This window comes from Candidatus Endowatersipora endosymbiont of Watersipora subatra, assembly GCF_964026585.1.
GTDB lineage: Bacteria > Pseudomonadota > Alphaproteobacteria > Rhizobiales > Rhizobiaceae > Pseudahrensia.
The window spans coordinates 286,696-344,366 of record NZ_OZ032160.1 but is presented as its reverse complement, the minus strand read 5'-3'; the positions used below and the strand labels follow the sequence as shown (position 1 = coordinate 344,366).

Sequence of the window (57,671 nt, the reverse complement as noted above, 5' to 3'; positions counted from 1 at the left end):
AACAAAATTGTATCTTGAGCTTGGCTGTCCGGTTGTTCCCGTCGCGCTTAATTCTGGGCTCTACTGGCCAAGACGGAAATTTCTCCGTCATCCAGGAATAATAAGGACCTGGTTTCTAAAACCTATAATGCCAGGCCTAACAGAAGAAGAATTTTTAGAAGAACTAGAAAAACGCATAGAAAATGCTTGTGATATTTTATACCTAAAGGCGTCTCAGGACGATCTGAATCCTCCGATTTCGGAGAAGGTACAGGAAAAAATTGATTCTGTTCAATAGAATGTTAAGGAACATGTTAATGAAAGATAAAAAGCATCTTGTGATGTCTCTTCAACACCCTTTAAGAAGACGCCAATTCGATCTGAAGGGATGAAGGGAAAGGGATGTACACTGATTAGCTTATCCCAGTGAAGTCGATTTTTGTTGGTTTGTGTTGTGAGGTTTTCAATCCTATGGTTCAGACTTCGGATGATAATCCTTAGATACTAGAGACCTTTTATTCTAGTTTAGTCAAATAAATTATCTTTTAAGATTGAAAAAGAACATTTGAGACATTCATGATCATGACTATAAGGTTCCATGCTTCCATATTAACTCTTTATCCAGAAATGTTTCCAGGAACTCTAGGTTATTCTCTTTCTGGTCGGGCACTAGCTAGTCGGGACTGGTCTTATGATGTTGTTTCAATTCGTAATTTTGCCTATGATCAACATAAAAGTGTTGACGATAAGCCAGCAGGTGGTGGAGCTGGAATGATATTGCGGGCGGATGTTTTAGCTCGGGCAATTGATTATGCATCGCCTCAAGATGATCCAAGACCCCGGTTGTTACTCAGTCCTCGGGGCAGAGTTCTTGATCAGAAATATGTAAAAAAATTGTCAAAAGGGATCGGTGTTACTCTTATTTGTGGACGCTTTGCAGGTATTGATCAAAGAGTGATAGAAGCACGTTCTGTTCAGGAAGTATCAATTGGTGATTATATATTGTCTGGTGGAGAAATTGCTGCACAGGTTTTGCTAGATGCGATTATTCGATTACTCCCTGGTGTCATGGGAAATCCACAATCTGTGAACTTCGAAAGTTTTGAGAACAATTTACTTGAGCATCCTCACTATACTAGACCACTCGAATGGGAAGGCTTACTGATTCCTGAGGTCTTAACTTCTGGCGATCATAAAAAAATTTCTGAATGGCGACAAGAAAAATCATTTGACCTTACTCAAAAAAAACGCCCTGATTTGATAAAATCAAAATCTAAGAGAAATCTCTAAACCTTTCTTCTTATCATCATTTTTTTTATTTCTACAATTGCTTTTGCAGGATTTAATCCTTTTGGGCAGGTTTGGGTGCAATTCATGATTGTGTGGCATCGATAGAGACGGAACGCATCTTCAAGTTCATCCAGTCTTTCATCTGTCCGTTCATCACGACTATCGATTAACCAGCGATAGGCCTGTAATAAAGTAGCTGGACCCCAATAGCGATTCCCGTTCCACCAATAGGAAGGGCAAGATGTAGAACAACAAGCGCACAGTATGCATTCATAAGAACCATCAAGTTTCGCTCTATTTTGGGGAGACTGTTTCCATTCCTTTTCAGGATTGGGTGTTACCGTTTTTAGATAAGGCTCGATCAAGCGATGCTGAGCATAGAAATTTGTCAAATCTGGCACTAGGTCTTTGATAACCTTCATATGAGGTAGAGGATAAACTTTAACTGAACTGGGAATATCAGAAATGCTTTTGATGCAAGCAAGTGTGTTCGTTCCGTCAATATTCATAGCACAAGAACCACAAACTCCTTCACGACACGAACGACGAAAGGTTAGAGTTGTATCAATATTAGATTTAATCCATATCAGTCCATCTAGCACCATTGGACCACACGTATCAGTCTGAACCCAATAACTATCGATACGCGGATTTTCATCATCATCAGGGGACCAACGGTAAACTTCAAACTTATGAGCAGAAGAAGATCTTGGATTCCATAGCTTACCCTCTTGAACACGGGAATGTTTCGGGAGAGTCAGCTCAACCATAATAAAAAATCCAGAATAATAACTTTAAAATATATTCTATACATCTTTTTTATAACTTTTCAAACTTAAAAGTAATAATATAATTGATATTCAATACCATGGAATAAGTTTTTTTAATCTTATACTTCTCTCTCAGATCAAGAGGAGAATATATCATACATAATCTGATATTCTTCTTCACTAATTCGTACAATCAATATATCTTGTGTACCTGTTAGGATGTAGACAAGGGCTAGGGCTATTATTATGACTGTACTAGATGCTTATGCAATTAGTTGACACTAAAATTAGGCTTAGTCATACTTTGATTCAGGAGACTTGGAGGAGTGTCCGAGTGGTTAAAGGAGACGGACTGTAAATCCGTTCGCTTAGCGTACGCTGGTTCGAATCCAGCCTCCTCCACCATATGACCGAAAGATTGACTTTGAAAGTATTGAGGAAGGATTATTTTTACCATACTATCATTAAGAATAGCGGGTGTAGCTCAATGGTAGAGCAGCAGCCTTCCAAGCTGAATATGTGAGTTCGATTCTCATCACCCGCTCCATTTGCGAAACTAAGATTTCATTATTCTCTTAGATTCATTTAAGGAATCATATTGTTCATTCTAAAGAATGAGCCCTTCATCTTAATAAAGAGGCATCACTGAATGTTCTTGGCTTTGAGGAGATCAGATTTCATAATTGTGAAACATTTAGAGTGACTCTTTTTGGTTTTTCTGATTGTCTTTCAACAACATTAACTTTTCTATCATTACCTTAATCTATGAAGGGATCTTCCTGTTTAGATCTTTAAACCAAGGACTAAGTTTTGTGAAAAAAATTGAATCGATTATTAAGCCCTTCAAGCTTGATGAAGTCAAAGAATCTCTTCAGGAAGTTGGCTTGCAAGGAATTACTGTTTTGGAAGCCAAAGGGTTTGGCCGCCAGAAAGGCCATACAGAACTGTATCGTGGAGCGGAATACATGATCGATTTTCTGCCTAAAGTAAAAATTGAAGTGGTTGTCAACGACGATCAAGTGGATATAGCTATTGAAGCAATTCAAAAAGCAGCTGCAACGGGTCGTATTGGTGATGGGAAAATCTTTGTATTAAACGTTGAACAAGCCATTCGGATCCGTACAGGAGAAACGGGTTCTGAAGCTGTTTAATGAGAAATAAACAGTTTTTGAAAACCATGAAGTTAAGAAAGGACAAAGATGCTGACTGCGAACGATATTTTGAAAAGGATCAAGGATAATGATATTAAATTTGTTGATCTGAGATTCACGGATCCATATGGCAAAATGCACCATGTTACGATGGATAGTAATGTAGTGAAGGAGGACCTATTCGCCGATGGTGTTATGTTTGACGGTTCGTCAATCGCTGGCTGGAAAGAGATAGATGATTCTGATATGAGCTTAATGCCAGATCCAAAAACTGTTTATAATGATCCATTCTATTCACATAGCACGATAGCTATTTTTTGTGATATTTTGGAACCCTTTTCTGGTGAAGGGTACAATCGTGATCCTCGTATGACAGCAAAGCGTGCTGAAGCTTACGTCAAAGCAGGGGGGTTTGGTGACACAGCCTACTTTGGTCCAGAACCAGAATTTTTTCTTTTTGATGATGTTCGCTTTTCAACGAAGCCTTACAATACAAGCTTTCATCTAGATGACATTGAACTGCCGATTAATATGGATTCAAAATATGAAGCTGGCAATATGGGTCATAGACCACGTGTCAAGGCTGGTTATTTTCCAGTTAATCCAGTTGATAGTGCTCAGGATATTCGTTCTGAAATGTTAACTGTGATGTCTTCTATGGGCATTGAAACTGAGAAACATCACCATGAAGTTGCCCCTGCTCAGCATGAACTTTCAATGATCTTTAATACATTAACGACTAAAGCTGATGAAGTACAGCTTTATAAGTATGCAGTTCATAATGTGGCAAAAGCTTATGGTAAATCAGCGACATTTATGCCTAAGCCAGTTTTTGGGGACAATGGTACGGGGATGCATGTGCATCAGTCAGTTTGGAAAGAGGGTAAACCTCTCTTTGCTGGTGATCAATATGCAGGCTTATCTGATTCTGCACTCTATTACATCGGTGGTATCATTAAGCATGCAAAATCTCTGAATGCATTCACTAATCCATCAACTAATTCTTATAAACGGTTGGTTCCAGGTTATGAAGCTCCTGTTCTTTTAGCCTATTCTGCCTGTAATCGCTCTGCTTCATGCCGTATTCCTTATTCTCCTTCATCTGAAGGGAAGCGGGTTGAAATCCGTTTCCCTGATCCTATGGCAAACCCGTATTTATCATTTTCTGCGATGTTAATGGCTGGCCTTGACGGTATAAAAAACAAGATCGATCCTGGTGAACCCATGGACAAAGATCTTTATGATCTTCCAAAACGTCAATTAGAAAATATACCAACTGTTTGTGAATCCTTACGTGAAGCGATTAATGCATTAAGAAATGATAATGATTTTCTGAAGCAAGGGGATGTGTTCAATGATGATCAGATCGACGCTTATCTGGAGCTGAAAGAAGAAGAGAATAGTCGTTACCAACAGATGCCGCATCCCATTGAGTTCGACATGTATTACTCATTGTAGCTAGCGGAAAAGTTTCTACCTGAGCTGATTTTTGCCAAGTCATCTTATGCACTGTTCTGATTCTTCCTAAGGAGGTGAACTGTGGTTAGTCTTCATCGTTATAACTTTTCTCTCTCACTCGTCGCGGATAAACAAAGACTTATCATACTTGGAAATTATGAGGATTAATATGCAAGTAAGAGAAATAATAAATGAAGGACTGAAGCGTGAAATTCAAGTGACTGTCCCTGTAGAAGAACTTCTGACTAAGCGTGATGCACAACTTCTGGATCTAAAAGACAAAATCAAAATTAACGGATTTCGTCCTGGTCGAGTCCCTAGATCTCAAATGATTAAGCTTTATGGTAAATCTTCTATGGCTGATTTGATCAACAAAACGATCGATCAAGAAACGAAAAGACTTCTCTCTGATCGTTCTGAAAAAGCCGCTCAGAAACCTCAAATTATCATGGTAGAAGATGAAATCGAGGTTGAGAAAATTCTATCTGGTGAAAAAGATTTTGTATTTAGTATTCAATATGAGATTATACCTTCTTTTGAGATTACTGATTTTAGTGATCTCAAAGTTGAACACTCCGTTATTAAGATTTCTGATGAGGATATTGACGAGAAAATTGAGAATATGGCTAAAAATAACCTCATCTATGAAACAAAACAAAGGAAAGCCGATTATAAAGATCGTGTTACCATCGATTATACAGGAGCGATTGATGGTGATCCTTTCGAAGATGGGATGAATAAAGATGCTCATGTTTTTATAGGGACTGACACCTTTTTTATTCCTGGCTTTGAAGAGCAGTTGATTGGCATGGAAGCGGGTGATAAAAAGTGCTTTTCTATTACTTTTCCGGATGATTATCATCCTGATCATCTTGCCAGCATGGAAGCCGTTTTCCACGTTACGGTTCATGAAGTTGCCACGCCTGGCCCGCTTATGAACGGGAATCAATTGGCAAAATCGTTGGGATTAGATAATCTTTCTCAACTGAAAGAAGGAGTCAAGAAGCAAATGGAGAAACAGTATGTTGAATTGTCTCGCCAGAAGCTTAAGCGTCAACTTCTTGATTTTCTTGATAAAGAATATCAGTTTGAACTGCCAAAGAGTATGGTGGAACAAGAATTTAAAAATATCTGGACAGAAGTCGTTAACACTCTTGAAGAAGAAGGTAAGACTTTCGAAGATGACGGGACTACGGAGAAGGAAGCGCGTGAAGACTATCAGGAACTTGCTCACCGCCGAGTTCGGTTGGGACTCATTCTTAATAAAATTGCTGAAGAGGCGGGCATAAAAGTTACTGAATCCGAGTTGCATAAGGGGGTTTATCAGCATCTTCAAAAATATCCTGGATCCAAACAAAAGATTATTGATCTATTGAAATCCAATTCTGAGGCAGCGAGCATATTAACTGCTCCTATTTTTGAGGAAAAGGTCATTGACTATATTATCAAAAAAGCTAATGTAGTAGAAAAGAATGTTAGAAAAGAAGAATTCATGAACGACCATTTCGTCAGTTATGAAATTTAGGAACAGAAGTCATGGGAATGCGTGTTTTTTAATCGTATCGGTTACCTCATTTTAAGGATTCTCTCATTGAAATGGACACTTTCTAGTGACTGCGATATGAGGAGATCATTGCCCAGGTGGCGGAACTGGTAGACGTGCTGGCTTCAGGTGCCAGTGACCTTTTGGTCGTGGAGGTTCGAGTCCTCTCTTGGGCACCACACAGTCGAAAAACCGTTATCTAGATTTTCCCTTCTTTAACGATCCTCTTGGTATAAAAGACGAGCAGCTTTTAATGCAAAATATGTGAAAATATTATCGGCTCCTGCTCTTTTGAAAGCAATGAGGCTCTCTAACATAGCACTATTTTCATCAATAAATCTGTTTTCAGTGATGTTTTTAATCATCACATATTCTCCAGATACTTGATAAACAGATACAGGCATATGAAAGGTTGATTTCATGCGCCAAACAATATCCAGATATGGCATGCCAGGCTTGACCATTAACATATCAGCTCCTTCTTCGATATCGAGTTTTGCCTCCCGCATTGCATCCTCAGTATTTGCAGGATCGATATAATAAGTCTTTTTATCTCCTTGTAATAATCCTTCTGTACCAATCGCTTGACGGTAAGGGCCATAAAATGCCGAAGCGTATTTAGCTGCATAAGAAATGATACCTACATTTTGAAATCCATTAGCATCCAGTGCCTTCCTTATCGCTCCGATCCTGCCATCCATCATATCAGAGGGAGCGATGATATCAGCTCCAGCTTGTGCCTGTATAACAGCGCCTTTTACAATTTGTTTTACACTTTCATCATTGACAATGATACCATTGCGTAAGATCCCATCATGACCGTGGTTGGTAAATGGATCGAGGGCTGCATCAGTGATGATGCCAATGTTGAGGTTTAGATTTTTTACTTTTGATGTAAAACGGCAAATAAGATTATCTGGATTAGTTACTTCACTCCCTTTTTCGTCTTTAAGTTCAAGAGAGATATTAGGAAAAGGGGTAACCGCAGGTATGTTAAGGTCAGCGGCTTGGTAAACCACTTCTAGAGCTTTGTCGATTGAATATCGAGAAATCCCTGGCATTGAAGGAATGGGTTCTTCTATACCGACACCATCTATAATGAAAAGGGGTAAAATGAGGTCATCAACAGAGAGTCTATGTTCGCGAATCAAGCGGCGTATCCAATCCTTTATTCGATTACGACGAAGTCTACGGTGAGTCGTTATGGTTTTTACGAAATGGAGCTTAGTTTGGGACATGGTTTCTGATCGTGTCAATTATAATAAAAATTCGTAGAAGAATGATGATAATCTCGCTTAAATTTAAATCTGTCGTTGATACTGATATTACTTGAGACCAATTCTAACATGGTTTAGATCATGTAGTCACGAAAATTAGGATGACTGATCTTCAAAAGATTGATATCTTTGTCTCCGCTGCAACGAGGTAATCTAAAATTGATAATCCATGCCTGATCTCCTTCTTGAATTGTTTTCTGAAGAAATTCCTGCCCGCATGCAGCGAAAAGCAGCACTTGATCTTAAAAATCTTATCACGGAAACATTGGTTGATTCTAGGATCACTTATGGAATAGCCAAAGAATATTGGACACCACGCCGCCTCACACTTTATATCCGAAATCTAGCCAATTATTCTTCCTATTTTAAAACAGAACAAAGGGGTCCACGTACCAATTCACCGGAGCAAGTGATTTCTGGATTTTTACGTAGGGCCGGATTAGAAAGTATCGATCAAGCTGAAATAAGGAGAGAACCCCAAAAAGGGGATTTTTATGTTGCCATAGTTGAAAGGCCAATTAGAGCAACTGAGGAGATGATTGCGGAGATCATCCCGAATATTATCCAAACGTTTCCCTGGTCTAAATCTATGCGTTGGGGGCCCCAATCGGCTAATCTTAATAGTCTAAGATGGGTGCGACCTTTACAGTCCATTCTGTGTACGTTGAGCTATGAACTTGAAAAGCCGATTGTGATTGAATTTGAAGTTGGAGGGATTATCTCCAGTAATATTACCTATGGTCACCGTTTCCATGCATCTCATCCTATTAAAATAGAGAATTTTGATGACTATGTTGTCTCATTGGAAAAGACAAGAGTGATTCTGGATGCAGAGCGGCGGAAGGAAATTATCAGAGACAATGCTCAAAATATTGCTTTTACACGGAATCTAGAGCTTTTTCAGGACAACAATTTACTAGAAGAGGTCAGTAATTTAGTTGAATGGCCTGTCACACTCATTAGTGAATTTAACAAAGAATATCTTCATCTTCCTTCTGAGGTTATTCGGTTAACGATCAAAGATCATCAAAAATGCTTTTTATTGCGCAAAGGAAAGAAACTATCGAATCATTTCCTATTAGTATCCAATATAGAGGCTAGGGATGGAGGAATTGAAATAGCAAGGGGCAATGCCAAAGTTATTAATGCACGCTTATCAGATGCCAAGTTTTTTTGGGAAATGGATTTGAAAACGATTGAATCTGAAGGGTTTAAGCCATGGTTGGAAAATCTTAATAAGGTGACCTTCCATGCAGCGCTTGGTTCTCAAGCTGAACGGGTGAACCGTATTGTCGTATTAGCAGCAGAGATTGCTTCAATGATTGGTGCTGCTATTGGAAAAGCTAGGCGTGCTGCCGAAATCTGTAAGGCTGATTTAAGTTCAGCCATGGTTTCCGAATTTCCAGAACTTCAGGGAATAATGGGTCGTCATTATGCAGAATTTTTGGGGGAGGACACTGATATTATTTTGGCTTGTCAAGAACATCATTCACCCCTTGGGATTAGTGACAGTGTCCCCATAAACCCAGTAAGTGTTACCGTTGCGATTGCAGATAAGCTTGATATGCTGATTAGCTTTTGGTCAATTAATCAGAAACCAACCGGATCAAAAGATCCTTATGCACTCAGACGTGCAGCTTTTGGCATCATACGACTCATTTTAGTCAATCAACTTCGTCTTCCTCTTGCTCAAAAAGTTAACAGTGATCTTCTCTCCTTTTTTCATAAGCGATTAAGGAGCTATCTTAAAGACTCAGGTGCACGTTATGATTTGATTGATGCAGTGATTACACCTATGTCTGATAATCTTCTTGCAATTACCCGCCGCGTTGACTCTCTAGGTTCATTTTTAGAGACAGAAGATGGAAAGAATCTATTAGTGGGAATCAAACGTGCTATTAATATTCTCGCTGCAGAGAAGAAGAAAGGAACACGGATTTTCAAGGAAACTATTCCTGATTTCTTTCAAGCTAGCGAAGAGACGATTTTGGTTGATGCCATCAGTCACGCCGAAACAGAAATAGAAGAGGCGGTTCAAATCGAAGATTATGCTACTGCTATATCAGCTCTTTCAAAGTTGCGTTTGCCAGTAGATAACTTCTTTGAGAAGGTGATGGTCAATGTTGATGATGAAGAGATTCGAGCTAATCGTTTAGCACTTATGCGTCGTATTTATGATGCAACAAAAATCATAGCTGATTTTTCCAAAATTTCTGTCCCAAAAGAGATCCTGATTCATGAAGAAGGTTGATTCACGATGGCCAGACCGGGGTTAGCTTGCCGCCAGCCCGTAAGGGAGAGATGGATAGCGCCAGACCTGTTTTATCATCAGTGATCACCATCACTCCACAAACAGTAGCCGTGCCTTTAGCTGGTTCTACACGATTCTTACTTATTTTTGTGAGGAATCGATTCAGGGGCTCTTCCTTATCCATACCAAGTGAAGAATCATAATCACCGCACATACCAACATCGCTGATGTAGGCCGTGCCGCCTGATAAAATTTGATAATCTGATGTTGGTATGTGCGTGTGTGTTCCTACTACAAGACTCACTCTACCATCAAGAAAATGACCAAAACACTGAGATTCACTTGTTGCTTCCGCATGGAAATCTACAACAATTGCATCAACGTTTAAACCAAGGCTACAGACACTAAATTCTGACTCAGCAGCTGAAAAAGGATCATCTAGTTCAGGTTTCATAAAAACACGTCCCATGATGTTTGAGACCAATATAAGAGCACCATTTCTGGCCTCATATATATTACTACCGCGACCGGGTGTACCGGTAGGAAAGTTAGCAGGGCGCAGAAAGCGTTCTTCTTCATCTGCCCACCCGAGAGTTTCTCTTTGATCAAAAGCATGATTACCAGATGTTATTACATCTGCACCTCCTTCCAGAACCTGATGAAGAATTTTTCTGGTGATTCCAAACCCTGCGGCAGCATTCTCTCCATTGACAATAATGAAGTCTAGTTTTAGTTTTTGCGATAAATCAGGCAAAGATTTTATGACTGCCTCTCGTCCAGTTCGGCCGACCATATCACCTAAGAAGAGAATTCGCATAGATCGAAACCGCCCTCATAACCTTTAATTTTTCGATATAACAGGCAATCGATAACCTCAATCTCAGTAACGATGTAGTCAAGAAATTGATCGTGCTTGTCCATTGGAATTTTCTGAACTTCTTGTATAGAAAAGGCAAAACCACATAATAAAGGCTTTATGACACTCTTCTGACTGTATATCTGGGTGCGTAACTTGATAATGGCCCGATCGTACAAACCTGCTCCATATCCAATGCGCCCCCCGCGTCGATCAAAACCACTTAAAGGTATGACTAGAATCTCTGGATTCAAAGGAGGGCCAAATGTATCTAAGCGAGATTTTATAAGTTTCATATCTTCCGATATTTCTCTGAACTCTATCCTAATACTGTCAATAACAACGGGCAGACATAAACGAGCTTTTCGTTTTAAGAGTGATGAAATCAAGGGTCTTGTATCAATCTCGGAATGAATGGAATTAAAAGCAGAAATAATAGTTCCAGAAATGTTTTTTCCATTTGATAAGGCATTAATTTTATTAGCATTTCTAGCTGCAGCTAATGAAAATCTAGTGTGTTGTGAAGGGGAAATCTCATCACGCTTCTTAAGAAGATTGTAGCGAATTTCTCTCTTTAGATGGTACAACGAACTCATTTTTCTAGAACATTAAGATTCGGATTCAATTCCGTGGCAACACTGTATCAGTATGAAACTCTAAAGAGAGGCTGACAATTTTTTTGTTATTTTCCTTATTTGAGCCGAAGCATTGTTTATCGATTCAACGATTTTAATTTCACGAGCCTGGTTTAAATCAAAGACATTCTTCGTAATATTTTTGATATCTGCAAGTTCTTGTTCAATTACTCTCAGTTTATGCGTCATCTCTACCAGATCGTCAATAATCAAAACTCCTGCCATTACAATCAAACGTTGATCTCCTATCTCACCGAAAGAACTTTTTAAATTTTCAATATACATGTTAAAGCGATGAGCTAGATCAAGAAGATGCTCTTCTTGACCTTCATCGCAGGCAATGCGGTAAATTTTTCCGTTAATTTTAACTGCAACATGAGACATTTTGACACTTTTAAAAGGGGATGTGGAATTTTAATTCAACAGCTGTTTATCTAAAGCCACTCGAACCAGTTCCATTGCTTTGACCAAGCGATGAGAAACTTCTCTGTTTGTTTCAGCTAAGCACTTAGCACGTGTTTCTGCTTCATCTAAGCTTCTAGCCAGATTCGCACTTTCTGATGCTAAGCGCTGGACTTCTTCTTTGCTATCAACCACTTTATGGTTTTTTTCGATGTGCAAATCCACTACTTTAGAAAGACCTGCTACAGCTGAGTTAAATGATTCCATTGCCTGTTCTATCAGAAAACCAAAGGCCTCAGACTTCATAATATCATCTCAGTATTTGTATGCCAGTTCATTGAGTCGATGATCCAGAATTTTTAAGTGATATTGAACTTGTCAATTCAAGAAAAAATGTCAACGAGTCGTCAATTTATTTAGTTCTTTATACCTATAAATTTAACTCTTAATTGAAATTCATTTCTATGATGATATTGCTATTTCTTGAATTGTTTGAAGTTCATTATTACAATGAGAGTGAAATAAAACCAAAATAATTATAACAGACAATTTCTGCATCACAGAGATGATTGATTTTTTTGTTCACTACTTGATCTGTTGATCAAGAGACTTCAATGAGTTATGCCACAATCAATGAACACGATTGACTTACTTGTCCCCAGTGGTATTCCTTCCTCTCTTAATTGGTATCTCATTTTTTCAAAAATGAACTTTCTCGTTTGCTTTCCCTACCCCTAGACTCCTAGACTGAGGAATAAAACCCGTGCAATATAGCTATAGGCTCTTATGAATCATACCCAAAAACAAAAACGTATGGCAGATGCCATACGTTTTCTCTCTGCTGATGCTGTTCAAAAAGCAAATTCTGGCCATCCAGGACTTCCCATGGGAGCTGCCGACATAGCGACAGTTTTGTTTACACAGTTTATGGCATTTGATCCGAAAACCCCAAACTGGCCCGATCGAGATCGGTTTATTCTTTCTGCAGGACATGGATCAATGCTTCTGTATTCACTCCTTTTTTTGCTTGGTTATAAAGATATAAACCTTGAAGAGATCAAAAAATTTCGCCAAATCGATTCCCTTACTGCAGGTCACCCAGAATATGGCCATGTAGCTGGTATAGAAACAACAACTGGCCCACTAGGACAAGGTATCGGCAACGCTGTTGGCATGGCTATAGCTGAACGGCGTTTAAGGAAAGAATTTGGTGATCATTTGGTTAACCATTATACTTATTGTCTTGTCGGTGATGGATGTTTGATGGAAGGCATATCCCAGGAAGCTATCTCTTTAGCGGGCCATTTGAATCTACGAAAGATGATTGTTCTTTGGGATGATAACAATATTTCTATTGATGGTCCTATTTCTTTGTCTGATTCTACAGATCAAATTATACGGTTTCAAGCTAGCAAATGGAATACAATTTGCGTGCAAGGACATAACCATGATGAAATTGCAGATGCTATCCGATTCGCTCAAGATTCGGATAAGCCAACTATGATTGCTTGCAAAACCACAATTGGGTTTGGTGCCCCAACAAAAGCCGGTACCTCATTTAGTCATGGCTCTCCATTAGGAACGGATGAAATTGCAAGGATGAGGTCGGCTTTAGATTGGACGTCTGACTCATTTGATATTCCTGCTGATATCTGCGATGCATGGCGTATAGCGGGTCTTCGCAATACACAAAAGAGAAAATCTTGGCAGAAAATATTTCAGAACATTGATTCAGAAGTTCGTGGAGAATTTGAACGCAGAATAAGAGGTGATCTCCCTTTCAGATTCAATAATGCTATCCAGAAGTACAAAAGAACATTATTCGCAAACCAAAAAAAAATAGCGACAAGGCAAGCATCACAGCTCGTGTTAGAAACTATTAATAGTACTATTCCTGAGACTGTTGGTGGTTCAGCAGATCTAACAAGCTCTAGTAATACAAAAACTAGTCAAACGATGGCTGTTTCATCTACTGATTTTTCAGGACGATTCATACACTATGGCATTCGAGAACATGCAATGGCAGCTGCTATGAATGGTATAGCATTGCATGGAGGTCTTATTCCCTATTCTGGTGGATTTCTGATTTTTTCCGATTACTGTCGTCCCTCTATTCGGTTGGCTGCGCTGATGGGAATTCGTGTTATCCATGTCATGACTCATGATTCTATTGGTCTTGGTGAAGATGGACCTACACACCAACCTGTGGAGCAACTAGCCTCTTTACGTGCTATTCCTAATTTGATGATTTTTCGTCCAGCTGATGCTGTGGAGACAACAGAATGCTGGCAAATTGCATTGCAATCAAAAGAAATTCCAAGTGTTATCGCACTGACACGACAGGATGTATCTCCCATCCGACGTACTTTTGAAGATCAAAATCTTTCTTCACATGGTGCTTATGAAGTGGCTGCAAGTAGAGATGAAGCCATAATTTCAATTTTCGCCAGTGGATCAGAAGTCGAAATAGCTTTTTCTGCTAAACAAAACCTGGATAAACGAGGTTTTCCTACTAGAGTCGTATCTGTTCCCTGTTTTGAGTTGTTTGCAGAACAGTCAATCGAATACCGAACTTCTGTTATTGGATCAGCTGCCATAAAAGTTGGTGTCGAAGCGGCTGTTCGTCAAGGATGGGATCCATTGATTGGATCCGATGGAATCTTTATTGGCATGTCCTCATTTGGCGTCTCAGGACCTTATAAGGAAGTGTATAAAAAATTTGGTATTACTGCGGATTTTATTGTAAAGACTGTTCTTAAGAAACTTAAGTTAGAGGGATCGGATACTTCTGTTTCATGAAATAATGTTAAGACAACATTATGTTCTGTCTTGGCAAGAGCGTTCTTTGAGGAATATTTTTTGATTAGAGGTTACAAATAGTTATGTCAGTTAGGGGTCTTAGGGTTGCAATTAATGGATTCGGGCGCATAGGACGAAATACATTGCGTGCACTTTATGAATCTCAACATACAGATATTGAGGTTGTAGCAATCAACGACTCGGGTTCCATTGAAACAAATGCCCATCTTTTACGCTATGATAGTATTCACGGGTGCTTTCCGTGGGAGATTAAGACAACCTCAAAGGGTATTAATGCTGGGCGTGGCCTGATTCCTATTTTTAATTATCGTGATCCTGCCAAGCTGCCTTGGAGACAGTTAGATGTAGATATCGTTATGGAGTGCACCGGTTTCTTTACAGAACGCCCTCAGGCCGATATTCATTTGTTTTCAGGAGCAAAACGTGTATTAATTTCAGCACCTGGAAAAAATGTTGATAAAACAATTGTCTATGGAATAAATCATAAAAGAATTACTAAGAAGGATTTAGTAATCTCAGCGTCATCATGCACGACAAACTGTCTAGTACCGATTGCCTCTGTTCTTCATGCTGAAGTTGGTATTCAATATGGTTTTGTCACTACAGTACATTCATATACTGGTGACCAGACCCTTTTAGACCGAAATCATAAAGATCTTTACCGTTCACGTTCAGCAACCCAGTCAATTATCCCTACTTCTACAGGTTTAGCAAAAGGAGTCGGATGCATTATACCAGAACTCGAAGGTAAATTAGATGGTTCGTCGTTGCGAGTTCCAACTGCCAACGTTTCGCTAATAGACTTCAAATTTAAGGCTAATCGAAAAACATCAGTTAATGAAATTAATAAGGCAATCGAAAAAGCCGCGCGTGGGGAATTAAAATATGTCCTAGATTATGATATACAACCAAAGGTTTCCATTGACTTCAACCATAATTCACATTCTTCTATTTTTGCACCGGCTCAAACCAAGGTCATAGATGAAGAAATGATTCAGGTTATGAGTTGGTATGACAATGAATGGGGGTTTTCTTGCCGTATGAACGACATAGCGGCTGAGATAGGTAAGAACATTTAGTGTCTATTCTCTTTTTTAGAGCTTAGGCCAGGCCGTTGAGATAGAATCATATAATTGACGTCTGTGTCCTTTGATAAGGTCCAGCGATTCGAAAAAATATTATAACTGACTCCAATTTCCTCTAAAAAATTCAAACCACCTTCCTGCATATAAGAATTTGCTTCGTTAGGTGTGACGAATTTTTCATAATTGTGTGTACCTTGAGGAAGCCAGCGAAGAATATTTTCGGCCATAAATATCGCCAAAAATTGTGCTTTTCTAGTTCTGTTAATTGTACCAACAAACATAAGACCGCTAGGTTCTATCATCTCTGAACAGCTAATCATAAATTGACGTACATGTCTTACATGCTCAATAACTTCCATATTCAAAATAATGTCAAATTTTTCATTATTTTGGGCTAGATATTCTAAAGTGGTCACGCGGTAATCAACTGTAACACCAGATTTTCTAGCATGCATCTTCGCTATTTCTATATTTGTTTCTGAGGGATCTACACCAACAATTCTAGCACCCATCCGAGCAATCGGTTCACTCAGCAAGCCGCCACCACAACCCAGATCCAGAATACGTAGACCTTCCATGGCATTAGGGGAATGAGAATCACGGTTGAAGTGCTTGCAAGCACGACTGAAAATATAGTCTAACCGGATTGGGTTCAATTGATGAAGGGGCCTAAATTTTCCTCTCGGATTCCACCATTGATCAGCTAATGATGAAAAACGGTCTATTTCTGATTGATCTACAGTGCTTTTGTTTATCATGAGCGTACTTTCTTCAAAGTGAAGAGGCGAGAAAAAGATCGTTCAATTCCAGTCCGAATATCTCATATTTATTAGGATCTATTATTAATATTATTTTTTCTCATATTGACATGTCTAAGCATTCCGAACTGGTCTTACAACCTTCATGTTCAGGTATCTTCTCTTTATTTCAATCATACTTGGCCGACTTCTATTCTAGTCATACATTCTAAATAATAGATAGAGTACGATTTACTAAACTTGATAAACATGTTAAAATGGATGAGAGACTTTTTTTTCTTGCATTATACGCTAAAGGTTCTCAGTTAAAATATGGACTATCTTTTAATAGAAGAAAGGTCCGATTAGCGTCAAAGGAGATTTATAATGTTTAAGTCATCTTGCACTTTAAGAATAAACTTATCAATCATAAGCTAAGCTGAGTTCCTTGTTTCTTACAAGTGAAGTGATCTTTAGGCGTTGATTTCTCTCCTTTTCTCACTTTTTTTGCTTCATGATAAGCAGGATGATAGTTATCATCCTCTGTTAAAATAAATAAACCCCGAACTTAGATATTTATTCATGGCCCGTTTGGTGATGAAATTTGGTGGAACATCCGTTGCAGATCTTCAACGGATTTATAATGTTGCACGACACGTAAAGCGTGAATATGATTTCGGTCATCAGATAGCCGTTGTTGTCTCTGCTATGGCTGGTAGAACGAATGAGTTAGTTAATTGGGTGAATAATATTCCTAATGTATGTGGTTCTAAAGCGCCGACTTTCGACAATTGTGAGTATGATACGATTGTTTCATCTGGGGAGCAAGTTACTAGCGGCCTTCTAGCGATTGCACTACAGTCCATTTGTGTTGATGCTCGTTCCTGGCTTGGATGGCAAATCCCTGTTTTGACAAATAATAAGCATGGGGCTGCTAGAATACAAAACATAAATGGAGCTAACATTATTAATCAGATGGAGCATGGTCAGGTTGCTGTTGTTGCTGGATTTCAAGGGATAGGCTCGGATCAACGGGTTGCAACATTAGGCAGAGGTGGATCAGATACCAGTGCTGTTGCTCTTGCAGCAGTTGTGAAAGCTGATCGATGTGATATTTATACGGATGTTGATGGTGTGTATACAAGTGATCCACACATTGTATCGTCTGCCCGTCGTTTGAATCGAGTATCATTTGAAGAAATGCTTGAAATGGCATCTCTTGGAGCAAAAGTACTACAAGTTCGATCGGTTGAATTGGCTATGGTTCATGGGGTGAAAATATTTGTTCGTTCAAGCTTCGAGGATCCCGAATCAATTGATTCTGGAAATATTCCACAATCAATTGGAACATTGATTGGCAGTGAGGAAGATATTATGGAACACCACATTGTGAGTGGGATTACCTATGTTAAAGACGAGGCACAGATATCTTTGCGAAGGGTTTCAGATAAACCTGGTGTTGCAGCTACTGTGTTTGGGGAACTTGCTGATGCTGATATCAATGTGGACATGATTGTCCAAAATGTATCTGAAGACGGCTCTGTTACCGATATGACCTTTACAGTTCCAGCGTCTAATCTCAAGAAGGCACTTGAAACTTTGAATACATCAAAAGATGAGATTGGATACGAGATTATTCAGAGTGGACCAGGTATGGTCAAAATTTCTGTGATTGGCGTGGGGATGCGCAGCCATCCTGGTGTTGCAGCTTCCGCATTTAAAGCCCTTGCAGAAAGAGGGATTAATATTCATGCTATCACGACTTCTGAGATCAAAATATCTATGTTAATCGATCAATCGTATTCCGATTTAGCTGTTCGTACGTTGCACAAACAGTACGGCCTCGACAAAGAGTAGTGGAATCCCATTTCTACTTCCTCCTGAGAAGAATCTATAACACTATGCTTCCAAAAGAAAAACTCGACCAGTTACTGATTCGCTACACCGAAATCACAAGTCGAATGAATGAAGATCTCGACACAGAAACTTACATAAAATTGTCCTCAGAGTTTTCTGAAATTGGACCAGTCGTTGAAAAAATTTCAATGATGAAAGATACTGAAGATGAAATGACTAATGTTGAAGAAATCTTATCTGATGTCAATACTGATGATGAGATGCGGATTCTTGCCAATAACGAAGCCCATGAGCTCTCTCAGAGACTGAGATGTCTTGAAGAAGAAATTAAAATTCTTTTATTACCTCGAAATCCATCTGATAAGAAGAATGCTATTCTAGAAGTTCGGGCAGGAACTGGTGGTTCGGAAGCAGCCCTGTTTGCAGGGAGTTTATTTCGTATGTATCAACGATATTCTGAAATTCATCGTTGGAAAGTCGAGATTTTGTCAGAAAGTCTTTCTGAAATTGGCGGCTGCAAAGAGATTGTTGCCTCGATTTGTGGCAAAGGTGTTTTTTCGAGACTGAAATTTGAATCTGGTGTTCACCGTGTCCAGCGTGTACCAGAAACAGAATCTAGTGGTAGGATCCATACCTCGACTGCGACCGTTGCAGTTTTACCAGAGGCAGAAGAAGTTGATGTAGAAATAAGAGATGAAGATATTCGTATTGATACAATGCGAGCATCCGGTGCAGGTGGTCAACACGTTAATACAACTGATTCTGCTGTAAGGATTACCCATATTCCGACTGGTATAGTAGTTATTTCATCAGAAAAATCACAGCATCAAAACCGTGCATTTGCTATGAAGGAATTACGGACTAGACTTTATGACCGAGAGCAGAAAAAGGTCTATCAAGAACGTGCTGAATCAAGAAAGTGGCAAGTGGGAAGCGGAGACCGTTCTGAACGGATCAGAACGTATAATTTTCCTCAAGGTCGTCTGACCGATCATCGGATTAATCTAACTTTCCACAAATTGGATAAGATGATTTCTGGTGAAGGTCTTGACGAATTATTTGACGCTCTAATGACTGATTATCACGCGAGTCTTCTTTCGGCTTTAGATGAAAAACAATGAAGATTACATATGAGGGTATGCTTATATCATCAACCGCTAAATTAGCAGCTTCCGGTTCTCTGACTCCAGCTTTGGATGCTCGGTTATTGCTTCAGCATGAACTGAAATGCGAACATGCTGATATTGTTAAATCTTACCATGAGGAACTCAAGTCTTCTAATATCGATCATTTTCAATCATTGATTAAAATGCGAATCTCTGGTGTTCCTGTCCATAGAATAATCGGTCAGCGTGATTTTTATGGACTTGAGTTAATAATATCACCAGAGACACTGGAGCCCAGACCAGAGACAGAAAGACTCATCGATCTGGTTTTACATTATCTCTATGTTCAAAAAATTGAATGCAACCAACTTCGTTTTGCTGACCTAGGAACTGGTACAGGTGCTATAGGTTTAGCTATATTATCGCAATTACCAAATTCAACATGCCTTGCAACTGATATTCTGAAAGGAACATTAAATATAGCGAAAAAAAATGCAGAAATCCTTGGTTTTTCCAACCGTCTTTCAGTTTCTCTTGGCAGTTGGTATGATGCTGTAGATGGTAAGTTTGATTTTCTTGTGAGCAATCCTCCCTATATTTCAGGAGGGGAATTTAGAGATTTGAGTAAGGAAGTTTTAGAGCATGATCCCTTTATTGCCCTTTATGGTGGGAAGGATGGACTGACTGCATATCGTAGAATACTAAAAAATGCATTTCGCTTTTTAAAACCAAAAGGGTTTGTGGCTCTAGAAATTGGTCATCGTCAAAGAAAATCTGTTATTGAAATTGCTAATAAATTTAGCCTTCTTCTGGCTGACTCTTTCAAAGATCTAGAAAGGAAAGACAGATGTTTGTTATTCACTTTAAAAGAATGAGTCTTCCTAAAGTATTTGCATTTTACGCAGCCACGCTTATTGTAATCGAATGTAGATTAGAATTATTTAACTATCTGCCTCATTTTATTCTTGGTTATGTGCTGTGCTCAATTATATTGTTATATTGTTTCCTCAGCTAAATTTAGAGTCAACATTGATAGAATTGATTGTAGATATTCATCTTCTCGGTATGTAGGTAATCCTTTGAAAAAGTCCGTTTATTATTAGGTATTATTAGGTAGTTTAAGTCATCTCGATTTACAAACGTTTCTCCTATTTTATCCTGACCGTTCGAAGTTACATTACAGTACAATTTTATTAATAGAGAAAGTCCGTATGAGACAAGGTCAACCTCAAAGTCGGCATCGTTCCCGTCCTCGTAGTAATAATCGCAATACTAATAATCGAAATCATCTGAATCGTTCAATAGAAAGCAATGGGCCTGATGTTAAGATTCGTGGAACGGCTACTCATATTGCAGAAAAATACATGCAACTCGCCCGGGATGCTGAGTCTGGAGGGGATAATGTAGCAGCTGAAAGCTATTGGCAACATGCAGAGCATTACAACAGATTGATTGTTATTGCGCAGGCTCAGGCTGCACAACAACAGATTCAGCGTGTTCAACACATTTCTGAAGAAAATGACGCTGACTGTGAACAGTCTTTGCAGACCAATGAAGTTAATAACAACAATATGAGAAGTCGAGGGCGAGGCCGTCGCCAACGCCAGTTTGAGAACATAGAAAAAACGATTAATATAGAGAATATTTCTAATAATGATCCATTTGATGGAACTGATTCTCATTCGGAAATGATAGTGAAAGAAGAGCCTTCTTTTACAGAAACAGTAGATCCGGAATCAGGACGTACGCCTTCTCGAAGGTCACACAAAAAAGCAGAATCAGCTGTTCTTTCTAAAGAAACCTCTGTTGAACATCCCTTGTTTCTTTCTGGAGTCGAAGATGAATAAGTTCATAGATTCAGGCTAATCCTCTTAGCCTAATAACTAGGAATTCTTCATTTTATTATTTTTCTTACATTCAATTAAACGTATACGAGAAAGTTTCATGAATTTCAAAAATTTCACTGAAAAGCTGCATCGATTTGTACAGTCAGCACAAGAACATGCTTTATTAGAAGGACATCAGAAATTAACGCCAGAGCATGTTTTATTAGCCTTACTGGATGATGATCAGGGAATGACAGCAGACTTGATTTCCCGTGCAGGTGGTAATGCTATGGAAGCGCGCTCCAGAGTTGAAAATACACTCTTGAAAATAACAAAAATTTTAGGAGGTGAAGGTCAAATCTATATGTCTCCTGAGTTTATACAGATTTGCAAACAAGCAGAAAAAACTGCCCAAAAAAGGGGCGATCACTTCGTAACGATTCATGTCTTCCTTCTTGCGATTGTTATAGAAAAAAATACTGGAGCCGGGAAGATATTAGCTGATATAGGGCTAACAGAAAAAAATATAAATCAGGCTATCGAAGAAATAAGAAAAGGCAGAAAAGCAAATTCTGCTACTGCTGAAGATACATTTGATACTCTTAAAAAATATACCCGTGATCTGACCAAAGATGCGCGTGAAGGTCTTCTTGATCCAGTCATTGGCCGGGATGATGAAATCCGCCGTACGGTCCAGGTGTTATCTCGGCGTACTAAAAACAATCCTGTCCTCATCGGTGAACCGGGGGTAGGAAAGACAGCAATTGCAGAAGGGTTAGCTTTGCGAATGGTTAATTCTGACGTACCAGAAAGTTTACGTCGAAAACAGTTGTTAGTCCTAGACATGGGAGCATTGGTTGCTGGTGCTAAGTATCGCGGTGAATTTGAGGAACGCCTGAAAGCTATCTTGTCAGAAATTCAATCGTCGATAGATGGTGTTGTTTTATTCATAGATGAAATGCACACTCTTGTGGGGGCAGGAAAATCAGATGGTGCTATGGATGCATCGAATCTATTAAAACCTGCCCTTGCACGTGGTGATTTGCATTGTATTGGAGCGACAACACTTGATGAATATAAAAAACATGTTGAAAAAGATGTAGCTCTTGCTCGTCGTTTCCAGCCTGTTTTAATTGTACAACCCACCGTTAAAGATACTATTTCTATTTTGCGTGGTATAAAAGAAAAATATGAACTGCATCACGGGGTGAGGATCGCCGATGCTGCTTTGGTTGCCGCCGCTACATTATCAGACCGTTACATTGGAGACCGCTTCTTGCCAGATAAAGCCATCGATTTAATTGATGAAGCAGGGGCACGATTACGGATGCAAATTGATTCAAAACCAGAAGAGCTAGATGAACTCGATCGTCGCATCATTCAGATAAAAATTGAACAAGAAGCCCTAAAGAGAGAAAAAGATCAATCCTCCATTAATAGGTTAGAAAGGCTTAATGCGGATTTAAAAGACCTTGAGAAAAAAGAACACTCGTTATCAGAGCGCTGGATATCTGAAAAGGGACGCTTAGCAGAGATTCGTGATTTAAAAGCGAAGCTTGATCGTGCTCGGTCGGAGTTGGATATTTCTCAGCGCGAAGGAAATCTGACTCGAGCAGGTGAGTTATTGTATAGTATAATTCCCAATCTCCAAGATAGAATTGAAGAAGCCGAAAAAAATCCTAATCATTCAATTATGGTTGACGAGATTGTGACAGCGGATCACATAGCAGATGTGATTGTTCGTTGGACTGGTATTCCTATTGATAAGCTATTGGAAGGGGAGCGTGAAAAACTTTTAAGAATGGAAGAGTTGCTCGGAACGCGAGTTGTTGGTCAAGAAGAGGCTATCAGAGCTATCTCAAAAGCTGTACGCCGGGCCAGGGCAGGATTACAAGATTCAAGTCGACCTGTTGGTTCCTTCATTTTTCTTGGACCCACAGGTGTTGGAAAGACTGAGCTGACAAAAGCATTGGCTGGCTATCTTTTTGATGACGATAATGCTCTAGTCCGTCTAGATATGTCTGAATATATGGAAAAACATTCTGTTTCTCGTTTGATTGGAGCACCACCAGGATATATTGGGTATGATGAAGGAGGCGCCTTAACTGAGGTAATACGGCGCAGACCGTATCAGGTAGTCCTCTGTGATGAAATTGAAAAAGCACACTCAGATATCTTTAACCTATTTCTTCAAATTATGGACGATGGACGGTTAACGGATGGACAAGGTCGAACTGTGAATTTTAGCAATACCGTCATCATCATGACTTCAAATCTAGGAGCTGAATTCCTTATCAATTTGAAAGAGAATGAGAGTCTGGATTCTGTTTACGATCGTGTAATGGATATTGTTACCGCATCTTTCCGTCCTGAATTTTTAAATCGTGTTGATGAAATTATCTTATTCCAGCGCTTGGAACGAGATGATATGGCATCTATTGTGAAAATTCAGCTCTCTCTTCTGCAAAAACGTCTTGATGACAAAAGAATTTCTCTCATCGTAGATGAAAGCGCATTAGACTGGCTAGCAGAGCGAGGATATGAACCAGCCTACGGTGCCCGGCCTCTTAAGCGATCCATACAAACTTATTTACAAGATCCTCTCTCTGAAATGTTATTGTCTGGTAAAATAGGAGATGGTTCTTCTGTTGTTGTTATTGTTAAGAACTCGGAACTTCAATTTCAGATCAAGTAGAAAAAAGACAGAAGAGCAAGATGGACTTGATGTTCTCTGATCTCTTGTCTTTATGAGGTTATGATATTCTGGTTCATTCAATCTGTAGCACAGGAATCCAAATGATATCCAAGGTTATGCAGAAAGTCGTTGAAGAAGACGAGGCGTATATGCGGCTCGATCGATGGTTTAAGGTTTATTGTCCAGATCTTGGGTTTGGAAAATTACAGAAGCTTTTACGCTCTGGACAGGTACGTGTTAATGGCTCTAGGGTTAAGAGCTCATCGCGTCTCGAATCAGGACAAATTGTTCGTATTCCACCTCTTGATACGCGAACTATAACTAAAAAGAATCACATGACGACGACTAAATCTCATCGTGACTTTGATATTTTACGCGACATGTTGTTATTTAAGGATAAGAAAGTTTTCGTCTTTAATAAGCCGTCTGGCCTTGCAGTACAAGGTGGATCTGGTATTCAACGCTCTATTGATTCAATGCTCGAGTCTCTATGCGATAAATATGGGAACAAACCACGTTTAGTTCATCGTCTGGACCGTGATACTTCGGGAACTCTTTTAGTTGCACGAACGCGTGGAGCTGCTGTCAGTTTAAATAGAAGTTTCAGAGAAGGTGATACGCAAAAAAATTATTGGGCCCTGATTCAGGGGATGCCGCTTCAAAAAGAAGGTCATATTTCAACTTACCTTTCTAAGGAGAAGACAGTAGACGGGGATCGTATGCGTGTAGCAAAGAATGGTGATTGTGGTGCATATTATTCTATATCTAGATATAGGATTATCGATTCAAGATCAAGGAACGTAAGTTGGGTTGAATTATCGCCGATCACTGGGAGAACTCACCAATTGCGAGTCCATATGGCATATTTGGGACACCCCATAATTGGTGATAAAAAATATTTCAACTCTAGTCAATGGCAGTACCCATTCGGTATACCAAACCGGTTGCATCTTCATGCTCGACGCATTCTTATTCCGCATCCCGATCCTCAAGTACGAGTCATTGATGTAACGGCCCCCTTACCACCACATATGATTCAAAGCTGGAATGTTCTTTCATTTGATAAAACCGATTCTGTTTTTGATAAAGTGAAATCATAGTTGGTTTTCTTTATTAGGAGACATTTATATCTGTGTGTATAGACTCCAGAAAGCTTCCTAAGCGATGTTATAAATTGGTTAAGGTGAAGAAGTTACAAGATGGTAAGTTTTCTCTTCTAATTGATGGTAGAATCCTCAAAACAACAGGAGGTTATCATTTATTACTTCCTTCACGAAGGATAGCCCATTTGATTAGAATCGAGTGGACTGAACAAAGAGATTCCATTAATCTAAAAACTATGCCTTCTACCCGTTTAGCCAATACAGCTCTTGATAAAGTGTCAAACCATATGCAGGCAATAAAAGAAGACATTATTCGGTATACAGAATCTGACTTACTATGTTACAGAGCTTTTGGACCGGAAGCCTTAGTTTCCATGCAGGCTAGGCTTTGGGATCCAATTTTGGAGTGGGCTCGATCCCGATTAGGTGCTCGAATGCAAGTCATCAAAGGAATCGTTCATCAGCCTCAATCCCTGGAATCTATTGCTATTATCAGCGACCGTGTTGCTATGATTGAATGCCCTTTTGTTTTAGCAGCAATACATATGCTGACAAATATTACAGGTTCATGCATAATCGCTCTTTGTATTTTGGATAATGCTTTGAGCCTTGAGGAGGCTTGGACAGCAGCCCGTGTGGATGAGAAATGGAATATTTCTCAATGGGGTGAGGATGAGGCATCTGAAAACTCTGCGAAAACGTGCTTTCTTGATATGGAAGCTGCGTATCGATTTGTTAGGTCTCTGCCTCTGCTATAATGTATTTTGAGGATAGAGTCCTATTCTCCTATCTCTCTAATCTAAGCAATGAAACTTTATTGATCTTATGCGTTCAAGCGCTTTCCATGCCATTTTATGTGGTCTTTCATGAAAGTTGAGACAAAGAAATATGAGTGATCATACCCCTCCTGAATACGCAAGGTGAGCTTGATATTCTTTACTTTACAAGCTTCCTCAAATTGAAACGGCTTTAATTTACTGTCTAGAAATTCATCTGCACTCCCTTGATCAATCAAAATCTCGGGACAGGTGGCACCAGATTTAACAAGAGTTGTTGCGTCATAATTTTTCCATTTTTGACGATCTTCACCAAGATAGTGTTTTAATGTTCTTACGTAACAATCTGATTTCATTGGCGCCACAACAGGAGAAAAGGCTGAAACAGATTTATAATGATTAGGGTTTCGCAGTGCGATGATCAAGGCACCATGTCCTCCCATCGAGTGTCCCATAATGGACTGTCTCGACATATCTACGGGAAATTCTTCTTTGATCAAAGATGGAAGCTCTTCTGTAAGATAAGAATACATCTGATAATTTCTAAGCCAAGGCTCCTCTGTTGCATCAAGATAAAATCCCGCTCCTAAACCTAATTGAGAATTATCTACCTCATCAGGGATATTTTTTCCTCTAGGGCTCGTATCTGGCGCAACGACAATTAATCCAAATCGTGATGCATATCGTCGATACTCACCCTTCTCCATAACATTGGCATGAGTACAGGTTAATCCAGAAAGATACCACACTAAGGGAGACGCTTTTCTTTTACTTGTATCTGGAATATAAATGGCAAATGTCATTTCACAATTGCATTTAATTGACTGATGTTTATAAACGTATTGCTCTCCATTAAAAGATCGATTTCTAGATATCTTCTCCATAGTTATCCCCTTTTTGCTCAGAAATTAGATGAAAAAATTTAATAAAACCTCAACCACTTTGGATTATTCGATGGGCTCATTTGCGATCATCTCTGTCGTAACAGAATCCACTCTTTTTTGTTGTACTCTGTCTTTTATAGATCTTTGGTTCATTGGTATATTGATATTGGGTTCCTTTCCAACGATTCCTTCTTGAAGTTCTGTCTGATCTTCTTTTCGATGATTCTCTGAATCACGCTTTTTCCTTCTGCGTTTTCTTCGCTTTTTATCTTCAGAAAATTCTTCCTTATGTATTCCTTCATCACTCTCAATCACTATATTAGACCGGATTGTATCCGGTTGAACTACTATTTCGATGTCTTCTTCACGCCGATGAGATGTTACACCTCGTTCAATCTGACAATCTAAGGCACCTAATGTTGCATCGGTTTCAATACTAATTCTAACTCCGAAACGGGTTTCTAGATCACCGAGTGATTCACGTTTGTTATTCAAGATATATAGTGCTGTTTCTGGCATGATTCGTACAATGAGTTCACTACGTGTGCCCTTGTTAAGCTGCTCTTCAATACTTCTAAGAACCTGGAGAACAACGGAACTGACAGCTTTAATATGGCCAATACCATCACAGGTCGGGCAAGGTTGAGTCGTCGATTCCAAAACGCTAGCACGCATCCGTTGGCGAGACATTTCGAGTAAACCAAAATGAGAAATCCGTCCGACCTGAATTCGTGCTCGATCTCGTTTTAAGGCGTCTTTAAGTCGTTTTTCAACTGAGCGGTTATTACGTTTCTCCTCCATATCGATAAAATCGATCACGATCAGTCCAGAAAGATCACGTAATCGTAATTGTCTGGCAACTTCATCCGCAGCCTCTAAATTCGTCTGATAGGCTGTTTCATCGACAGAGTTTTTCTGAGTAGAACGGCCAGAATTAACATCAATCGCCACTAGTGCTTCAGTCTGATTAATGACCAAATAACCTCCAGATTTTAAGTTAACCTGAGGTTGCATCATGGAATCGAGTTGTCCTTCAACTCCGAGTTTGGTAAACATAGGAGCAGACTCGTGATATAATTTGACCCGATTCGTATTGTCAGGCATCACCATCGCCATGAAATTTTTCGCTTCTCTAAATCCTAAATCGCCAGATACTAGAATTTCACTGGTATCTTTGTCATAGAGATCTCGGATTGACCGTTTAATCAGGCTACCCTCTTCGTAAATAAGACAGGGAGCTGTAGATGATAATGTTAGAGTACGAACGTTTTCCCAAATCCGTATTAAATACTGAAAATCGCGTTCAATCTCTTGTTGAGTTCTAGAAGCACCAGCTGTTCGTAAGATCAGACCCATACCTTGCGGAACATCAAAAGAATCCGCCATCGATTTCAGTCGATTACGATCATATACATCAGTGATTTTTCTTGAAATACCAACACCACGTGCTGTGTTTGGCATCAAAACGGAATATCGACCTGCCAAAGATAAATAAGTTGTCAAAGCTGCTCCCTTGTTGCCGCGTTCTTCTTTAACAACTTGTACGAGTAAAATCTGCCGACGCTTGATGACTTCCTGAATTTTATAATGGCGTCTTGGGGAAGAGGAAAAGGGGGTTTTTTCGACGATGTCTTCAGGTTCGAGCTCCTCTATGTTATCTTCTAAGTCTTCTTCTTTATGAGAAGACTTCTCTGAAATAGACCAGGGATTCGTTTTTATGTCTCTTATAGTGATCTGATTTCTAGCTTCTATTTCTGGTGAGGATATTTCTTTTTCTTCGGACTGATTTTTAGCACCGTTATTTGAACTCAAAGTGTTATTTTTGTATTTTGATATGACATCAGTAGAATGACGGCTTTCCGCTATTGTTCTTAAATCATCAGATTCATCTTTTTCTAATACAGGAGGCTTATCAGAACAAATTTCTATAGTTAAATCTGTACGTTCTTCAGTCAGTATAGCCTGACGATCCGCTATAGGAATTTGGTAATAATCAGGATGAATTTCGCTAAATGCCAGAAACCCATGCCGATTTCCTCCATAATCAACAAAAGCTGCCTGAAGGGAAGGCTCTACACGTGTTACTTTTGCAAGGTAGATATTACCCCGAAGTTGAGTTTTATGCTCTGATTCAAAATCAAATTCATCGACACGATTTCCGCGAACCATCACAACTCTAGTTTGTTCTGGATGAGAGGCGTCGATTATCATCTTGTTTGATGCCATAATATGTTCTTTCCACAGTCCGCACAGTCCGCATCCACTGATTCCGACGTAGCATTATATGCGTTTGTCGTATCTGTTTTCTAGTTTGTTTGGAATTGTCATTTGAATGTATCGACACTGATCGTAAATGAGACCGTAAGAAATGACAGAATTCCAGACGGCTCAATTCGAATTTATGATTAGCCCTCTTTGAGTAAGATAAGAGTGTTTTGATGATCATTGTAAAATCGATAACTATCAATAATTAATTCTTGGTTTTGAGGAGACTACCTTATGGAAACAACAGGGTTTGAACCATGTCAAACAAGCCGTTTAGGTCCCTTATAACTGTTATAAAACTCGAAATCTCTTCATCTATTATCAAGATTGACTACCCAACACATTGAAAATAAGATTCGTCCTGTGAGGATAGACATCCTCAAAAACAAGATATTGGATAATTATAACGCAAAATAATTAAAAAAACTCTAGTATCATATAAATAATTTAAATTTTAATGTATCATACCTCCTCAAGACAAGTCACAAAATAAAATCTTAAAATGATTGAAGAAATAAACGGCTTCCTTAGTTAAGCTGCAAGAAGATGAAGAAGGCAGGAAAAAGGGGAGAAAAAGTTTCAAATGACTAATGATCATAATAAAGTATTAAGTATAAAAAGACATTTCTGTAATATCTAAGTGGTTAAAATAATTGATGAACATTACTGATAATCGCATATCTAACCTTGAGAGCGAATGGGAGATTGTCATTGGATTAGAAGTGCACGCTCAAGTAAAATCGGAATCCAAACTCTTTTCTGGTTCCTCCACTCAATTTGGAAATGAACCAAACACCAATGTTTCATTGATTGATGCTGCAATGCCAGGAATGTTACCTGTAATCAATGCTGAATGTGTACGTCAAGCAGTACGAACAGGACTCGCTTTTAAGGCACGTATCAATAATCGATCCGTCTTTGAACGAAAGAACTATTTTTATCCAGACTTACCTCAAGGGTACCAGATTACGCAGTTCAACAATCCCATTGTCGGCGAGGGAATCATTCCAATTCAGGTTGGACCGAATCGTCAAGGTAAGTTTAAAACAGTTAATATTGGTCTAAAACAGATTCACCTGGAACAGGATGCAGGAAAACTCATTCATGATTATCAAGCAAAGATGAGTTTAGTTGATCTCAATCGTTCTGGTATTGCCCTGATGGAGATAGTATCCAACCCAGATATTCGCTCCATTGATGAAGCCAAATCTTACGTGCTTAAACTCCGATCGATCTTAAGATATCTAGGAGCTTGCGATGGCAACATGGAACAGGGATCAATGCGCACTGATGCCAACATCTCTGTGCGTAAACCTGGTAGAAAATTCGGTACAAAATGCGAAATAAAAAATCTTAACTCCATTCGTTTTATGAGTCAAGCAATTGAATATGAAGCTAGGCGCCAAATTTCAATTTTAGAAGATGGAGGGACAGTACATCAGGAAACTCGTCTATTTGATCCTGCAAGAAGCGAAACGCGTTCCATGCGTTCAAAAGAAGAAGCGCATGATTATCGTTATTTCCCTGAACCGGACCTTTTACCCTTAAAATTGGATGATAGTTTTGTTGAGATTTTACGCTCCACCCTACCAGAACTTCCTGATGAAAAATGGAAACGGTTTGTGTCTCAAGGCGTATCAGAATATGATGCGTCTATTTTGGTATCGGAGAAGGCCATTGCTGATTTTTACGAATCACTATCATACAACCGCAATGTTAAGATTTGTGCTAATTGGGTGATTAATGATCTTATTGGGGCTCTCAACAAAGCTGGACTTTATATTGATAATAGCCCTATCTCAGAGAATCAGCTTGGTTCTATTATAGATCTAATAGAAAATGGAATCATTTCTAGGAAAATTGGCAAAGATTTATTTGAAATAATATGGAACGAAGGTGGAGATCCGAAAACCATCGTAGAGTCACGTAGCTTAGCTCAGGTCACAGATGTTAAAATAATTGAGTCCATCATCGACGATATTATGGTTATCAATCCTGATAAAATCGAGGAGGTCCGTAAAAAGCCTAACCTGATTGCCTGGTTTGTTGGGCAAGTGATGAAAAGAACGAGAGGAAAGGCCAATCCGAAGATGGTTAACGAACTCTTGCGTAAAAAACTTCTTTGACTTCTTCACATTTCTCAGAATAAAGTCTCCTAAATTTTGCAGCCTTGGCATGAGATTTCCAAAATTGAGGCAGAATGGAATAGCCTCTGATTTTATTCAGGGCGAATCAGAAGATGTTTTTTTTTACCAAATGAGATTTTGACAGAACCGTTTTTATCAAGAAAAGAAGTATTGATAGATTCTCGTTCATCTAAAATCCCTATATCGTTTACCTTAATGGCACCGCTTTTAATCTGTCGACGGGCTTCACCATTTGACCTTGCTAATCCCGAATTAACAAGCAAGTTTAATAAGCCAATACCCTTATTGAATTCTTCATAGTCAATCACAATCGAGGGGAGATCAGAAGAAGCTAAAGATAGAGCTCTTTTTTCAAAAATATCACAAGCTGTTTTTTCTGCTTTTTGGGCGGCTTCGTCTCCGTGAACGAGTCGTGTTGCTTCAGTTGCTAACTTTTTTTTTGCTTCGTTGAGTTCGATACCTTTCAATCGTTCCATCTTACAGATTTCATGAATTGGTAATGTAGTGAAAAGGCGTAAGAATCTACCGACGTCCTTATCTTCTATATTCCGCCAATACTGCCAAAAATCAAATACAGACAATTTTTCAGAGTTGAGCCAAATTGCTCCGCTCGCTGTTTTCCCCATCTTCGCACCAGAATTCCTTGTCAGAAGGGGGGTTGTTAGTCCGTAGAGCTGTTCAGTACCTATTCGGCGCCCTAAATCAATACCAGAGACAATATTGCCCCATTGATCAGAGCCCCCCATTTGTAACCGGCATTCATAGCGACGACTCAATTCTACAAAGTCATAAGCTTGTAGACACATATAGTTAAATTCAAGAAAGGAGAGATGTTGCTCGCGGTTGAGTCTTATTTTCACTGATTCACGTGCAAGCATAGCATTTACAGAGAAGTGAATGCCAACATCACGAAGAAAATTAACATAATTGAGCTTCAGAAGCCATTCAGCATTGTCTACGATAAGGGGTGATCCTTTCTGTTCATAAAAAAATGAAGAGAAGGCATTTTTAAGACTAATCTTATTGTCTTCAATAGTTTTTCTTCTTGCTATCTGTCTAGATTCATCACGACCGGACGGGTCTCCGACCATCGATGTGCCTCCACCAATTAAGACAATTGGTTTATGACCTGTCTTTCCTAACCAATAAAGTAACATAATCTGTGTCATGCTTCCTGCATGCAAGCTGCTTGCAGTTGCATCAAATCCAATATAAGCTGTAACTGTCTCTTTAGATAACAGTGAATCCAAACCTAATTGATCAGAAAACTGATGGATAAAACCTCGTTCAGAAAGTATTCTGAGGTAGTCAGACTTAAAAGACATGATATTAGAAAAATGTGTAAGAGTGAATCTTCATATCTGCCATTTTTATGATATTATCAACAGGGTCTCTTCATACTTATTTTTTACGAAAGGCATCAAGAAAAACGATATTTTCTGATTCATCAATGATCTTTATTTTTTTTCTCTTGACTCCTTCATTAATTGAATCTTTTTTTTCTTTCTCTGAACTCACAGTCAGGGGCTGAATTGTTTCTTGGTTTTCTATCCTACCATCGAATTGGAGAGAAAAAGGGATGGAGGGATCGAAAAAACTAACAATGGACTCGAAAGGTACTAACAGATTCTCTGGTATATTGTTAAATGAAAGGCCAATAGAAAAGCTGTTTTCTGTTACCTTAAAGTCCCAGAATTGATGTTGAATAACAATGGTCATTTCTTGTGGGTATTTTTCTAACATACGTTTGGAAAGATGAACTCCGGCATAACAGGTATTGAATGTAATATAAAAATGATGATTACCAGGAAGACCCGATTGAGCTGTTTTTTGAATCACATTTTTTACAACTCTACGCAAAGCTCTCTGCACTAGAATATCGTAGCGAATTAAATCTTCTTTTTGATTTGTACCAGTTATCTCTGCCATTATATCGCACATTTAACTTTTAACTTTGTACTTCAGTATATTACTAACAATTTTCAGGAAAAAGTTCCAGGAATTACTATATTGGATATTGGACAACCAATAAAAATCCCTGAGGGCTTCTGTTGCCAGGTGCCCTCTAACCCCGCCTAAAGATATGAAGCTTTAGGAGTTCAAGTTGAAGCGCTAGTCAAAACCACTTAAGCGGCCACACGTGCTTCTACATAGTTGTTATCATTTGCAACTACTGATATTAGTCCGATAACGGTGGTTACAATGCCGAGCGAAAACTCAATCTTTACACTCTCGTCGATCCTATTTCACCCCCACCAAATGTCTTCTTCAAGAAACTTGGTGGAGGCGCCGGGCACTGCCCCCGGGTCCGAACAGCTTATTACAAAGGCAATTTATCGCCATAGTTATTTTTATAACTCTTTTAATATAGCTATTGTAGATAGGGATTGAAAGACTTAGTAAAGAATTTTACAAACTTTTTATATTTGATCAGAGACTTAGAGTGCTTCTGATTATTTGTTATCGATATTTCGTTAACGCTGAAGATATATTAAGATTTGATCCTAGACAATCGAGTTAATTGAGCTTAGCGGTATGTGATGAAAATGAATACCTTACCTTCTCCCCGATATTTTGATCGTTTAACACCGCCACATGTCACAACACTGATCTTGATCACAGCTGCCAGTGCGATTCCGATGAACATTTTTTTAGCATCTCTGCCGGAGATGGCACTATATTATCAACAACCTTACTCCATGATGCAGTTGACTCTCACTGGATACATGGCTTTGATGGGCCTATTACAACTGATCATCGGACCTCTATCGGACAGAATTGGTCGTCGACCTGTGCTTTTATGGGCATTAGTTTTATTCGTTATTGCTTCTGTCGGTGTATCCCTTGCTACAAACTTCAAATTATTTATGGTATTTAGATGTCTACAAGCTTTTATCGTTTCAGGTTTCGTTATCTCAAGGGCTGCTATCAGGGACATCGTTTCTCGAGAAAAAGCAACTAGCATGTTAGGTTATGTCGCCATGGGTATGGCAATGGCACCAATGATTGCACCTGTTCTAGGAGGAATTTTAACAGATGCATTTGGTTGGCAATCAAACTTTCAGACTTTGGCAATAGTTGGTTTTTTTACTTTAGTAATTGTCTATTTCGATCAGGGAGAAACGAATATTCGACGATCAAAGAGCTTTACTGATCAATTCCAAGCCTATCCTGAATTGATGAAATCAAGTAGATTCTGGGGTTATTGCTTCACATTAGTATTTGCCGTTGGGACATTTTTTACTTACTTGGGAGGAGCCCCATATGTAGGAGACCAATTTTTTAGTCTTTCTGCATCTCAGATGGGTATTTATTTATCTATTACGCCTCTAGGCTACATGATTGGGAGCGGTATTTCTGGCTGTTTTGCTAGCCATATCAGCCTATATAAAATGATCATTACGGGTTGTTTGATTAGTTTGATTGGTATGTCTGTAACCCTTTTTATTCCTTGGATCGGTATCACACACCCCATTGGATTTTATGGATTTACCTTCTCTATTGGTATAGGTAATGGTCTAATAATCCCATCTGCAACGACAGGTTTGTTAGATGTAAAACCGGAGCTTTCTGGTTCTGCTTCAGGTTTAGGAGGCTCTTTTATGACTCTAGGCGGGGCCTTACTTTCAACGTTATCTGGTTTCCTCTTAACTAAAAGTTCAGGTATCTATCCGTTGATTTATTGTATCGTTAGTGTCTCTTTCATGAGTTTCGTAGCGGCCCTTTGCACAGTTCGGATTGAAAGAAAAATGAGGTCTCAAGCATAAATCTGAAAAACATGGTTTTAATTTAAGAGTTTCAAATCCAGATAAAAAAGAGATTAGAGCCTTATAAATAAAAAAATCCTCATGTTAGAGATTATGGCAGTCCCTAGGGGAATTGAACCCCTCTTTTCAGGTTGAAAACCTGATGTCCTAACCGATAGACGAAGGGACCTTAGAATAAGAGTAATGATATATAGGAGTTTTGAGTCTGCAAGGACTAATTAAAAAAAATCGCATTTTAAAAACTTTTAAACTCTCTCCAAATATATAATATCTAAATGGTACGGATGGAGGGACTCGAACCCACAAGCCAAAGGGCGCTGGCACCTAAAGCCAGTGCGTCTACCAATTTCGCCACATCCGCACACGATTTTAAATAACATTAAATCAGAAAAGCTTCAAGATTAAGCATCTCATTTAGATCTTTTCTAGAAATTCAGATTTTGGATTTTAGGTGCAGAGTCTAGTTAGAGTCTACTTCATGTATTAGAAAACGGCTGATTCAATGAGTTGAATCAGATCCTTTAATCATGCTAAAAGATAAAGGAGAATATGCTAATAAAATTGTATTGATGAACGACTCTCCGAGATCAACCTTTTGCGTCATTATTGTTGCTGCTGGTCGTGGACGGCGTGCTGGCTTGAATAAAATACCAAAGCAATATAGGAAAATTGGAGATTTATCTGTTCTCCAAAGAACGATTCAAGTATTTTCTTCACATGCTGCAATCAAGCACATTATGGTTGTGACTCACTCTAATGATGATGATTTCTTCGATCATTCTATAAGACCTCATCCTAAACTACTATCTCCGGTGAACGGAGGGACAACACGTCGTGCATCGGTACTGAAGGGGCTAGACGCTCTTGAGTTTATAGATCCTGATTACGTCCTTATTCATGATGCTGCTCGTCCTTTTATAACTGCAAAATTAATCGATCGGATTGTCACTACATTAACGCCTGATATCGGTGTCGTACCAGCAATAGCGGTTAGCGATACCATAAAAAAAGTAGATAATTCGGGCTTAATTAACAGTAGTCTTTCTCATAAAGGATTGTTTTTTGCGCAAACACCTCAAGCCTTTCCTTACAGAATTATCAAGAAAGCACACTACAATACCCCTTTAGATGCATCTTTTACAGACGATTCGGCGATTGCAGAAAATTTTGGTTTACACATAAAGATAATTGAGGGAGAACGTACAAATACTAAGATCACTACAAGGTTTGATATAGATGAAGCCCAGAAAAGGGTTGCTAACATGATTCCAGATATTCGAACCGGACATGGATATGATGTTCATACGTTAGTTCAGGGAAATTCAATAACTCTATGTGGAATCAAGATAAAACATCATAGAAGTTTAAGTGGACATTCTGATTCTGATGTCGCTCTTCATGCCTTGACTGATGCGTTGCTAGCAACGATTAGTAGTGGTGATATAGGAAAGCATTTTCCACCTAGTGATCAAAAGTGGAAAGGAGCAGAATCCAGTCAATTTCTTCTCTATTCCGTTAATAGAGTGATCGATTCAGGTGGGACTATAACCCACTTAGATATCACTTTGATTTGTGAATCACCGACAATAGAAACTTACAGAGATGCGATGCGTTATTCAGTATCAACGATAACAGGCGTTAGTATTGACCGGATATCTGTTAAAGGTACAACCAATGAGAGGATTGGTTTTATTGGTCGTGAAGAGGGTATTGCTGCATTAGCAACTGCAAGTGTTGTGATGGTCAATTCATGATGACGGATCATAGTCTAGAGAGCAGAGTCTCAACACTAGCAGAAAATGTAATTGTGAAATCTAGACGTGAAGGCTTGAAGGTAACAACAGCTGAATCTTGTACCGGTGGTATGATATCCGCAGGATTGACTAGTATTGTTGGTTCATCTTATGTATTAGATCGAGGCTTTGTGACTTACTCAGACATATCAAAATTTGAAATGCTCGGTGTTTCCATGAAATACATCCATGATCAAGGGCCTGTTTCTGCAATAGTGGCTTGTGAAATGGTGAAAGGAGCCTTAAAAAATTCTAGGGGAGACATCGCTGTAGCCGTTACAGGAATCGCTGGTCCGGGCGGAGAAGAGAATGATCAATCTATGGGACTGGTTTTTATTTCCTCTGCCAGACGTGAAGAAACCCCGACTGTTCAAGAATACCACTTTGCAGAAAAAGTCAAAGAAGCGACACGTGCCGATATTCGTTATTTGACAACAATTAAAGCGCTCAATCATCTTTTAGCAAGAATAAACTTGTTTCAAGGAACTGTTCCATAGATTTGAGTCGCCCGTTCTTCAAAGGCCTTTATAAATCTAGAAAATGCTTGATCAAACATCGATTTCATTAACATTGATAAAGTTTGGCTCTTAAATTCGTAATCCAAAAAAAAATAGACATCACATTCTGCGGTTGTTTTTTCTAAGAATCGCCATTCACTTTTTAGATATTTGAATGGCCCATCGATGTAATTCACATTAATCAGGGCTTCTTGAGGATTGAGAACAACCTGGCATAAAATTTTCTCATAAATAGATTTATAACCGACAGTCATATCTGCAATTAAAATACTACAACTCGCTTTTTTCTGTTCGGAGTGAATTGAAAGAGCCTGACAGAGAGGTACAAATTGTGGATACTTCTGAACATCTGCTACCAACGAAAACATATCACTTGCTGAATACTGAATGAGTTGGCTTGTTATAAAACTTGGCAAAAGTAGGACTCTAATCAGCAGATCATTTGCGACCACGAGCGAGACAAAGACTCTTAAAATCTTCATCCGCATGATAGGATGAACGAGTCAAAGGACTGCTCGAAACCATAAAAAAACCCTTAGTCTGAGCTGCAATCTTATATGAATCAAACTCATCTGGCGTCACAAACCGTTCAATTCGATGATGTTTAGGAGTGGGCTGAAGGTATTGACCAATAGTTAGAAAATCTACATTCGCTGATCGTAGATCATCCATAAGCTGTAACACTTCGTTTCTTTTCTCACCTAATCCAACCATAATACCAGACTTAGTAAAAATCATAGGATTCAGTTGCTTGACACGATCCAAAAGACGAATTGAGTGGTAGTATCTTGCACCAGGACGAACACTCAGATAAAGACCAGGAACCGTTTCTATATTATGATTAAAAACATGAGGATAGGCCTCAACAACCGTTTCAAGGGCCCCTTCTTTTCGCAGGAAATCAGGTGTCAATACTTCAATAGTAGTAGTAGGTGAATCGGCTCGTATTGCATATATGGTATCAGCAAAATGACCTGCACCACCATCTTCAAGATCATCACGGTCTACTGAAGTAATAACTACATGATGTAAGTCCAATTGCCTAACGGCTCTAGCAATGTTTTTCGGCTCATTGCTATCAAGTAGCCTCGGTTTACCAGTACGTACATTGCAGAAAGCACAAGCACGAGTACATATATCACCCATAATCATCATGGCAGCATGTTTTTTAGACCAACACTCACCTATATTCGGGCAAGCGGCCTCCTCGCATACGGTAAAAAGCCTATTTTTACGGATAATATTCTGAGTCTCTCTAAAAACAGGCGATGAAGATGGTTTCACTCGTATCCAGTCTGGTTTCTTTAACGGCGACTGATCGATATGATGTTGTTTTTCAGGATGACGTGGAGGGGTGGTAACTGTGTCCATAAGTGTATTCTCCTGATTCGAAAGATGAAATAAGATTAAAACAAACTCGCAAACAGGCGGATATATACTGAAAAATTATAATCATAAATTATATGTCTTCACACGCTTACAAATTTGTCTATATGAACTTAAAGTTCTTGAATTTGGGGAATCTATAATTATCTTTTCTCTATAAGAGCATGAATCAATGTAACACTTTCACCACAACCACAAATCGATGTTTGGTTGGGATTATTAAAAACAAAAGAAGACCTAAATCTTGTTATCTGATAGTCTATTTCAGATCCTAACAAAAATAAAAAAGCTTCTGGTGCAATAAAGACTGTTATTCCCCTTTTCTCAACACGTTCATCTTTCGGATTGATATGAGTTACTAAGTCAACAGTATACTCCATACCTGCGCAACCACCGTTTTTTATGCCAACACGAATACCACAAGCTTCTTTAGAGCAAGAAACAATTTCAGAGATTCGTGTTACAGCCGAATCAGTAAGGGTGATAACATCAGATGCCATACTACTATTCCTAACACTCTAATAGGTAATTTTATGGGAACGTTGTTGCAAAGTTGCTCAAGATCATTCTTCTTCTTAAAAGATCTCATAAAATTAATTCTCATACCAACCAAGAGCAATTTGTGCTTCTTCCGATAGTCTTTCAGGAGTCCAAGGGGGATCAAAAACCATTTCAACAGAAACACCACACACGCCCTCAACAGCACCAACGGCATTTTCCACCCAGCTTGGCATTTCGCTCGCAACAGGACAACCAGGAGCAGTGACTGTCATAATGATATTAACCATACGATTGTCATCAATATCAATACGATAAATCAGTCCAATTTCATAAATATCACTCGGAATTTCCGGATCATAAACTGTTTTAAGAGCTGCTATGATATCTTGTGTTAATCTCTCAAGCTCCTCAGTACTCATTTTATGATCTTGAATAGCTTGCATATAGGAGTCTTCATTGGCACAAGACGTTTTCAAGGGATCAAAAAGGTTAATCATATAAAAAATGCCCTCGCCTTTTCTAGAGCCTTAACCAAAATATCAACTTCATAATGGGTATTATATAATCCAAAACTGACACGGCAAGTCGAAGTTGTTTTAAAAGAATTTAAGAGGGGTTGTGCACAGTGTGTTCCTGTCCGTACAGCCACGCCTTCACGATCAATTAATGTCGATACATCATGAGCATGAATACCTTCAAGCTCAAACGAGAAAATCGCGCCCTTTTCAGATGCATCACCTATCATGCGCAATGTACTAATTTCACGTAATCTCTGACGTGCATAATCCCGTAAATCGGCTTCGTGGACAGTAATACTTTTCCATCCTAAACTGTCTATATAATCGACTGCAACACCTAGTCCTATAGCTTGTACAATAGGGGGGGTTCCTGCCTCAAAGCGGTGAGGTAATTCATTATAGTCTACATGATCTACTGTTACATCATGAATCATTTCTCCACCACCTTGATACGGACGCATCATATCAAGAACTTCTTTTTTTCCATACAGGACACCAACACCAGACGGTCCATATAATTTATGTCCAGTAAAACTATAAAAGTCACAGTCAATATCCTGAACATCTACGGGCATGTGAACGGCGCCCTGTGCACCATCAATTAACACTTTGATACCGCGCTCATGAGCGATACGACAAATATTTTTAATGGGAAGAACTGTTCCTAGAACATTTGACATATGGGTAATAGCAACTAATTTTGTACGATTGCTAAGGCTTGCCTCAAAATCATCCAGAGAAAATTCCCCTTTATCATCAACATCAACCCAAATTAATCTCGCTCCTTGACGTTCTCGTAAAAAATGCCAAGGGACTATATTTGAATGATGCTCCATAATAGTAAGAACGATTTCGTCACCAACATCAACCCTTGGCATGGCATAACTATAAGCAACAAGATTGATGGCTTCCGTTGTTCCTTTAGTAAAAATAATCTGATCGGCGCTGGGAGCATTAATAAATTTTCTGATCTTTTGACGCGCTAATTCATAGGAATGAGTTACACCATTCGATAGAAAATGTAATCCACGATGAACGTTGGCATATTCATTTTCATAAACGTTATTAACTGCATTAATAACAGAACGTGGTTTTTGTGCTGAAGCGCTATTATCAAGGTATACCAAAGGCTTACCATATACCTTTCGATGAAGAATAGGAAAGTCTGAACGAACTTTTTGTACATTATAATCATCCATACTAGACATAACGTTCTATCCAGTCATCAATACGATATCTCAGACCTTCGCGGAGACATTCACTTTCAATTTCATCAATGATTCTGTCGACAAAAGCCCTTATTAACATACATCGAGAGATTGTCTCCGGAATGCCACGCGCCATAAGATAAAATATATGGCTATTTTCTATATCCGTTACTGTTGCCCCATGAGAACATTGCACATTATCAGCAAAGATCTTTAATTCAGGTTTAGCTGAAAAATCACAATTATTTGATAAAAGAAGTGTGTTGCATTTCATCCGCGCATCAGTCATTTGAGCTATTTTTTCAACGTTGATTTGTCCTTGAAAGACTCCTTCACCCTGATCTGTGACTATATTGTGGAATATTTCAGATGCCCGAGTACAGGGGACATGATGGTTAATCCGCGAGGTGACATCGCAATGAGAATTACCACCAACAAGATTAACGCCGCGAATCTTCAAGGCTGCACCTTCTTGACGAAGATCTAAATTCAATTCTTGCCGACTCATAGCAGAACTCACGTTCAGTATAAACAAATTCAATGTTGTATTTTTTCCTAATGTGACATTTAACTGTGCCAAACGACGTGCATGGTCACCATCTTCATTTAAAATTGTGTAATTTACTATCGCGTTATCACCGATCGTGAGATCGGTCACATGAGATGAGAAATAGGAAATATCATCATAACCAAAAGATCTTTCTAAGAAATGACAGCTTGCTTGAGCCCCTACATTTATAGATACGCGATTTGCACTAAGTGTATTCTTCTGTCCACTATGGATATAGCTTAAGTCGATGGGGTTATCGATGGAGATACAATCAGAAATTCTGATCAAGAGACCGTCATCCGCTAACATAGTGTTGATGATTGCTAACGTGTCGTCTTTATTTTCAACCTGCTTTAAGATAGGTATCATCGGTATAACAGCTACACCTTTAGGAAAGACTTGATCTCTATCAAAATAATGAGCGTCATAGAATGTTAATAGGGTAGAATCATTTATTAGTTTCCGATTCAGAAATTCATGAACGAGGTCCCGAGGATCTTCTTCTAGATATTTAGCAGCACTAAATCGATCCTTAAGAAGTGACCGTAGATCAGTATAGTGAAAGGCCTCAACCCGACGTGTAGGGAATCCATTCTTCTGAAAAGCGAGCATTGCAGAGGCACGCGCTTCTGATTGCGGCAGGGCAGCTGCAATTTCGATCAGAGATTCTTCTGTTTTAGTCAGAATCTTTTGATGATTTATATGGGAGTTCATGGGCTCAACTCCTATCAATCTGCTGCGATAATGTCAGCATAGCCTTTTTTTTCTAGTTCTAATGCCAAAGATTTATCACCGGATCTCACGATTTTCCCTTTGGAGAGAACATGAACGACATCTGGTACAATGTGATCTAGCAACCGCTGATAGTGAGTAATAACGATCACAGCTCGATTAGGATCACGTAAATAGTTCACACCATCAGAGACAATTTTCAGGGCATCAATATCGAGACCGGAATCAGTTTCATCGAGTACACAGAGTTTAGGTTTCAGCAAAGACATTTGCAGAATTTCTGCACGCTTCTTCTCACCACCTGAAAAGCCGACATTGAGAGATCTCTTCAGCATATTGAAATCAATTTTTAAATTGGCAGAAGCAACACGCACACGCCTGATGAATTCAGGAGTAGTTAAAATTTCCTGACCATTATAAATGCGCTGGGCATTCATAGCTTCTTTCAAAAAAGTCATTGTTGGAACACCAGGAATTTCTACAGGATACTGAAAAGCAAGAAAAAGGCCGGCTGCAGCTCTTTGAGAAACATCCATATCCAACAGATTAGCACCATTATAAAGGATCGAACCTCCTGTGATTTGGTAATTTTCTTTACCAGCTAGCACATAGGATAAAGTTGATTTTCCAGATCCATTAGGGCCCATAATGGCAACAACCTGCCCAGCTTTCACTGAAAGATTCAACCCATTAATGATTTCTGTACCGTCCTCTTCAATCCGAACATGAAGATTTTCAATTTCTAACATTTTATGTCACTGAGTCCGTCATTTTTTATTTATTTGATTTGATATTTCATAACAATCTAACAGGTTACGAATCTACTAACCTACACTCCCTTCAAGGGAAATCTCGATCAGTTTCTGAGCCTCTACAGCAAATTCCATTGGTAACTTTTGAATAACTTCTTTTACAAATCCATTGATAATAAGCGCAATGGCCTCTTCTTCGGGAAGACCTCGTTGTAGGCAGTAAAAAAGCTGCTCATCAGAAATTTTTGAAGTTGTAGCTTCATGCTCCAACTGAGTATGGGGGGTTTTCGCTTCTATATAAGGTATAGTTTGTGCACTACAGAGATTCCCGATAAGTAGGCTGTCACATTGGGTAAAATTCCGAGCAAGAGAGGCATTGCGCCCCACTCTAACCTGACCACGATATGTATTTTGTGAATACCCTGCAGAAATTCCCTTGGAGATAATACGGCTTGTTGTATTCTTCCCGATATGTAGCATTTTCGTGCCGCTATCTACTTGTTGTCTCCCATTGGAGACTGCAATCGAATAAAACTCACCACGGGAACCATCACCGCGCAAAATACAACTTGGATATTTCCAAGTTATAGCAGAGCCGGTTTCAACCTGCGTCCAAGATATTTTTGAATTTCTTCCTCGGCAATCACCACGTTTAGTCACAAAATTATAGATACCGCCCTTACCACTTTCATCGCCTGGGTACCAATTCTGGACTGTAGAATATTTGATTTCGGCATGATCCATTGCAACTAATTCAACGACAGCTGCATGAAGTTGATTCTCACTGCGCTGAGGGGCTGTGCACCCTTCTAGATAAGAAACATAAGAACCTTCTTCAGCAATGATCAGTGTACGCTCAAACTGTCCGGTATTCATCTCATTGATGCGAAAATAAGTCGACAATTCCATGGGGCAATGCACCCCTTCAGGAAGGTAAACGAAGGATCCGTCAGAAAAAACAGAGCAATTTAGTGTTGCAAAATAATTATCAGTCATAGGCACAACAGATGCCATATATTTTTGAACGAGTTCTGGATACTTTCTGATGGCCTCTGAAATAGAGCAAAAGATAACACCAACCTTAGCTAGTGTTTCCTTAAACGTTGTGACAACAGAAACGGAGTCAAAGACTGCATCAACTGCAACATGACCAGACTGATCAATCCTATCTTCAGGAGATTCTTGATTGTTTTTTTTCACTACACCAGCCAGAATCTCTTGTTCTTTTAGAGGAATACCGAGCCGTTCATACATATTCAGCAATCGAGGATCAACTTCATTGAGGGATTTAGGGCCATCCTGGAAATTCTTCGGTTCAGAATAATAGTAAAGATCCTGATAATTTATTTTTTTATAGGTCACTTGCGCCCATTCTGGCTCTTCCATTGTCTTCCAGCGCTCGAAAGCCCGTAGGCGCCATTGCAACATCCACTCTGGTTCATCCTTTTTATTAGAAATAAAACGAATCGTGTTTTCATTCAGGCCTTTAGGCGCCTTCTCTGATTCAATTTCAGTTGAAAATCCATATTTATACTGGTCAGTATCCAGCGTCCTAACAGTATTTATGGTTTCTTGAATAGCAACCATATTGTCCTCCTAATAATCTCCAGATCTTTTTCTTAAGCGCTTTGTGATGCGTTTAAAAGAGTTCAAAAACTTTTCTGCATCTGATTGAGTTGAATTCCATCCTAAACTGACCCTCATCGCTCCTTTGGAAGACTCTTCATCAATGCCCATTGCAGCCAAAACATGACTACGACCGACTTTACCAGAAGAACAAGCAGAGCCAGATGAAATCGATACACCATCTAGATCAAAGGCAATAACAGAGGTCTCTGCATTCAGCCCCCGCACCGAAAAGGCAAGTGTGTTACCAACACGACTCACTTCTTGACCAAAGAAAACAAGACGATCGATCAAACCATTTGATTGACATATGGAGGTCAAGTGGTTTTCAATGGAGTCTCTTAACGTTGAAAGTTTCACAAAATTATTAAGCTGTTCAGATGCTTCCTGGGCTGCATTCCCAAAGCCAACGATAGCAACAACATTCTCTGTCCCAGCTCGACGGGTTCTCTCCTGTCCTCCACCTTTTATAGCAGATGGTAAATGAAGCATTGCATTCGCAGAAACCAAAGCACCAACACCATGAGGCCCCCCGATTTTATGACCAGAAAGAAGTAAAAAGTCAACACCTAACTCTTGTATACAGACAGGCATTTTTCCAGCCGCTTGAACCGCATCGCACAAGACATAGCCACCATGCAATCGTACGCTTCGAACAATCTTGGACACGGGCTGAATCACGCCGGTCTCGCTATTAACTAATTGAACGGCTACATAAGCCAGTCCTCGATTATGATCATGACATTTCAATAAGGTTTCAAGGGCTTCATGATCAATAATGCCATTTTCATTGACTGGTATGGTACTAATATTCTGTGGTAGAAAACGGCCGCCGGCTAATACGCACGGATGCTCGCTTTCTAAAACATAAAGATGTCCTGCAGGACATGGATCGCCATCCTTATAAACATCAGGAGTTAATGCAAGATTCGCCGCTTCCGTAGCGCTAGATGTGAAAATGACATTATCCGCATCAACACCAACAAAAGCACCGATCTGTGCTCGTGCCTTCTCAAGAAGAAAACGTAAAAAACGCCCATCTTTGTGAACGGAGGAAGGATTTCCACACAAAGAAAGTGTTTCTATCATGGCCTGACGGGCTCCTTCTCTTAAAGAAGAGCTCGCATTATGATCAAGATAGACACGTGAATTAGCCATAGAAAAATGGTCTTCAGATCCCTCTAAAAATTCCCTCAATAAAAACAATAAATAAAAACGATGATTATCTAATTGAGCTCATAGTCTTGATTTTTTTATGAATCTCCTAGATGAACAAGAATGTCTCTATCTTTGCAAGACAGGTTAGAATTTACTCATCTATCCGTCAAGGTGTATAGTGTCAGGAAATTTTACCTCCTCAATTATTTTTCTTGATTGCTTGATCCTAAAACCTAAGGTAGCTGCCTTTATCGTTAATGTTCAGGAGTAAATGGTCTATGCCCGAGGTTATATTTAACGGCCCCGTAGGCCGTCTTGAAGGTCGTTACCAGCCATCAGAAAATAAAAATTCACCAATTGCGATTATCTTGCATCCACATCCAAAATTTGGTGGGACAATGAATCATCCGATCATTTATCGACTATTTTATCTGTTTCAAGAACGTAATTTTACCGCGCTTCGTTTCAATTTTCGTGGAGTTGGCCGTAGTCAAGGAAAGTTTGATTATGGTGCAGGTGAATTGTCTGATGCAGCTGCTGCACTCGATTGGATTCAGAGCATGCATCCTGATGCCATGGGTTGCTGGGTTGCTGGCTTTTCATTTGGCTCATGGATTGGTATGCAACTTCTAATGCGTCGACCTGAAATTGAAGGTTATATTTCTATTGCTCCACAGCCCAACATTTATGATTTTTCTTTTCTGGCACCCTGCCCTGCTTCTGGGTTAATTATCCATGGTGAAGAGGATAGGGTCTCGCAACCTAAAGATGTTCAATTTCTTATTGATAAACTACGCAGCCAAAGGGGCATTACCACCACACAGATCAACATTCCTAATGCGAACCATTTCTTCAGTGATCATAAAGATGAATTGTTGTCCGAATGCCAAATCTATCTCGACAAGCGATTAGGCCTGATAGAAGGGGGGATAGGGGAAACAATGTTGGAGCGATAAGTTTTTAGAGAAGGTTAATTAACTCAGTAATCTTATTCAGTAAGATTGGAGTTACTTTTTGCATCTTCTGAAGAATTCAAAACCAATATTTACACTCTAATTTTTAAGAAAGTGTTCTCTTTGCAAAAGATAAAAGCCACTAGCAATTATTATAGAAGCTCCCAAAACTGTCCAAGAATCAGGTAATTGATTAAAAATAAGATAACCGAGAAGTATCATCCAAATAATTGATGTGAAAACAGCAGGAGCAATTAACGGTGCTGGTGCCAACCGATGAGCTTTGACTAACATAAGGTGGCCAACTGAACCAAAAACGCCCATAATACAAAATGCAAATAGTTCATTGATTGTAACAGTTCTAAACTGTTGGAAAAATAAAATAGGGAATAAGACACACGTTGGAATTAAGCCTGAATAAAATATCATGCTTTCATCCGTTTCTGTCTCAGTCATTTTTCGTGTCATGATAGCATATAACGAATAAGTGACGACCGAAAAGATTGAAAACAAGACAGGCCATTGAAACATAGTTGTTCCTGGCCTTACGACTATGATGACTCCAAAAAATCCAATTATGACAGCTATCCAATGTCTCCATCCTGCCCATTCACCCAACATGGGACCAGAAAGAGCGGTAATTATCATCGGAGAAGCAAGAAAGATAGCAACGGTTTCAGAAAGTTGAAGATAACGAAGCGCTATAAAATTTGATAATGCTGTAAAGGTCAACATCGCTCCGCGAATAAACTGTTTCAAAGGTTTACGAGTATGGTAAAGACCTGGATTGTTCCAGAATTTAAGCATAAACATGATGAATATCGTATGCCCCGCAAATCGAGACCAAACAACAAAGAGAGGCATAAAACCTGCTAGAACTAGATATTTTCCGGCAACATCAAGAAGGGAAAACATCAGGTAAGCAAGAACAAGAAGCCTCCAAACTCCGAGTGGAGTCGTCGTATGATCGAGATTCATTGGTTCATAAATCCAGCGTTTAAGTCTCTTAACTTCATAACTATTCATCCACTCATCCAGGGATTATTCTGGCGTTTCAATCGGTCAATCTTTTTGATTGAAGTCCATCATGAAGATCGAATCTCCTCCTTATGAAGGAGGCCTCATCTGGGGTCAAGATGAAGATGAATTGATGATTCTAAGACCATTTAGTTCAAAAGATAACATACCTCATGGTTCAGACTTTAACATATCAGTTAATTATGAATTCTGTTAATTATGTTGACCTCAAGAATTCAGTTTAGTCGCGATTTTTAAAGGCATGTTCTGACAAGCGTTCAGTTTCTATGTTAATTGCTAATCTCTTGGTAAGATGATTGAAGTTAGAAGGGGTAACGTATAAGTTAGGTTGATCAGTAACCTATTCTAATAGGTGATTCAGCAACTAACTAGATTTTAAAGGCTAAAAGGCTAGCGGTTGTGGAAGTATGTGAACTTCAAAACATTCTCAACGCGATTGAAGAGCCTGTTGTTCTTATCAGCGACGAGCGTTATATTACTCAGCTCAATCGATCAGCAGAGGAAATTTTAGGGGTTGGTCTTCAAGGTCAGCCTTTTGTTAGAGCGCTTCGACATCCCGACGCTATCCGATGCTTAAATATAGTATTCGAGAATACAGGTAAAAGCAGAGCTAATATTCAATTATCAACACCAACCCCTACGACATATCAGTTCACGGCTATATATTTAGATAATGTAGATCATGCAACAAAAGGTCAGCCTGTTGTTGTTGTAACCTTAAGGGATGTATCACCATTATTGGAAGCGGCACAGATGCGTAGTGACTTTGTAGCGAATGTTAGCCATGAGTTACGCTCACCACTCACCACTTTATCAGGGATGATAGAGACACTGCAGAGTTCTGCCAAAAAAGATCCTAAAATAGTAAGGCGGTTTCTTAGGATCATGCAGATCGAGGCTGAAAGAATGGACCGCTTGATTGACGATCTCCTATCACTATCGCGTGTCGAGGCCGAAGAAAAAATTCGACCAACAGAACGGGTTGAGTTGATTAGAATCATCAAACGCGTCTGTACTACAGTATCTGAACGGAACAAAATGTTAGAAAGAAAAATACTATTTCAGCCAGAATGTGAGGAATGTATGATCATGGGGAATTCTGATCAACTGCTACAAGTATTCCTGAATCTGATTGAAAATGCAATCAAATATTCAAAACCAGGAGGTGACATAACGATCTCTCTTCATCGTCATTCCTCAGCGCCACAGTTTCTTCATCCTGTTTGGTTGATCTCTGTAGAAGACCAGGGCGAAGGAATAGAAGCAGAGCATATTCCGAGGTTATCTGAACGATTTTACAGGATTGACAATGGTCGCTCAAGGAAAATGGGGGGAACAGGGTTGGGGTTGGCTATTGTCAAACATATTCTTAGCCGTCACAGGGGACGGATGACAATTCAAAGTATACCTGGATCCGGTACGAAAGTAACCGTCTTCTTACCTGCGTAAGGAATTTGTTTCATAAGCAGAATCATTTTGTCATATAAATGTCATACAATTGTCATAGAGCTTCGATGAGAAATCTTATTGAAGGAGAGTTCATACCATTGATATTTCTGTCAATCGATATAGGAAGGTTTCTTCATGGCTATTATGCTTAAAAATAAACATGTGTTCACGCTTCTGGTTCTGGTGATTTTGATAGTTTCGAAATCAGCATCTGCTCGCGATCAGATTCAGATTGTTGGTTCATCAACAGTTTTTCCGTTTTCAACCGCTGTTGCAGAACAATTTGGTCAAAAGACCTCTTTCAAAACGCCAGTTGTCGAATCCACAGGCTCAGGGGGTGGTCTGAAGCTATTTTGTTCTGGAATTGGAGAAGAAACACCTGATATTACGAATGCTTCGCGCCGTATCAAGGAAAGGGAATTCAACAAATGCATTCAAAATGGTGCAACCCCTGTTGAAATTAAGGTTGGATTTGACGGTATTGTAATGAGCTCGGCTAAAGAAGGTATTGTGTTAAATCTGACCCATCTCCAAATTTTTAACGCCTTAGCAAAGAAGGTTGTTGTTGACGGTGAGCTTAAAGATAATCCTCATAGGCTCTGGTCTGATGTTGATTCTTCACTTCCATCTGTTAGGATTGAAGTTCTTGGTCCACCTCCAACATCAGGGACTCGTGATGCTTTTGTCGAGTTGGTTTTCGAAAATGGAGCAAAAAACGTAGAAATGCTTTCTGCTATCCGAAAGCGGGATAAAAAGGCTTTTGAAAAAATAGCTCACGCTATTCGTGAAGATGGCGCCTATGTAGAAACGGGTGAGAATGATAATCTAATTATTCAGAAGATCAAAGCGAATCCGAGTGCAGTTGGTATTCTTGGTTTTTCTTTCTTCGATCAGAATTCAGACAAAATCAAAGGTGCGTCGATTGCTGGCATACAACCGACATTCGATAATATTGCATCAGGAGATTATCCAATCTCAAGATCACTATATTTTTATGTTAAAAAAGAACATGTTGGTATTGTTCCTGGTATTGAAGAGTATATTTCTGAATTTACTAATGAAGAAACTTGGGGTGATGAAGGTTATTTAGCTGAAAAGGGCTTAATACCGCTCCCCAAAGCAGATCGTGAAATAATTGCAAAAAAGGCGCTCTCTTTTGAACCACTGATTATGTAATCAGAAATTTTATAGTTTGAATGGATACCAGAAAGGAGATCCATTTAAGATTAAAACATCGTTTGTGATAGAAGGTTTTGGCCCATGCCACTATCAGTTCCTATTGCGCTGCTGATATTTTCAGTTTTCGCATTTTTTTTGTCAATCAGCAAAGCATATCGAGTTGTCGAATCTGATATATCTTTGTTGCGTTCAAGACCAGTCTATCATGGAGTCGATGTTGCTTTAAGCGTTTTTTTACCTGGTCTTGTGCTTTGGTTAATTTGGAATTATTTCTCAAGAAGATGGTTAAATGGGGTCATTGCTTCGGAGTTCTCGTCAGAGCTTAGCTCACTCAGTTTAGCAAAGCAGGAGAGTTTTATTCGTGATGCATGGACGCTGGCATCAGGAGGAATCGTTGCCTTTTCAAATGAATCAAAAATCCGCGCAGGGCAATTTGCGACCACTTTTCAATCACGATCAAACTGGATCGGTATTTCGTTCCTTATCATCCTCACGATTTCGATATTTTTATGGACATTTCAGGGTATTACACCGCAAAAATGTGCAAGAAAGAAGGTTGAACGACTCATTCTTTACATATTACTCGCTTGTTCAGGCGTAGCTATATTAACAACACTCGGCATTGTATTTTCTTTGATTTTTGAAAGTTTACAGTTTTTTGAAAGGGTATCTATTCTAGATTTTCTATTCGGAATTCACTGGTCTCCCCAATCAGCATTTGAAGGGGCAGGTGCAGAAAGTCTCGATGATAATAATTCAAATGTTTTTGGGGCGATCCCTTTATTTGCGGGGACATTGCTCATCACGTTTATCGCCATGTGTGTTGCCGCTCCAATTGGTCTGATGTCAGCCATCTATTTGTCAGATTATGCAAGTTTGAGATTTAGACAAGTAGCTAAACCGGTTCTGGAAATCCTCGCTGGCATTCCTACTGTTGTGTACGGTTTTTTTGCTGCTTTAACCATTGCACCATCAATTCGTGGATGGGGTAATTCGTTAGGTCTTGATGTTTCTTATGAATCTGCTCTTGCAGCTGGATTAGTTATGGGAATCATGATTATTCCTTTTGTATCTTCACTATCCGATGATGTCATCAATGCTGTTCCACAATCTCTTCGTGATGGTTCTGCTGGTCTGGGAGCAACAAAGTCTGAAACTATTATTAGGGTTGTTTGGCCTGCTGCTTTGCCTGGGATTGTTTCTGCTATTTTATTGGCTATATCTCGGGCTGTTGGAGAGACCATGATTGTTGTGATGGCCGCAGGTTTGGCAGCAAATCTGACTATCAATCCTTTAGAAGCTGTAACTACAGTCACCGTCCAAATAGTCATATTATTGGTTGGAGATCAGGAATTTGATAGCGCGAAAACTCTCGCAGCTTTCGCTTTAGGTTTAATCTTATTCTTCATCACTCTTGTACTGAACGTAGTGGCCTTAAGAGTTGTTCAGAAATATCGAGAACAATATGACTAAGATCATTTTGAAAGACATAGATCGAGCTCACGAGAACACCAAGATTGGAAAATCTGAACGCAAGGCGCTAACAGCCAAGCGTTTTTCATCTGAACGTCGTTTCCGTTTTTTGGGAGGTTCTGCAGTTCTCGTTGCAGTTGCATTTCTAATTTTATTATTGTGGACAATAATTAGAAATGCAATACCTGCATTTACTAATCACTACGCGATAGTGCCGCTCAACTTCAAAAATAAAGAATTAACAGCGGAAACCCTTAAGACCTACGATTTTCGAAAAATGATTCGTCAGGGATTGAAAGATCTTTTCCCCGAGGTCACGACGAGAAAGGATAAACGTCTCCTTCAAAAAATAATCTCAAGCGGTGCGTCTATTTCTGTACAGAAAGCAGCGATTCGGAACACGGATTGGATAGGTAAAACGCAAGATGTAAGTATTCCTTTATCTGACAAAGCTGATCTTTATTTCAAAGAATTGTTGGGTAATTTGTCTCGACCGGAATCGGAACGAAAAATATCCGATAAAGAGATAGATTGGCTCAAACAATTGAAAGGAGAAGGACGAATTGAATCGCGTTGGAACAGTATTTTCTTCACTAACGGTGCCAGTCGAGAGCCAGAAATGGCAGGGATTTGGGGAGCCGTTGTTGGATCGTTCTTAACACTTTTCGTGACCTTAATCTTGTCATTCCCTGTCGGTGTTGCTGGTGCCATTTATCTTGAAGAATTTTCTCAAAAAAATCGTTTAAACGCCCTCATTGAAGTAAATATTAATAATCTAGCTGCCGTTCCTTCAATTGTTTTTGGTCTTTTAGGTTTGGGCATCTTCATAAACGGTATTGATTTTGGTATCATTACAATTGGTGGAGGCGCGCCTCGTTCGGCGGCCCTTACAGGCGGTATGGTGTTGGCCTTAATGACCTTGCCGACCATGATTATTGCCTCGCGTACGGCTATAAAATCTGTACCCCTATCAATCAGGGAAGCCGCGTTTGGGATAGGAGCCTCAAGAATACAGACTGTTTTTCATCATGTTTTACCTCTTGCTATGCCGGGTATTATGACCGGTTCTATCATTGGAATGGCTCGAGCTTTAGGAGAAACTGCACCTCTCCTTATGATTGGAATGGTGGCTTTCATTGTTGATATTCCAGCAAGTTTTAGTGATCCAGCAACAGTACTTCCAGTACAAATTTATATGTGGGCGGATTTTCCTGAAATTGGTTTTCAACAAAAAACTGCTGCTGCCACTCTTATTTTATTGGTATTTCTTGTACTGATGAATGGAGTCACTGTCTGGTTAAGAAATAAATTTGAGCGGCGTTGGTGAAATGATGGATATAAAAACCAAAAAACAGTTTTCTAAGACACCAACACCAATGAGTGACAAAGATAAAGCTACCGTTATTGAACTACCGAAGATGCAGTGTAGGGATGTATCGGTTTTCTATAGTCATAAACAAGCTCTGAATCGTGTAGATTTGGACATTAGTTCTAAAAAGGTGACCGCACTGATTGGCCCGTCTGGGTGTGGAAAATCAACTTTTTTACGTTGCTTGAACCGTATGAATGATACAATTAATATTTGCGAGGTGACTGGAATCATTCGACTTGATGGGATCGATATTTATGATCCAGCTATTGATGTCGTTGATCTCCGTGCTAATGTAGGGATGGTTTTTCAAAAACCCAACCCGTTTCCTAAATCTATTTTTGAAAACGTAGCCTATGGTCCTCGTATTCATGGGTTAGCACGTAATAAATCAGATTTAATTGAGATTGTTGAAAAGAGTCTCAAGAAAGCAGGGCTTTGGGATGAAGTTAAAGATCGCCTTAATGAATTGGGGACGGGGCTTTCAGGTGGTCAGCAACAACGCTTATGCATAGCGCGCGCCATCGCTGTGTCTCCAGGCGTTATTTTAATGGACGAGCCCTGTTCTGCCCTTGATCCCATTGCCACCGCCGTCGTTGAAGAATTAATAGACGAACTTAGAAAAAACTACACTATTGTGATAGTCACACACTCAATGCAGCAAGCTGCCAGAGTGAGCCAAGAAACAGCGTTTTTCCATCTTGGAACGATTGTTGAAACGGGTTCGACTGACGACATTTTTACGAATCCACGAGATCCTAGAACAGAAAGTTACATTACCGGACGTATCGGATAAAATTGTTTATCACCCAACCCTAATCGTAAAAGAAGAAAACCTTAAAAAAAGAAGCATTATTGCATTATTAATCAATCCTATCCTTCTTAGGAAGACCAAAATGAAATCAGAAGTTAACGATGCCCATATTGTCTCTTCATTTGATAAAGATCTAAAACAGATTGAAACTTTAGTTGTGACAATGGGGGGTCTTGTCGAGCATCAGATTGAAGATGCTGCTCATCTCATTGTGAGTCGTGATTTGGACTTAGCAGAGCAATTAATCTCCGCTGACAAGGAAGTGGATGCTTTGGAGCAGGAGGTAGATGCTTTAGTAGTCAAAATAATTGCGCTCCGACAGCCGAAAGCGCAAGATTTACGTGCTGTATTAGCGGCTCTGAAAGTGGCGGCGGATCTGGAACGGATTAGCGACTATACCAAAAATCTTGCTAAGCGTATTCATATTCTTGCTAAGGTTGCACCAGTAGGATCTTCATCTAAAACTATTAAGCGCATGTGCCTTATGGTCTGTCAAATGGTTAAGGATGTACTCGACTCTTATCTTGCTCGAGACATTGTCAGTGCAGATGACGTTCGTCTCCGGGATGAAGAGGTAGATCAAGTTCATAATAACCTTTTCCGTGCTCTTTTGACATATATGCTAGAGGATCCCCGCAATATAACACCCTGTATGCATCTACTGTTCATTTCTAAAAATATAGAAAGAATGGGGGATCATACAACCAATATTGCTGAACAGGTACATTTCATGATTGCAGGAGAAATACCCGATGATGAACGCCCGAAAGGGGATATAACCTGCACAACCTATTTGGAACCTAGACAATGAAGATCAGTGCAATGATCCTAATCATTAAAGAAAACCATGTCTGATAGAGCTACGATTCTGATTGTTGAAGACGAGGCCGCTCAGCTTGAACTTCTATGTTATAATCTAAAAAATGAAAGATATCATGTCATCACGGCTGAAGATGGTGAAGAAGGAATTTTACGAGCTCGAGAAGAATGTCCTGATGTTATCGTGATGGATTGGATGTTGCCGTCTGTCTCCGGGATTGAAGCTTGTCGTCAGTTAAAATCAAGTCCTGATACGATAAGGATACCGATTATTATTTTGACAGCACGGGGTGAGGAAGAAGACAGAGTAAGAGGACTTGAAATAGGAGCGGATGATTATGTTGTCAAACCTTATAGTGTCAATGAACTAATCGCACGTATTCGGGCCAGACTTCGAGTGAATAGACCCGCTGCAACTGGTAAAACTCTTGCTTTTGAAGATATTATTTTAGATAGTGAACAGCATCGAGCGAGTCGTAACAATAAAGCATTAAAACTGGGTCCAACTGAATATCGACTTCTAACAGTTTTCATGGAAAGGCCTAAGCGTGTTTGGAGTCGTGATATGCTGTTAAACCGGGTTTGGGGTCAAGATACTGATGTAGATCTTCGCACCGTTGATGTACATGTAGGTCGGTTAAGAAAGAATTTGAACTCAGGAGGTGCATGCAATCTGATTCGAACAGTACGTGGAACGGGTTATTCTCTAGACAGAGATGCCTGATTTTTAAGTTATTCTCTCAGAAATCTCTATGCATGTTATGCGTATTAAGAATCTTTCTATTTTTAAAAAAAGGGTTATCAATCTCATAAAATCAATTGACAGATGCTAATAAATGTCTCTAAATTTAATCAAGGAGTGTCTTTTTTTTATTTTTTAGTTCGGCTTCCTTATTTTTTTAATTTTACTCTAAGGTAGGTTGTTGATAAAAATGAAAATAAGAAATTCACTAAGATCCCTAAAATCTCGTCACAGATCAAACCGTATTGTTCGCCGTAGAGGTCGTCTTTGCATTATAAACAAATTAAACCCTCGTTTCAAAGCTCGTCAGGGTTAAGCTTTAAGCTAATCTCTAATCTATAAGCCGTCTATGAATCAATTAAAATGACTAGCTTAGCCTTATTAAATTCTCAATTTCTTGAAAAGACAAGACCGTCGGTTTAATATAGGCAATTCTTATCATTTTCGTTCGAAAATAATTATACGTTCTCCTGTCTTTGAAAATCAACAACTCTGAAGGCTTTCGATCGATAGCCAATCCTCTCGTCTGAAAGTGCTCAAATTGGTTTATCTAGTCGAAAACGTCTGATGCCGTGAAGCGTACAATTGTGTATTCGCAATCTGCGCCGCTGCAAAAAGAGATGGCCTTCAGACCCTTGCCCCTGTTTGCTTCTGTGTTCTGTCGATGAGGCTAGGAAGTTCTTTGTGTAGACTTTAGACTTGGTCCTGTTCAATTGCTTTAGCAATGGAATTTCATAGTTTTTACAGAGTCAAAGGGAGACTAAATCAGAGACTTCATAGGGCTGATACTGAAATTATTGACTCCATCATTTGATTTTCAATTCCTGAACTCCGACATTTGAGCCTCTATCAAAGAGTAATAGAGTAGAGCAATCTTCCCGTTTTCCAAAGACACTCAAGCGCCAAGAGGGCTTTGGAAGCTAAAGATCGATCAAAAGACCTATCAAGGTTGCGAAAACTTTTTAATGGGTTGCTAGTATTTTTACCCTGCGTAACGCTTCATTCAGACTCATTTCTTTCTATTTAAATTAATTCGGTCAGTCAGTCGTACTCGCCAAAAGGTTTGGTCACCCGTATCAACCTCGAAGAAGCCTATTTTTTCATAACCTCGTGCATAACAATCCTGTAGACCATTGATTTTGAATTGTCTGCTGGATATGCACATCAAAATCGGACCATCCCATTTTTGGTTGGTTACAGCATCTTCAGAATAGAGATAATAGTACCGTGAAGTGAGGTCCCCTTCGATAACTGATTCACATAGATTCGAAGGTATACGCCACCAACCTTCAGTAATCCATCTGCCTTGATTACGATAACCAACGGCGACACCAACAAGATTTTTTGTATCATTACAGACTTTTATTTGGGCTGAACTAGGAAGACTCATTAACAGTAGAAGGATTCCTACAACTAAAAGTTTAAGCAAGAGGAATGGTGTTATTGATGTCTTCATAATCACTTGATTCTAATCATTTTCCGTTAATGCTTGAAGCAGATATCACTATGGATTTTTTTTTAAATATAATTTTCGATATTGAAGAGGATTCAATTGTATCGTATCATAATATTAATTTCCATTGACTTCAATTGAGAGAGCTTCATGCGAAGTCAATCATTTTTTATAATCAAAAAAACTTAACAGTAATAGGATTTTGATAGGCATTCATCAAGAATATCTCGAGTACTGACTCGTAATAAATGGTGGAGCTAAGCGGGATCGAACCGCTGACCTCTTGCATGCCATGCAAGCGCTCTCCCAACTGAGCTATAGCCCCTTCACTGAAATAGGATCATGTGTCTTCCTTTTCATTTCCATGAACAGGAATAATAGAAGACATTTCATCATCTTCAAGGAAAGAACTCTCACCTGTATCGTCATCTTCGATGTCAACGTCAGATATATCACCACTATTATCTTCTTCTAAAGAGATGGATTCGTTCCTGCTGCCCTCTAGATGATCATCATCCATCGATCTCTGAGTTTCCATTTTCTTTTCTATCTTGGTCTTCGCAGTTTCATCAATTACAACTTCTGCACCACACTTCGGACAAATAATTGGATTGCGGTTAAGATCATAGTACTTTGCTGCACAGCTGGAACAAAGGCACTTCCTTCCGAGTTCTGCTTTTGCCAAGGGTAAGCCTCTTGAAATAATTTTGACTTCCACCTTAAATGGAGACCGAAAACTCTAGTCAAAAATGATAAGTTTATAATGATGGGAATGATTAATATTATTATTAGTTGTTGTCAAACACATTTGCCCCAAAAGCTACTATTATAGAGATGATAACAAATAGAGAAAAATGCTATATCATAAGTTCGATGATCCCATGTTGCCTATAGTGAGCGATCCGGTATCCTCTTTATCAGGACAAGTAAAAATTCCTGGTGATCAGTCTATATCTCACC

The 57,671-nt window shown here is 39.2% G+C and carries 52 protein-coding genes, 6 tRNA genes and 1 other RNA gene (2 of these 59 only partly in view); 32 read left to right on the top strand and 27 right to left on the bottom strand.

The genetic code is table 11. From position 1 onward, the window contains the following. Both AAGD37_RS01655 and trmD read left to right on the top strand, forming a co-directional pair. A protein-coding gene (locus tag AAGD37_RS01655) for a lysophospholipid acyltransferase family protein (RefSeq protein WP_341760537.1) crosses the window boundary here: on the top strand, positions 1 to 277 show its 3' portion. The gene continues 500 nt to the left of window position 1, outside the view; the window shows 277 of its 777 coding nt (coding positions 501-777); its start codon lies off the left edge, out of view; its stop codon occupies positions 275 to 277. A 290-nt stretch (positions 278 to 567) separates the two neighbouring features. Next, positions 568 to 1,269 (top strand): tRNA (guanosine(37)-N1)-methyltransferase TrmD, encoded by a 702-nt coding sequence (trmD, locus tag AAGD37_RS01650; protein ID WP_341760643.1) that lies wholly within the window; start codon positions 568 to 570, stop codon positions 1,267 to 1,269. Here the strand turns inward: trmD and AAGD37_RS01645 are convergent. Further along, positions 1,266 to 2,039, bottom strand: a complete 774-nt coding sequence (locus tag AAGD37_RS01645) for a succinate dehydrogenase iron-sulfur subunit (protein ID WP_341760536.1) — start codon at positions 2,037 to 2,039, stop codon at positions 1,266 to 1,268. The genes trmD and AAGD37_RS01645 overlap by 4 nt on opposite strands. Positions 2,040 to 2,359: 320 nt before the next feature. Between AAGD37_RS01645 and AAGD37_RS01640 the strand changes: the two genes are divergently transcribed. The 6 genes from AAGD37_RS01640 to AAGD37_RS01615 all read left to right on the top strand — a co-directional run bounded on the left by AAGD37_RS01640 (position 2,360) and on the right by AAGD37_RS01615 (position 6,370). Next, positions 2,360 to 2,444: transfer RNA gene (locus AAGD37_RS01640), tRNA-Tyr, on the top strand. A gap of 68 nt (positions 2,445 to 2,512) precedes the next feature. Continuing rightward, positions 2,513 to 2,586, top strand: a tRNA-Gly gene (locus tag AAGD37_RS01635). Between the two features lie 265 nt (positions 2,587 to 2,851). After that, complete coding sequence (locus tag AAGD37_RS01630; RefSeq protein ID WP_341760535.1) at positions 2,852 to 3,190, top strand: P-II family nitrogen regulator; 339 nt, start codon at positions 2,852 to 2,854, stop codon at positions 3,188 to 3,190. 48 nt (positions 3,191 to 3,238) lie between these two features. Further along, on the top strand, positions 3,239 to 4,648 hold the full coding sequence (gene glnA, locus AAGD37_RS01625) for a type I glutamate--ammonia ligase (RefSeq protein WP_341760534.1): 1,410 nt from the start codon (positions 3,239 to 3,241) through the stop codon (positions 4,646 to 4,648). A gap of 157 nt (positions 4,649 to 4,805) precedes the next feature. Then, a complete protein-coding gene (gene tig, locus AAGD37_RS01620) occupies positions 4,806 to 6,173 on the top strand; it encodes a trigger factor (protein WP_341760533.1) in 1,368 nt (455 codons plus the stop codon). Between the two features lie 110 nt (positions 6,174 to 6,283). Further along, positions 6,284 to 6,370, top strand: a tRNA-Leu gene (locus AAGD37_RS01615). A gap of 36 nt (positions 6,371 to 6,406) precedes the next feature. Here the strand turns inward: AAGD37_RS01615 and hemB are convergent. After that, positions 6,407 to 7,429: a porphobilinogen synthase gene (hemB, locus tag AAGD37_RS01610; protein WP_341760532.1), complete on the bottom strand. Its 1,023-nt coding sequence runs from the start codon at positions 7,427 to 7,429 to the stop codon at positions 6,407 to 6,409. 208 nt (positions 7,430 to 7,637) lie between these two features. Here hemB and glyS point away from each other — a divergent pair, with 208 nt between their 5' ends. Continuing rightward, the gene (glyS, locus tag AAGD37_RS01605; RefSeq protein ID WP_341760531.1) at positions 7,638 to 9,719 is read left to right on the top strand and encodes a glycine--tRNA ligase subunit beta; all 2,082 of its coding nucleotides are present in this window, start codon (positions 7,638 to 7,640) and stop codon (positions 9,717 to 9,719) included. A gap of 1 nt (position 9,720) precedes the next feature. Here the strand turns inward: glyS and AAGD37_RS01600 are convergent, their stop codons facing one another. The 4 genes from AAGD37_RS01600 to AAGD37_RS01585 are packed head-to-tail and all read right to left on the bottom strand — an operon-like array spanning position 9,721 to position 11,918. Then, positions 9,721 to 10,536, bottom strand: a complete 816-nt coding sequence (locus AAGD37_RS01600) for a TIGR00282 family metallophosphoesterase (protein ID WP_341760530.1) — start codon at positions 10,534 to 10,536, stop codon at positions 9,721 to 9,723. Continuing rightward, positions 10,518 to 11,171: a 5-formyltetrahydrofolate cyclo-ligase gene (locus AAGD37_RS01595; RefSeq protein ID WP_341760529.1), complete on the bottom strand. Its 654-nt coding sequence runs from the start codon at positions 11,169 to 11,171 to the stop codon at positions 10,518 to 10,520. Before AAGD37_RS01595 ends, AAGD37_RS01600 begins: the two co-directional genes overlap by 19 nt. Before the next feature lie 60 nt (positions 11,172 to 11,231). Continuing rightward, complete coding sequence (locus tag AAGD37_RS01590; RefSeq protein ID WP_341760528.1) at positions 11,232 to 11,594, bottom strand: cell division protein ZapA; 363 nt, start codon at positions 11,592 to 11,594, stop codon at positions 11,232 to 11,234. Positions 11,595 to 11,624: 30 nt separating this feature from the next. Further along, positions 11,625 to 11,918 (bottom strand): DUF4164 family protein, encoded by a 294-nt coding sequence (locus tag AAGD37_RS01585; RefSeq protein ID WP_341760527.1) that lies wholly within the window; start codon positions 11,916 to 11,918, stop codon positions 11,625 to 11,627. 480 nt (positions 11,919 to 12,398) lie between these two features. Between AAGD37_RS01585 and tkt the strand changes: the two genes are divergently transcribed. Then, positions 12,399 to 14,411: a transketolase gene (gene tkt, locus AAGD37_RS01580; RefSeq protein WP_341760526.1), complete on the top strand. Its 2,013-nt coding sequence runs from the start codon at positions 12,399 to 12,401 to the stop codon at positions 14,409 to 14,411. An 83-nt stretch (positions 14,412 to 14,494) separates the two neighbouring features. Further along, entirely contained in the window at positions 14,495 to 15,511 is a 1,017-nt protein-coding gene (gene gap / locus AAGD37_RS01575) for a type I glyceraldehyde-3-phosphate dehydrogenase (protein ID WP_341760525.1), read from the top strand. Here gap and ubiG read toward each other — a convergent pair. Then, entirely contained in the window at positions 15,508 to 16,275 is a 768-nt protein-coding gene (gene ubiG / locus AAGD37_RS01570; RefSeq protein ID WP_341760524.1) for a bifunctional 2-polyprenyl-6-hydroxyphenol methylase/3-demethylubiquinol 3-O-methyltransferase UbiG, read from the bottom strand. The two genes, gap and ubiG, sit on opposite strands and share 4 nt — an antisense overlap. 561 nt (positions 16,276 to 16,836) lie before the next feature. Between ubiG and AAGD37_RS01565 the strand changes: the two genes are divergently transcribed. From AAGD37_RS01565 to AAGD37_RS01535, 7 genes are all read left to right on the top strand, one after another. Further along, positions 16,837 to 18,111 carry an aspartate kinase gene (locus AAGD37_RS01565; protein WP_341760523.1) on the top strand — a complete coding sequence of 425 codons (1,275 nt, stop codon included), beginning with the start codon at positions 16,837 to 16,839 and terminating at the stop codon, positions 18,109 to 18,111. Between the two features lie 44 nt (positions 18,112 to 18,155). After that, a complete protein-coding gene (prfA, locus tag AAGD37_RS01560; RefSeq protein WP_341760522.1) occupies positions 18,156 to 19,232 on the top strand; it encodes a peptide chain release factor 1 in 1,077 nt (358 codons plus the stop codon). Beyond that, entirely contained in the window at positions 19,229 to 20,092 is an 864-nt protein-coding gene (gene prmC, locus AAGD37_RS01555; RefSeq protein ID WP_341760521.1) for a peptide chain release factor N(5)-glutamine methyltransferase, read from the top strand. The genes prfA and prmC overlap by 4 nt, the downstream gene beginning before the upstream one ends. A 336-nt stretch (positions 20,093 to 20,428) precedes the next feature. Continuing rightward, positions 20,429 to 21,064 carry a DUF4167 domain-containing protein gene (locus tag AAGD37_RS01550; protein WP_341760520.1) on the top strand — a complete coding sequence of 212 codons (636 nt, stop codon included), beginning with the start codon at positions 20,429 to 20,431 and terminating at the stop codon, positions 21,062 to 21,064. Positions 21,065 to 21,161: 97 nt separating this feature from the next. Then, positions 21,162 to 23,738 (top strand): ATP-dependent chaperone ClpB, encoded by a 2,577-nt coding sequence (gene clpB / locus AAGD37_RS01545; protein WP_341760519.1) that lies wholly within the window; start codon positions 21,162 to 21,164, stop codon positions 23,736 to 23,738. A gap of 104 nt (positions 23,739 to 23,842) precedes the next feature. Then, positions 23,843 to 24,838: an RluA family pseudouridine synthase gene (locus AAGD37_RS01540; RefSeq protein ID WP_341760642.1), complete on the top strand. Its 996-nt coding sequence runs from the start codon at positions 23,843 to 23,845 to the stop codon at positions 24,836 to 24,838. A 32-nt stretch (positions 24,839 to 24,870) separates the two neighbouring features. Then, positions 24,871 to 25,599 (top strand): ATP12 family chaperone protein, encoded by a 729-nt coding sequence (locus AAGD37_RS01535; protein ID WP_341760518.1) that lies wholly within the window; start codon positions 24,871 to 24,873, stop codon positions 25,597 to 25,599. A gap of 65 nt (positions 25,600 to 25,664) precedes the next feature. Here the strand turns inward: AAGD37_RS01535 and fghA are convergent, their stop codons facing one another. Together fghA and AAGD37_RS01525 are read right to left on the bottom strand one after the other, a co-directional pair. Then, positions 25,665 to 26,501 carry an S-formylglutathione hydrolase gene (gene fghA, locus AAGD37_RS01530; RefSeq protein WP_341760517.1) on the bottom strand — a complete coding sequence of 279 codons (837 nt, stop codon included), beginning with the start codon at positions 26,499 to 26,501 and terminating at the stop codon, positions 25,665 to 25,667. A gap of 63 nt (positions 26,502 to 26,564) precedes the next feature. Then, positions 26,565 to 28,727 carry an Rne/Rng family ribonuclease gene (locus tag AAGD37_RS01525; protein WP_424945452.1) on the bottom strand — a complete coding sequence of 721 codons (2,163 nt, stop codon included), beginning with the start codon at positions 28,725 to 28,727 and terminating at the stop codon, positions 26,565 to 26,567. 695 nt (positions 28,728 to 29,422) lie between these two features. Here AAGD37_RS01525 and gatB point away from each other — a divergent pair. Next, on the top strand, positions 29,423 to 30,892 hold the full coding sequence (gene gatB, locus AAGD37_RS01520) for an Asp-tRNA(Asn)/Glu-tRNA(Gln) amidotransferase subunit GatB (RefSeq protein WP_341760516.1): 1,470 nt from the start codon (positions 29,423 to 29,425) through the stop codon (positions 30,890 to 30,892). A gap of 92 nt (positions 30,893 to 30,984) precedes the next feature. Here gatB and tyrS read toward each other — a convergent pair whose 3' ends face one another. From tyrS to ssrA, 3 genes are all read right to left on the bottom strand, one after another. After that, entirely contained in the window at positions 30,985 to 32,241 is a 1,257-nt protein-coding gene (tyrS, locus tag AAGD37_RS01515; RefSeq protein ID WP_341760641.1) for a tyrosine--tRNA ligase, read from the bottom strand. Positions 32,242 to 32,314: 73 nt separating this feature from the next. Then, positions 32,315 to 32,842 carry an SspB family protein gene (locus AAGD37_RS01510; protein WP_341760515.1) on the bottom strand — a complete coding sequence of 176 codons (528 nt, stop codon included), beginning with the start codon at positions 32,840 to 32,842 and terminating at the stop codon, positions 32,315 to 32,317. Positions 32,843 to 32,950: 108 nt separating this feature from the next. Continuing rightward, positions 32,951 to 33,310, bottom strand: a transfer-messenger RNA (tmRNA) gene (gene ssrA, locus AAGD37_RS01505). 143 nt (positions 33,311 to 33,453) lie between these two features. Here ssrA and AAGD37_RS01500 point away from each other — a divergent pair. Continuing rightward, the gene (locus AAGD37_RS01500) at positions 33,454 to 34,680 is read left to right on the top strand and encodes a multidrug effflux MFS transporter (RefSeq protein WP_341760640.1); all 1,227 of its coding nucleotides are present in this window, start codon (positions 33,454 to 33,456) and stop codon (positions 34,678 to 34,680) included. Between the two features lie 94 nt (positions 34,681 to 34,774). Here the strand turns inward: AAGD37_RS01500 and AAGD37_RS01495 are convergent. Both AAGD37_RS01495 and AAGD37_RS01490 read right to left on the bottom strand, forming a co-directional pair. After that, positions 34,775 to 34,849 (bottom strand) — tRNA-Glu (locus AAGD37_RS01495). Between the two features lie 107 nt (positions 34,850 to 34,956). Beyond that, positions 34,957 to 35,041: transfer RNA gene (locus AAGD37_RS01490), tRNA-Leu, on the bottom strand. Positions 35,042 to 35,207: 166 nt separating this feature from the next. On the opposite strand from AAGD37_RS01490, the gene AAGD37_RS01485 reads away from it, so the two are divergent. Beyond that, entirely contained in the window at positions 35,208 to 36,434 is a 1,227-nt protein-coding gene (locus AAGD37_RS01485; RefSeq protein ID WP_424945451.1) for a bifunctional 2-C-methyl-D-erythritol 4-phosphate cytidylyltransferase/2-C-methyl-D-erythritol 2,4-cyclodiphosphate synthase, read from the top strand. Next, complete coding sequence (locus AAGD37_RS01480) at positions 36,431 to 36,970, top strand: CinA family protein (protein WP_341760514.1); 540 nt, start codon at positions 36,431 to 36,433, stop codon at positions 36,968 to 36,970. Before AAGD37_RS01485 ends, AAGD37_RS01480 begins: the two co-directional genes overlap by 4 nt. On the opposite strand, the gene AAGD37_RS01475 is transcribed toward AAGD37_RS01480, so the two are convergent. The 9 genes from AAGD37_RS01475 to AAGD37_RS01435 all read right to left on the bottom strand — a co-directional run bounded on the left by AAGD37_RS01475 (position 36,952) and on the right by AAGD37_RS01435 (position 45,422). Beyond that, positions 36,952 to 37,407: a type II toxin-antitoxin system RatA family toxin gene (locus tag AAGD37_RS01475; protein WP_341760513.1), complete on the bottom strand. Its 456-nt coding sequence runs from the start codon at positions 37,405 to 37,407 to the stop codon at positions 36,952 to 36,954. The genes AAGD37_RS01480 and AAGD37_RS01475 overlap by 19 nt on opposite strands. A 22-nt stretch (positions 37,408 to 37,429) precedes the next feature. Then, entirely contained in the window at positions 37,430 to 38,362 is a 933-nt protein-coding gene (lipA, locus tag AAGD37_RS01470) for a lipoyl synthase (protein ID WP_341760512.1), read from the bottom strand. A gap of 158 nt (positions 38,363 to 38,520) precedes the next feature. Further along, positions 38,521 to 38,877: an iron-sulfur cluster assembly accessory protein gene (locus AAGD37_RS01465; RefSeq protein WP_341760511.1), complete on the bottom strand. Its 357-nt coding sequence runs from the start codon at positions 38,875 to 38,877 to the stop codon at positions 38,521 to 38,523. A 93-nt stretch (positions 38,878 to 38,970) separates the two neighbouring features. Further along, the gene (locus tag AAGD37_RS01460) at positions 38,971 to 39,321 is read right to left on the bottom strand and encodes an SUF system Fe-S cluster assembly protein (RefSeq protein WP_341760638.1); all 351 of its coding nucleotides are present in this window, start codon (positions 39,319 to 39,321) and stop codon (positions 38,971 to 38,973) included. Between the two features lie 50 nt (positions 39,322 to 39,371). Then, complete coding sequence (locus tag AAGD37_RS01455) at positions 39,372 to 40,604, bottom strand: cysteine desulfurase (protein ID WP_341760510.1); 1,233 nt, start codon at positions 40,602 to 40,604, stop codon at positions 39,372 to 39,374. Next, complete coding sequence (sufD, locus tag AAGD37_RS01450) at positions 40,597 to 41,868, bottom strand: Fe-S cluster assembly protein SufD (RefSeq protein WP_341760509.1); 1,272 nt, start codon at positions 41,866 to 41,868, stop codon at positions 40,597 to 40,599. The genes AAGD37_RS01455 and sufD overlap by 8 nt, the downstream gene beginning before the upstream one ends. 14 nt (positions 41,869 to 41,882) lie before the next feature. Beyond that, positions 41,883 to 42,635 (bottom strand): Fe-S cluster assembly ATPase SufC, encoded by a 753-nt coding sequence (sufC, locus tag AAGD37_RS01445; RefSeq protein ID WP_341760508.1) that lies wholly within the window; start codon positions 42,633 to 42,635, stop codon positions 41,883 to 41,885. A 75-nt stretch (positions 42,636 to 42,710) separates the two neighbouring features. Next, positions 42,711 to 44,225 carry a Fe-S cluster assembly protein SufB gene (gene sufB, locus AAGD37_RS01440; protein WP_341760507.1) on the bottom strand — a complete coding sequence of 505 codons (1,515 nt, stop codon included), beginning with the start codon at positions 44,223 to 44,225 and terminating at the stop codon, positions 42,711 to 42,713. 9 nt (positions 44,226 to 44,234) lie between these two features. Beyond that, positions 44,235 to 45,422, bottom strand: a complete 1,188-nt coding sequence (locus AAGD37_RS01435) for a cysteine desulfurase family protein (RefSeq protein ID WP_341760506.1) — start codon at positions 45,420 to 45,422, stop codon at positions 44,235 to 44,237. Positions 45,423 to 45,700: 278 nt separating this feature from the next. Here AAGD37_RS01435 and AAGD37_RS01430 point away from each other — a divergent pair, with 278 nt between their 5' ends. Beyond that, positions 45,701 to 46,378: an alpha/beta hydrolase gene (locus tag AAGD37_RS01430; protein ID WP_341760505.1), complete on the top strand. Its 678-nt coding sequence runs from the start codon at positions 45,701 to 45,703 to the stop codon at positions 46,376 to 46,378. 96 nt (positions 46,379 to 46,474) lie between these two features. Here AAGD37_RS01430 and AAGD37_RS01425 read toward each other — a convergent pair whose 3' ends face one another. Beyond that, positions 46,475 to 47,401, bottom strand: coding sequence for a DMT family transporter (locus AAGD37_RS01425; RefSeq protein ID WP_341760504.1), 927 nt, complete (start codon positions 47,399 to 47,401; stop codon positions 46,475 to 46,477). A 411-nt stretch (positions 47,402 to 47,812) separates the two neighbouring features. On the opposite strand from AAGD37_RS01425, the gene AAGD37_RS01420 reads away from it, so the two are divergent. The 8 genes from AAGD37_RS01420 (at position 47,813) to ykgO (ending at position 55,574) form a co-directional block, all read left to right on the top strand. After that, on the top strand, positions 47,813 to 48,862 hold the full coding sequence (locus AAGD37_RS01420) for an ATP-binding protein (protein ID WP_341760503.1): 1,050 nt from the start codon (positions 47,813 to 47,815) through the stop codon (positions 48,860 to 48,862). A gap of 135 nt (positions 48,863 to 48,997) precedes the next feature. Then, complete coding sequence (locus tag AAGD37_RS01415; protein WP_341760502.1) at positions 48,998 to 50,038, top strand: substrate-binding domain-containing protein; 1,041 nt, start codon at positions 48,998 to 49,000, stop codon at positions 50,036 to 50,038. 84 nt (positions 50,039 to 50,122) lie between these two features. Further along, complete coding sequence (gene pstC / locus AAGD37_RS01410; RefSeq protein ID WP_341760501.1) at positions 50,123 to 51,514, top strand: phosphate ABC transporter permease subunit PstC; 1,392 nt, start codon at positions 50,123 to 50,125, stop codon at positions 51,512 to 51,514. Continuing rightward, on the top strand, positions 51,507 to 52,841 hold the full coding sequence (gene pstA / locus AAGD37_RS01405) for a phosphate ABC transporter permease PstA (RefSeq protein WP_341760500.1): 1,335 nt from the start codon (positions 51,507 to 51,509) through the stop codon (positions 52,839 to 52,841). The genes pstC and pstA overlap by 8 nt, the downstream gene beginning before the upstream one ends. 49 nt (positions 52,842 to 52,890) lie before the next feature. After that, entirely contained in the window at positions 52,891 to 53,679 is a 789-nt protein-coding gene (gene pstB / locus AAGD37_RS01400; RefSeq protein WP_341760637.1) for a phosphate ABC transporter ATP-binding protein PstB, read from the top strand. A 100-nt stretch (positions 53,680 to 53,779) separates the two neighbouring features. After that, a complete protein-coding gene (phoU, locus tag AAGD37_RS01395) occupies positions 53,780 to 54,508 on the top strand; it encodes a phosphate signaling complex protein PhoU (protein ID WP_341760499.1) in 729 nt (242 codons plus the stop codon). 36 nt (positions 54,509 to 54,544) lie between these two features. Continuing rightward, positions 54,545 to 55,240, top strand: coding sequence for a phosphate regulon transcriptional regulator PhoB (gene phoB, locus AAGD37_RS01390; protein ID WP_341760498.1), 696 nt, complete (start codon positions 54,545 to 54,547; stop codon positions 55,238 to 55,240). A 208-nt stretch (positions 55,241 to 55,448) separates the two neighbouring features. Continuing rightward, positions 55,449 to 55,574 carry a type B 50S ribosomal protein L36 gene (gene ykgO / locus AAGD37_RS01385; RefSeq protein ID WP_341760497.1) on the top strand — a complete coding sequence of 42 codons (126 nt, stop codon included), beginning with the start codon at positions 55,449 to 55,451 and terminating at the stop codon, positions 55,572 to 55,574. Positions 55,575 to 56,267: 693 nt separating this feature from the next. Here ykgO and AAGD37_RS01380 read toward each other — a convergent pair. The 3 genes from AAGD37_RS01380 to AAGD37_RS01370 all read right to left on the bottom strand — a co-directional run bounded on the left by AAGD37_RS01380 (position 56,268) and on the right by AAGD37_RS01370 (position 57,396). After that, positions 56,268 to 56,714, bottom strand: coding sequence for a DUF1036 domain-containing protein (locus AAGD37_RS01380; protein ID WP_341760496.1), 447 nt, complete (start codon positions 56,712 to 56,714; stop codon positions 56,268 to 56,270). Between the two features lie 246 nt (positions 56,715 to 56,960). Then, positions 56,961 to 57,036, bottom strand: a tRNA-Ala gene (locus AAGD37_RS01375). Positions 57,037 to 57,051: 15 nt separating this feature from the next. After that, the gene (locus tag AAGD37_RS01370) at positions 57,052 to 57,396 is read right to left on the bottom strand and encodes a TIGR02300 family protein (RefSeq protein ID WP_341760495.1); all 345 of its coding nucleotides are present in this window, start codon (positions 57,394 to 57,396) and stop codon (positions 57,052 to 57,054) included. 196 nt (positions 57,397 to 57,592) lie between these two features. Between AAGD37_RS01370 and aroA the strand changes: the two genes are divergently transcribed. Continuing rightward, positions 57,593 to 57,671, top strand: the 5' portion of a protein-coding gene (aroA, locus tag AAGD37_RS01365) for a 3-phosphoshikimate 1-carboxyvinyltransferase (RefSeq protein WP_341760494.1). 1,253 nt of this gene lie beyond the right edge of the window; 79 of the gene's 1,332 nt are visible here — the first part of the coding sequence; its start codon is at positions 57,593 to 57,595; the stop codon falls past the right edge of the window.

Bases quoted from the DNA above. Each gene is read 5' to 3' on its own strand.
- prmC (WP_341760521.1), top strand. From the start codon at position 19,229: ATGAAGATTACATATGAGGGTATGCTTATATCATCAACCGCTAAATTA.
- AAGD37_RS01435 (WP_341760506.1), bottom strand. From the start codon at position 45,422: ATGGCTAATTCACGTGTCTATCTTGATCATAATGCGAGCTCTTCTTTA.
- gatB (WP_341760516.1), top strand. From the start codon at position 29,423: ATGAACATTACTGATAATCGCATATCTAACCTTGAGAGCGAATGGGAG.
- sufB (WP_341760507.1), bottom strand. From the start codon at position 44,225: ATGGTTGCTATTCAAGAAACCATAAATACTGTTAGGACGCTGGATACT.
- AAGD37_RS01425 (WP_341760504.1), bottom strand. From the start codon at position 47,401: ATGAATAGTTATGAAGTTAAGAGACTTAAACGCTGGATTTATGAACCA.
- fghA (WP_341760517.1), bottom strand. From the start codon at position 26,501: ATGGAGAAGATATCTAGAAATCGATCTTTTAATGGAGAGCAATACGTT.
- AAGD37_RS01595 (WP_341760529.1), bottom strand. From the start codon at position 11,171: ATGAGTTCGTTGTACCATCTAAAGAGAGAAATTCGCTACAATCTTCTT.
- pstA (WP_341760500.1), top strand. From the start codon at position 51,507: ATGACTAAGATCATTTTGAAAGACATAGATCGAGCTCACGAGAACACC.
- AAGD37_RS01415 (WP_341760502.1), top strand. From the start codon at position 48,998: ATGGCTATTATGCTTAAAAATAAACATGTGTTCACGCTTCTGGTTCTG.
- AAGD37_RS01645 (WP_341760536.1), bottom strand. From the start codon at position 2,039: ATGGTTGAGCTGACTCTCCCGAAACATTCCCGTGTTCAAGAGGGTAAG.
- AAGD37_RS01455 (WP_341760510.1), bottom strand. From the start codon at position 40,604: ATGTCTAGTATGGATGATTATAATGTACAAAAAGTTCGTTCAGACTTT.
- tkt (WP_341760526.1), top strand. From the start codon at position 12,399: ATGAATCATACCCAAAAACAAAAACGTATGGCAGATGCCATACGTTTT.
- phoB (WP_341760498.1), top strand. From the start codon at position 54,545: ATGTCTGATAGAGCTACGATTCTGATTGTTGAAGACGAGGCCGCTCAG.
- prfA (WP_341760522.1), top strand. From the start codon at position 18,156: ATGCTTCCAAAAGAAAAACTCGACCAGTTACTGATTCGCTACACCGAA.
- AAGD37_RS01485 (WP_424945451.1), top strand. From the start codon at position 35,208: ATGCTAAAAGATAAAGGAGAATATGCTAATAAAATTGTATTGATGAAC.
- phoU (WP_341760499.1), top strand. From the start codon at position 53,780: ATGAAATCAGAAGTTAACGATGCCCATATTGTCTCTTCATTTGATAAA.
- clpB (WP_341760519.1), top strand. From the start codon at position 21,162: ATGAATTTCAAAAATTTCACTGAAAAGCTGCATCGATTTGTACAGTCA.
- AAGD37_RS01380 (WP_341760496.1), bottom strand. From the start codon at position 56,714: ATGAAGACATCAATAACACCATTCCTCTTGCTTAAACTTTTAGTTGTA.
- AAGD37_RS01525 (WP_424945452.1), bottom strand. From the start codon at position 28,727: ATGGCATCAAACAAGATGATAATCGACGCCTCTCATCCAGAACAAACT.
- sufD (WP_341760509.1), bottom strand. From the start codon at position 41,868: ATGAACTCCCATATAAATCATCAAAAGATTCTGACTAAAACAGAAGAA.
- hemB (WP_341760532.1), bottom strand. From the start codon at position 7,429: ATGTCCCAAACTAAGCTCCATTTCGTAAAAACCATAACGACTCACCGT.
- pstC (WP_341760501.1), top strand. From the start codon at position 50,123: ATGCCACTATCAGTTCCTATTGCGCTGCTGATATTTTCAGTTTTCGCA.
- lipA (WP_341760512.1), bottom strand. From the start codon at position 38,362: ATGGACACAGTTACCACCCCTCCACGTCATCCTGAAAAACAACATCAT.
- tig (WP_341760533.1), top strand. From the start codon at position 4,806: ATGAGGATTAATATGCAAGTAAGAGAAATAATAAATGAAGGACTGAAG.
- glyS (WP_341760531.1), top strand. From the start codon at position 7,638: ATGCCTGATCTCCTTCTTGAATTGTTTTCTGAAGAAATTCCTGCCCGC.
- AAGD37_RS01500 (WP_341760640.1), top strand. From the start codon at position 33,454: ATGAAAATGAATACCTTACCTTCTCCCCGATATTTTGATCGTTTAACA.
- AAGD37_RS01480 (WP_341760514.1), top strand. From the start codon at position 36,431: ATGATGACGGATCATAGTCTAGAGAGCAGAGTCTCAACACTAGCAGAA.
- AAGD37_RS01565 (WP_341760523.1), top strand. From the start codon at position 16,837: ATGGCCCGTTTGGTGATGAAATTTGGTGGAACATCCGTTGCAGATCTT.
- AAGD37_RS01430 (WP_341760505.1), top strand. From the start codon at position 45,701: ATGCCCGAGGTTATATTTAACGGCCCCGTAGGCCGTCTTGAAGGTCGT.
- ubiG (WP_341760524.1), bottom strand. From the start codon at position 16,275: ATGATAAACAAAAGCACTGTAGATCAATCAGAAATAGACCGTTTTTCA.
- glnA (WP_341760534.1), top strand. From the start codon at position 3,239: ATGCTGACTGCGAACGATATTTTGAAAAGGATCAAGGATAATGATATT.
- ykgO (WP_341760497.1), top strand. From the start codon at position 55,449: ATGAAAATAAGAAATTCACTAAGATCCCTAAAATCTCGTCACAGATCA.
- AAGD37_RS01590 (WP_341760528.1), bottom strand. From the start codon at position 11,594: ATGTCTCATGTTGCAGTTAAAATTAACGGAAAAATTTACCGCATTGCC.
- AAGD37_RS01600 (WP_341760530.1), bottom strand. From the start codon at position 10,536: ATGCGAATTCTCTTCTTAGGTGATATGGTCGGCCGAACTGGACGAGAG.
- AAGD37_RS01465 (WP_341760511.1), bottom strand. From the start codon at position 38,877: ATGGCATCTGATGTTATCACCCTTACTGATTCGGCTGTAACACGAATC.
- pstB (WP_341760637.1), top strand. From the start codon at position 52,891: ATGAGTGACAAAGATAAAGCTACCGTTATTGAACTACCGAAGATGCAG.
- gap (WP_341760525.1), top strand. From the start codon at position 14,495: ATGTCAGTTAGGGGTCTTAGGGTTGCAATTAATGGATTCGGGCGCATA.
- AAGD37_RS01585 (WP_341760527.1), bottom strand. From the start codon at position 11,918: ATGAAGTCTGAGGCCTTTGGTTTTCTGATAGAACAGGCAATGGAATCA.
- sufC (WP_341760508.1), bottom strand. From the start codon at position 42,635: ATGTTAGAAATTGAAAATCTTCATGTTCGGATTGAAGAGGACGGTACA.
- AAGD37_RS01550 (WP_341760520.1), top strand. From the start codon at position 20,429: ATGAGACAAGGTCAACCTCAAAGTCGGCATCGTTCCCGTCCTCGTAGT.
- AAGD37_RS01510 (WP_341760515.1), bottom strand. From the start codon at position 32,842: ATGGCAGAGATAACTGGTACAAATCAAAAAGAAGATTTAATTCGCTAC.
- AAGD37_RS01460 (WP_341760638.1), bottom strand. From the start codon at position 39,321: ATGCAAGCTATTCAAGATCATAAAATGAGTACTGAGGAGCTTGAGAGA.